Origin of the sequence: Allobosea sp. BE125 (assembly GCF_031456075.1) — a bacterium.
GTDB lineage: Bacteria > Pseudomonadota > Alphaproteobacteria > Rhizobiales > Beijerinckiaceae > Allobosea.
This window is the reverse complement of record NZ_JAVDTY010000001.1, coordinates 679,099-732,469: the sequence shown is the minus strand read 5'-3', so window position 1 is coordinate 732,469 and position 53,371 is coordinate 679,099. Positions and strand designations below refer to the sequence as shown.

General features: G+C 66.6%; 61 protein-coding genes and 1 other RNA gene (2 of these 62 running past the window's edge). 32 read left to right on the top strand and 30 right to left on the bottom strand.

Annotated elements, in window-relative coordinates; genetic code table 11:
* Positions 1-226, top strand: partial view of a glycosyltransferase family 2 protein gene (locus J2Y55_RS03425; RefSeq protein ID WP_310147596.1) — the 3' portion only. The gene continues 1,766 nt to the left of window position 1, outside the view; only the last 226 of its 1,992 coding nucleotides appear in the window; its start codon lies beyond the left edge, outside the window; the stop codon is at positions 224-226.
* A 194-nt stretch (positions 227-420) separates the two neighbouring features.
* Here J2Y55_RS03425 and J2Y55_RS03420 read toward each other — a convergent pair whose 3' ends face one another.
* Genes J2Y55_RS03420 through ruvC form a run of 5 tightly spaced genes read right to left on the bottom strand, consistent with a single transcriptional unit; the run spans position 421 to position 3,678 of the window.
* Positions 421-972 (bottom strand): DUF3828 domain-containing protein, encoded by a 552-nt coding sequence (locus J2Y55_RS03420; protein WP_310147595.1) that lies wholly within the window; start codon positions 970-972, stop codon positions 421-423.
* Complete coding sequence (gene ruvB / locus J2Y55_RS03415) at positions 972-1,994, bottom strand: Holliday junction branch migration DNA helicase RuvB (protein WP_092168862.1); 1,023 nt, start codon at positions 1,992-1,994, stop codon at positions 972-974. Before ruvB ends, J2Y55_RS03420 begins: the two co-directional genes overlap by 1 nt.
* Positions 1,995-2,020: 26 nt before the next feature.
* Positions 2,021-2,509 (bottom strand): GNAT family N-acetyltransferase, encoded by a 489-nt coding sequence (locus J2Y55_RS03410; RefSeq protein ID WP_310147594.1) that lies wholly within the window; start codon positions 2,507-2,509, stop codon positions 2,021-2,023.
* Positions 2,506-3,123: a Holliday junction branch migration protein RuvA gene (ruvA, locus tag J2Y55_RS03405; RefSeq protein WP_310147590.1), complete on the bottom strand. Its 618-nt coding sequence runs from the start codon at positions 3,121-3,123 to the stop codon at positions 2,506-2,508. Before ruvA ends, J2Y55_RS03410 begins: the two co-directional genes overlap by 4 nt.
* Before the next feature lie 39 nt (positions 3,124-3,162).
* Positions 3,163-3,678: a crossover junction endodeoxyribonuclease RuvC gene (ruvC, locus tag J2Y55_RS03400; protein WP_310147589.1), complete on the bottom strand. Its 516-nt coding sequence runs from the start codon at positions 3,676-3,678 to the stop codon at positions 3,163-3,165.
* 157 nt (positions 3,679-3,835) lie between these two features.
* Between ruvC and J2Y55_RS03395 the strand changes: the two genes are divergently transcribed.
* Positions 3,836-4,615 (top strand): sulfite exporter TauE/SafE family protein, encoded by a 780-nt coding sequence (locus tag J2Y55_RS03395; protein ID WP_310147587.1) that lies wholly within the window; start codon positions 3,836-3,838, stop codon positions 4,613-4,615.
* A gap of 103 nt (positions 4,616-4,718) precedes the next feature.
* On the opposite strand, the gene J2Y55_RS03390 is transcribed toward J2Y55_RS03395, so the two are convergent.
* On the bottom strand, positions 4,719-5,468 hold the full coding sequence (locus J2Y55_RS03390; protein ID WP_310147585.1) for a YebC/PmpR family DNA-binding transcriptional regulator: 750 nt from the start codon (positions 5,466-5,468) through the stop codon (positions 4,719-4,721).
* A gap of 254 nt (positions 5,469-5,722) precedes the next feature.
* Between J2Y55_RS03390 and J2Y55_RS03385 the strand changes: the two genes are divergently transcribed.
* Complete coding sequence (locus J2Y55_RS03385; RefSeq protein ID WP_310147583.1) at positions 5,723-7,087, top strand: methyl-accepting chemotaxis protein; 1,365 nt, start codon at positions 5,723-5,725, stop codon at positions 7,085-7,087.
* Positions 7,088-7,133: 46 nt separating this feature from the next.
* Here the strand turns inward: J2Y55_RS03385 and J2Y55_RS03380 are convergent, their stop codons facing one another.
* The 8 genes from J2Y55_RS03380 to J2Y55_RS03345 all read right to left on the bottom strand — a co-directional run bounded on the left by J2Y55_RS03380 (position 7,134) and on the right by J2Y55_RS03345 (position 12,107).
* The gene (locus J2Y55_RS03380; protein WP_310147580.1) at positions 7,134-7,961 is read right to left on the bottom strand and encodes a TIGR00282 family metallophosphoesterase; all 828 of its coding nucleotides are present in this window, start codon (positions 7,959-7,961) and stop codon (positions 7,134-7,136) included.
* A 57-nt stretch (positions 7,962-8,018) separates the two neighbouring features.
* Positions 8,019-8,597, bottom strand: a complete 579-nt coding sequence (locus J2Y55_RS03375) for a 5-formyltetrahydrofolate cyclo-ligase (protein ID WP_310147578.1) — start codon at positions 8,595-8,597, stop codon at positions 8,019-8,021.
* Between the two features lie 9 nt (positions 8,598-8,606).
* Positions 8,607-8,763, bottom strand: a non-coding RNA gene (gene ssrS / locus J2Y55_RS03370) — 6S RNA.
* 117 nt (positions 8,764-8,880) lie between these two features.
* The gene (locus tag J2Y55_RS03365; RefSeq protein ID WP_310147575.1) at positions 8,881-10,095 is read right to left on the bottom strand and encodes an MFS transporter; all 1,215 of its coding nucleotides are present in this window, start codon (positions 10,093-10,095) and stop codon (positions 8,881-8,883) included.
* Positions 10,096-10,142: 47 nt separating this feature from the next.
* Entirely contained in the window at positions 10,143-10,793 is a 651-nt protein-coding gene (locus J2Y55_RS03360) for a TetR/AcrR family transcriptional regulator (RefSeq protein ID WP_310147573.1), read from the bottom strand.
* A gap of 49 nt (positions 10,794-10,842) precedes the next feature.
* Positions 10,843-11,364 carry a YcxB family protein gene (locus J2Y55_RS03355; RefSeq protein ID WP_310147571.1) on the bottom strand — a complete coding sequence of 174 codons (522 nt, stop codon included), beginning with the start codon at positions 11,362-11,364 and terminating at the stop codon, positions 10,843-10,845.
* Positions 11,365-11,426: 62 nt separating this feature from the next.
* Entirely contained in the window at positions 11,427-11,795 is a 369-nt protein-coding gene (locus J2Y55_RS03350) for a cell division protein ZapA (RefSeq protein WP_310147569.1), read from the bottom strand.
* Positions 11,796-11,807: 12 nt separating this feature from the next.
* A complete protein-coding gene (locus J2Y55_RS03345) occupies positions 11,808-12,107 on the bottom strand; it encodes a DUF4164 family protein (RefSeq protein WP_244546312.1) in 300 nt (99 codons plus the stop codon).
* A gap of 325 nt (positions 12,108-12,432) precedes the next feature.
* Between J2Y55_RS03345 and tkt the strand changes: the two genes are divergently transcribed.
* From tkt to fba, 7 genes are all read left to right on the top strand, one after another.
* Positions 12,433-14,430, top strand: a complete 1,998-nt coding sequence (gene tkt, locus J2Y55_RS03340) for a transketolase (protein WP_310147566.1) — start codon at positions 12,433-12,435, stop codon at positions 14,428-14,430.
* A 118-nt stretch (positions 14,431-14,548) separates the two neighbouring features.
* Positions 14,549-15,559 (top strand): type I glyceraldehyde-3-phosphate dehydrogenase, encoded by a 1,011-nt coding sequence (gene gap / locus J2Y55_RS03335; RefSeq protein ID WP_310147564.1) that lies wholly within the window; start codon positions 14,549-14,551, stop codon positions 15,557-15,559.
* Positions 15,560-15,629: 70 nt separating this feature from the next.
* Entirely contained in the window at positions 15,630-16,088 is a 459-nt protein-coding gene (locus J2Y55_RS03330) for a hypothetical protein (protein ID WP_310147562.1), read from the top strand.
* Complete coding sequence (locus tag J2Y55_RS03325; protein ID WP_310147561.1) at positions 16,085-16,654, top strand: putative glycolipid-binding domain-containing protein; 570 nt, start codon at positions 16,085-16,087, stop codon at positions 16,652-16,654. The genes J2Y55_RS03330 and J2Y55_RS03325 overlap by 4 nt, the downstream gene beginning before the upstream one ends.
* A 10-nt stretch (positions 16,655-16,664) precedes the next feature.
* Positions 16,665-17,858, top strand: coding sequence for a phosphoglycerate kinase (locus tag J2Y55_RS03320; RefSeq protein WP_310147559.1), 1,194 nt, complete (start codon positions 16,665-16,667; stop codon positions 17,856-17,858).
* Between the two features lie 54 nt (positions 17,859-17,912).
* On the top strand, positions 17,913-18,149 hold the full coding sequence (locus tag J2Y55_RS03315; RefSeq protein ID WP_310147556.1) for a hypothetical protein: 237 nt from the start codon (positions 17,913-17,915) through the stop codon (positions 18,147-18,149).
* A 92-nt stretch (positions 18,150-18,241) separates the two neighbouring features.
* Complete coding sequence (fba, locus tag J2Y55_RS03310; RefSeq protein WP_069692981.1) at positions 18,242-19,324, top strand: class II fructose-bisphosphate aldolase; 1,083 nt, start codon at positions 18,242-18,244, stop codon at positions 19,322-19,324.
* 249 nt (positions 19,325-19,573) lie between these two features.
* Here fba and J2Y55_RS03305 read toward each other — a convergent pair whose 3' ends face one another.
* Genes J2Y55_RS03305 through J2Y55_RS03285 form a run of 5 tightly spaced genes read right to left on the bottom strand, consistent with a single transcriptional unit; the run spans position 19,574 to position 24,096 of the window.
* Entirely contained in the window at positions 19,574-20,872 is a 1,299-nt protein-coding gene (locus J2Y55_RS03305) for a TRAP transporter large permease (protein ID WP_069692983.1), read from the bottom strand.
* Positions 20,873-20,888: 16 nt separating this feature from the next.
* Complete coding sequence (locus J2Y55_RS03300; protein ID WP_310147551.1) at positions 20,889-21,407, bottom strand: TRAP transporter small permease; 519 nt, start codon at positions 21,405-21,407, stop codon at positions 20,889-20,891.
* A 6-nt stretch (positions 21,408-21,413) separates the two neighbouring features.
* Positions 21,414-22,403: a TRAP transporter substrate-binding protein DctP gene (gene dctP / locus J2Y55_RS03295; RefSeq protein ID WP_310147549.1), complete on the bottom strand. Its 990-nt coding sequence runs from the start codon at positions 22,401-22,403 to the stop codon at positions 21,414-21,416.
* 57 nt (positions 22,404-22,460) lie between these two features.
* Positions 22,461-23,186 carry an SDR family NAD(P)-dependent oxidoreductase gene (locus tag J2Y55_RS03290; protein ID WP_310147547.1) on the bottom strand — a complete coding sequence of 242 codons (726 nt, stop codon included), beginning with the start codon at positions 23,184-23,186 and terminating at the stop codon, positions 22,461-22,463.
* Between the two features lies 1 nt (position 23,187).
* Positions 23,188-24,096 carry a fumarylacetoacetate hydrolase family protein gene (locus tag J2Y55_RS03285; protein ID WP_310147545.1) on the bottom strand — a complete coding sequence of 303 codons (909 nt, stop codon included), beginning with the start codon at positions 24,094-24,096 and terminating at the stop codon, positions 23,188-23,190.
* Between the two features lie 87 nt (positions 24,097-24,183).
* On the opposite strand from J2Y55_RS03285, the gene J2Y55_RS03280 reads away from it, so the two are divergent.
* The 9 genes from J2Y55_RS03280 to J2Y55_RS03240 all read left to right on the top strand — a co-directional run bounded on the left by J2Y55_RS03280 (position 24,184) and on the right by J2Y55_RS03240 (position 31,672).
* A complete protein-coding gene (locus J2Y55_RS03280; protein ID WP_310148682.1) occupies positions 24,184-24,897 on the top strand; it encodes a GntR family transcriptional regulator in 714 nt (237 codons plus the stop codon).
* Entirely contained in the window at positions 24,894-25,214 is a 321-nt protein-coding gene (locus J2Y55_RS03275) for an EthD family reductase (protein WP_310147543.1), read from the top strand. The genes J2Y55_RS03280 and J2Y55_RS03275 overlap by 4 nt, the downstream gene beginning before the upstream one ends.
* 288 nt (positions 25,215-25,502) lie before the next feature.
* The gene (locus J2Y55_RS03270) at positions 25,503-26,657 is read left to right on the top strand and encodes a benzoate/H(+) symporter BenE family transporter (protein ID WP_310147540.1); all 1,155 of its coding nucleotides are present in this window, start codon (positions 25,503-25,505) and stop codon (positions 26,655-26,657) included.
* Positions 26,654-27,307 (top strand): thiamine phosphate synthase, encoded by a 654-nt coding sequence (locus tag J2Y55_RS03265; RefSeq protein WP_310147538.1) that lies wholly within the window; start codon positions 26,654-26,656, stop codon positions 27,305-27,307. The genes J2Y55_RS03270 and J2Y55_RS03265 overlap by 4 nt, the downstream gene beginning before the upstream one ends.
* Positions 27,304-28,239 (top strand): tetratricopeptide repeat protein, encoded by a 936-nt coding sequence (locus J2Y55_RS03260; protein ID WP_310147536.1) that lies wholly within the window; start codon positions 27,304-27,306, stop codon positions 28,237-28,239. The genes J2Y55_RS03265 and J2Y55_RS03260 overlap by 4 nt, the downstream gene beginning before the upstream one ends.
* Before the next feature lie 154 nt (positions 28,240-28,393).
* Positions 28,394-29,182, top strand: a complete 789-nt coding sequence (locus tag J2Y55_RS03255) for an inositol monophosphatase family protein (RefSeq protein WP_069692992.1) — start codon at positions 28,394-28,396, stop codon at positions 29,180-29,182.
* A gap of 132 nt (positions 29,183-29,314) precedes the next feature.
* Positions 29,315-30,283: a flagellar motor protein MotA gene (locus J2Y55_RS03250; RefSeq protein ID WP_310148679.1), complete on the top strand. Its 969-nt coding sequence runs from the start codon at positions 29,315-29,317 to the stop codon at positions 30,281-30,283.
* A gap of 55 nt (positions 30,284-30,338) precedes the next feature.
* Entirely contained in the window at positions 30,339-31,355 is a 1,017-nt protein-coding gene (locus J2Y55_RS03245) for a peptidoglycan -binding protein (protein ID WP_310147533.1), read from the top strand.
* A gap of 20 nt (positions 31,356-31,375) precedes the next feature.
* The gene (locus J2Y55_RS03240) at positions 31,376-31,672 is read left to right on the top strand and encodes a c-type cytochrome (RefSeq protein WP_310147531.1); all 297 of its coding nucleotides are present in this window, start codon (positions 31,376-31,378) and stop codon (positions 31,670-31,672) included.
* Between the two features lie 35 nt (positions 31,673-31,707).
* Here J2Y55_RS03240 and J2Y55_RS03235 read toward each other — a convergent pair whose 3' ends face one another.
* Positions 31,708-32,571, bottom strand: a complete 864-nt coding sequence (locus J2Y55_RS03235) for a LysR substrate-binding domain-containing protein (RefSeq protein WP_310147527.1) — start codon at positions 32,569-32,571, stop codon at positions 31,708-31,710.
* A 125-nt stretch (positions 32,572-32,696) separates the two neighbouring features.
* Here J2Y55_RS03235 and J2Y55_RS03230 point away from each other — a divergent pair, with 125 nt between their 5' ends.
* Entirely contained in the window at positions 32,697-33,374 is a 678-nt protein-coding gene (locus J2Y55_RS03230; protein WP_310147525.1) for a cyclase family protein, read from the top strand.
* 42 nt (positions 33,375-33,416) lie between these two features.
* Positions 33,417-34,283: an urea carboxylase-associated family protein gene (locus J2Y55_RS03225; RefSeq protein ID WP_310147523.1), complete on the top strand. Its 867-nt coding sequence runs from the start codon at positions 33,417-33,419 to the stop codon at positions 34,281-34,283.
* 147 nt (positions 34,284-34,430) lie between these two features.
* Here J2Y55_RS03225 and J2Y55_RS03220 read toward each other — a convergent pair whose 3' ends face one another.
* The gene (locus tag J2Y55_RS03220; protein WP_404978801.1) at positions 34,431-36,227 is read right to left on the bottom strand and encodes an ABC transporter transmembrane domain-containing protein; all 1,797 of its coding nucleotides are present in this window, start codon (positions 36,225-36,227) and stop codon (positions 34,431-34,433) included.
* Between the two features lie 134 nt (positions 36,228-36,361).
* On the opposite strand from J2Y55_RS03220, the gene rpmE reads away from it, so the two are divergent.
* Positions 36,362-36,595: a 50S ribosomal protein L31 gene (gene rpmE / locus J2Y55_RS03215; protein ID WP_069692997.1), complete on the top strand. Its 234-nt coding sequence runs from the start codon at positions 36,362-36,364 to the stop codon at positions 36,593-36,595.
* Between the two features lie 109 nt (positions 36,596-36,704).
* On the opposite strand, the gene rcdA is transcribed toward rpmE, so the two are convergent.
* On the bottom strand, positions 36,705-37,235 hold the full coding sequence (gene rcdA / locus J2Y55_RS03210; protein WP_310147518.1) for a protease adaptor protein RcdA: 531 nt from the start codon (positions 37,233-37,235) through the stop codon (positions 36,705-36,707).
* Between the two features lie 293 nt (positions 37,236-37,528).
* Positions 37,529-37,729, bottom strand: a complete 201-nt coding sequence (locus J2Y55_RS03205; protein ID WP_310147516.1) for a DUF1192 domain-containing protein — start codon at positions 37,727-37,729, stop codon at positions 37,529-37,531.
* A gap of 195 nt (positions 37,730-37,924) precedes the next feature.
* Here J2Y55_RS03205 and J2Y55_RS03200 point away from each other — a divergent pair, with 195 nt between their 5' ends.
* The 3 genes from J2Y55_RS03200 to J2Y55_RS03190 all read left to right on the top strand — a co-directional run bounded on the left by J2Y55_RS03200 (position 37,925) and on the right by J2Y55_RS03190 (position 41,074).
* Positions 37,925-38,923 carry an NAD(P)H-quinone oxidoreductase gene (locus tag J2Y55_RS03200; protein WP_310147514.1) on the top strand — a complete coding sequence of 333 codons (999 nt, stop codon included), beginning with the start codon at positions 37,925-37,927 and terminating at the stop codon, positions 38,921-38,923.
* A gap of 342 nt (positions 38,924-39,265) precedes the next feature.
* Positions 39,266-39,988 carry a DUF1013 domain-containing protein gene (locus J2Y55_RS03195; RefSeq protein WP_310147512.1) on the top strand — a complete coding sequence of 241 codons (723 nt, stop codon included), beginning with the start codon at positions 39,266-39,268 and terminating at the stop codon, positions 39,986-39,988.
* A gap of 198 nt (positions 39,989-40,186) precedes the next feature.
* Entirely contained in the window at positions 40,187-41,074 is an 888-nt protein-coding gene (locus J2Y55_RS03190; protein WP_310147509.1) for an MBL fold metallo-hydrolase, read from the top strand.
* A 36-nt stretch (positions 41,075-41,110) separates the two neighbouring features.
* Here J2Y55_RS03190 and J2Y55_RS03185 read toward each other — a convergent pair whose 3' ends face one another.
* Positions 41,111-43,027 (bottom strand): propionyl-CoA synthetase, encoded by a 1,917-nt coding sequence (locus J2Y55_RS03185; protein WP_310147507.1) that lies wholly within the window; start codon positions 43,025-43,027, stop codon positions 41,111-41,113.
* A gap of 190 nt (positions 43,028-43,217) precedes the next feature.
* On the opposite strand from J2Y55_RS03185, the gene J2Y55_RS03180 reads away from it, so the two are divergent.
* On the top strand, positions 43,218-43,982 hold the full coding sequence (locus J2Y55_RS03180) for a sulfite exporter TauE/SafE family protein (RefSeq protein WP_310147505.1): 765 nt from the start codon (positions 43,218-43,220) through the stop codon (positions 43,980-43,982).
* Positions 43,983-44,080: 98 nt separating this feature from the next.
* Complete coding sequence (locus tag J2Y55_RS03175) at positions 44,081-45,709, top strand: acyl-CoA synthetase (protein ID WP_310147503.1); 1,629 nt, start codon at positions 44,081-44,083, stop codon at positions 45,707-45,709.
* 144 nt (positions 45,710-45,853) lie between these two features.
* Here the strand turns inward: J2Y55_RS03175 and J2Y55_RS03170 are convergent, their stop codons facing one another.
* The 3 genes from J2Y55_RS03170 to J2Y55_RS03160 form a co-directional block, all read right to left on the bottom strand.
* Entirely contained in the window at positions 45,854-46,321 is a 468-nt protein-coding gene (locus J2Y55_RS03170) for a YidB family protein (protein WP_310148678.1), read from the bottom strand.
* 72 nt (positions 46,322-46,393) lie between these two features.
* Positions 46,394-46,654 (bottom strand): GlsB/YeaQ/YmgE family stress response membrane protein, encoded by a 261-nt coding sequence (locus tag J2Y55_RS03165; RefSeq protein WP_069693006.1) that lies wholly within the window; start codon positions 46,652-46,654, stop codon positions 46,394-46,396.
* A 276-nt stretch (positions 46,655-46,930) separates the two neighbouring features.
* Complete coding sequence (locus tag J2Y55_RS03160) at positions 46,931-47,119, bottom strand: YdcH family protein (RefSeq protein WP_092167646.1); 189 nt, start codon at positions 47,117-47,119, stop codon at positions 46,931-46,933.
* A 228-nt stretch (positions 47,120-47,347) separates the two neighbouring features.
* Here J2Y55_RS03160 and J2Y55_RS03155 point away from each other — a divergent pair, with 228 nt between their 5' ends.
* From J2Y55_RS03155 to J2Y55_RS03135, 5 genes are all read left to right on the top strand, one after another.
* Positions 47,348-47,566, top strand: coding sequence for a YdcH family protein (locus tag J2Y55_RS03155; RefSeq protein WP_069693008.1), 219 nt, complete (start codon positions 47,348-47,350; stop codon positions 47,564-47,566).
* 177 nt (positions 47,567-47,743) lie between these two features.
* A complete protein-coding gene (gene purE / locus J2Y55_RS03150; protein ID WP_310147502.1) occupies positions 47,744-48,286 on the top strand; it encodes a 5-(carboxyamino)imidazole ribonucleotide mutase in 543 nt (180 codons plus the stop codon).
* Positions 48,283-49,383 carry a 5-(carboxyamino)imidazole ribonucleotide synthase gene (locus tag J2Y55_RS03145; RefSeq protein WP_310147501.1) on the top strand — a complete coding sequence of 367 codons (1,101 nt, stop codon included), beginning with the start codon at positions 48,283-48,285 and terminating at the stop codon, positions 49,381-49,383. Before purE ends, J2Y55_RS03145 begins: the two co-directional genes overlap by 4 nt.
* 166 nt (positions 49,384-49,549) lie before the next feature.
* On the top strand, positions 49,550-49,783 hold the full coding sequence (gene rpsU / locus J2Y55_RS03140) for a 30S ribosomal protein S21 (protein WP_069693011.1): 234 nt from the start codon (positions 49,550-49,552) through the stop codon (positions 49,781-49,783).
* A 226-nt stretch (positions 49,784-50,009) separates the two neighbouring features.
* Complete coding sequence (locus J2Y55_RS03135) at positions 50,010-50,882, top strand: tetratricopeptide repeat protein (RefSeq protein WP_310147500.1); 873 nt, start codon at positions 50,010-50,012, stop codon at positions 50,880-50,882.
* 8 nt (positions 50,883-50,890) lie between these two features.
* Here the strand turns inward: J2Y55_RS03135 and J2Y55_RS03130 are convergent, their stop codons facing one another.
* From J2Y55_RS03130 to J2Y55_RS03120, 3 genes are all read right to left on the bottom strand, one after another.
* Positions 50,891-51,736 carry an alpha/beta hydrolase gene (locus J2Y55_RS03130; protein WP_310147499.1) on the bottom strand — a complete coding sequence of 282 codons (846 nt, stop codon included), beginning with the start codon at positions 51,734-51,736 and terminating at the stop codon, positions 50,891-50,893.
* Between the two features lie 41 nt (positions 51,737-51,777).
* The gene (locus J2Y55_RS03125; protein WP_310147498.1) at positions 51,778-52,257 is read right to left on the bottom strand and encodes a GNAT family N-acetyltransferase; all 480 of its coding nucleotides are present in this window, start codon (positions 52,255-52,257) and stop codon (positions 51,778-51,780) included.
* A 91-nt stretch (positions 52,258-52,348) separates the two neighbouring features.
* Positions 52,349-53,371, bottom strand: partial view of an NAD(P)(+) transhydrogenase (Re/Si-specific) subunit beta gene (locus J2Y55_RS03120; RefSeq protein WP_310147497.1) — the 3' portion only. 384 nt of this gene lie beyond the right edge of the window; only the last 1,023 of its 1,407 coding nucleotides appear in the window; its start codon lies off the right edge, out of view; it ends in the stop codon at positions 52,349-52,351.

Below are 53,371 nucleotides of genomic sequence, written 5' to 3'. Positions count from 1 at the left end.
TGCCGTGCTCTACCATCTCGAATCGGCTTCGCGTCCCTCAGACGACAGGCCAGACACCAGAGACCGCTTCCACCGCGAATGCCGCTTCATGCAGGCATCCTGGCGCGGCGAACTGCTGAACGATCCGTTCTACAGCCCGAATTTCGACAACGCTGCCGACGATTTCGCGCTCGCATGGCCACCGCGGCAACGGGCGTCTTGGGAACCATGGCGCAAGCTCAGATGAGCAGCCAAACCCACCGACACCCCCGATCCCAAGGCGGCAGGCCTACGGCTTTATATCTGCCGGAGCCTGCGATTGACGGGGCGGCTTTGGCGCTAGAGCATTTCCGCGCATCTCCGAAATGCGGAAATGCTCTATCTTCTTGTTTTACCGCATTGTCTTCACGCGAACCGGTGTCCACTTCGCTCGGAAATGCTCTACCGCTTGCAGGGCTTTTTCATGAAGGAGCCGCAATCATAGGGCTGCGAAAGCTGGCTGCGAACCGTGTAGTCCTTGCCCTCCATCCGGTTGACGATGTCGTCGATGCGCCAGCGCCCATCTTCCAGCTTCATCCGGAAGGTGACGCGCACCGGGCCGAAGCTGATGAAGTCGGCGAAGACCGTGGCGCTCGCGACCGAACGCTCGGCGACCGTGACGCGCAGTTGCTTGACCTCGCCATCCTGCCCGCTGATGAAGGGATCAGAGCCGATATTGCCCTGATCGCCGCTCTCTTTCATGAATTGCTCGTCGCGCGCGAACAGCGCCGAGAGCTCCTTGGTCATCAATCGCTGCCGGTGCGGCGGCCGGAAAGGCGGTTGGATGGCCTTCTTGCCGGCCTCGATATCGGCAAGCTCGCGGATCGTGATCGCATAGGCTTCGCGAACCGTGGCTTCGGGCGAGGTTTCAGCCGCATAGGCCGCTCGCGCCCAAACAGCCGGCGGCAGCGTCAACGCCATCGCCAGCAGAGCGGTCCGGATCGTCGGCAGCATCACTCCTCCTCGCCGTCCCCGAACAGCCCGAACTGCGCCGTCTCGCGCGCGGGCTCCGGCATGCCGAGGTGGCGGAATGCGTGCGGCGTCAGAAGCCGGCCGCGCGGGGTGCGCTGGATGAAGCCCTGCTGCAGCAGGAAGGGCTCGATGATCTCCTCGATCGCATCGCGCGGCTCCGAAAGCGAAGCGGCGATCGTCTCGATCCCGACCGGGCCACCGCCGAAATTGATCGCGACCATGGTGAGGTAGCGCCGATCCATCTGGTCGAGGCCGATCGCGTCGACATCGAGCAGATGCAGCGCCTTGTCGGCGACGGAGCGCGTGACGATGGCATCTCCATCGACGATGGCGAAGTCGCGCACACGCCTGAGCAGGCGCCCGGCGATTCGCGGCGTTCCGCGGGAGCGCTTGGCGATCTCGTTGGCGCCGTCATCGGACATCGGCACGCCGAGCACGCGGGCGCCGCGCGCGACGATGCCCTGCAACTCCTCGACCGTGTAGAACTGGAGCCGGATCGGGATGCCGAAGCGGTCACGCAAGGGCGTGGTCAACAGGCCGGCACGGGTGGTCGCGCCAACGAGAGTAAATTTCGGCAGGTCGATCTTGACCGAGCGCGCGGCCGGCCCCTCGCCGATGATCAGATCGAGCTGATAATCCTCCATCGCCGGGTAGAGGATTTCCTCGACCGCCGGGCTGAGCCGGTGGATCTCGTCGATGAAGAGCACGTCGCGCTCCTCGAGATTGGTGAGCTGCGCCGCAAGATCGCCGGCCTTGGCGATGACGGGCCCCGAGGTCGAGCGGAAATTGACGCCGAGCTCGCGCGCCACGATCTGCGCCAGCGTGGTCTTGCCCAGGCCGGGTGGCCCGACGAAGAGGACGTGGTCGAGTGCATCGCCGCGCGACTTGGCGGCATTGATGAAGACCTGGAGATTGGCCCGCGCCGCCGCCTGGCCGGTAAAATCGGCGAGCGAAAGCGGCCGCAGCGAGCTCTCGCTGTCGTCGTCGCGACGGTCGGCTGTCATCAGGCCGGGACGGCGCGGCGCATCGCTCACAATTCAATCTCCAATTCGAGCGCGTCGCGCACAGGCAGGCCCTGATAACCTGTCTTGATGATCGTCGGGACCACCGAGCGATAGGCGTCGATCGCCTCGACATAAAGCCCTGAGAAGCGGAAGCCGCATTTCTGGTAGAAGACGAGGCCCGGCAAGTTGTCATTGGTCAGCATGGCGCGCAGCTTGACCGCACCCTTGGCCTTGGCCGCAGCCTTGACCGCGTCGAGAAGCTGAATGGCGGCGCCTTGTCCCGGAGCGACGGAATGCAGCGCACAGAGCAGTGCGACGTCGCCGCGCATGGTCCAGCTCGCATAGGCCATCGCCTCGCCATCCGGCGCGAAGACACCCAGCAGATCGAGCTCGGCGCAGTCATAGACATGGACGCCGATCATCATGCTGTGCGAGCCCCAGCTCGCCATCATCAGCGCCAGGAACGCCCTTTTGTCCTCGACGTCGCGGATGATGCCGGCGCCGGGCGCGCTCATTTCGCCAATTCCTTCAGCCCAAGCTTGATGAGCTGCGCCGTACCGGCCCCCTCGCCGGCCGCCCGCGACGCCGCCGCCACGGCCGCCACGGCCTGCGCCTGCGGGTAGCCGAGATTGGACAGCGCCGAGACTGCATCCGCAACCGGCTGCGGCAGTTTCCTGTCCTCCAGCGCGCCGGCGAGCAGCGCGACACCGGGATCGATATGGCCGAAGGCCGGAGCTTTGTCCTTGAGCTCGGCGCAGATGCGCTGGGCAAGCTTGGGGCCAACGCCGGAAGCGCGCGCCACGGCCGCCTTGTCATTGGTGGCGATCGCGGTCGCCAGCGCGCCGGGCTCCAGGATCGACAGGATCGCGAGCGCGACCTTGGCGCCGACGCCCTGCACCATCTGCATCAACCGGAACCAGTCGCGCTCATTGTCGGACAGGAAACCGTAGAGCCGGATCGCATCCTCGCGCACATGCGTCTCGATCGAGAGCGCTGCCGCCTCGCCGGGCTTGGGCAGGCGCTGCAGGGTCCGCGACGAGCACTGCACGACATAGCCGACGCCCTGCACGTCGAGGATGACGAAATCCTCGCCATAGGAATCGATCAGGCCCTTGAGCTTACCGATCATCGAAGGCCTCGCTTAGAGCAGGATACAAGCTGTAGCGCCTCACGCGGAAGCCCGCATTTGCGCAACCAGGGTTCGCATGCCGCGATGCTGAGCATGACAAATCGCGACCGCCAGCGCATCGGCCGCATCCGCGGACTTCGTCTCCGCCTTGGGCAGCAACACGCGGATCATCATCTGGACCTGCTTCTTGTCGGCATGGCCGACGCCGACCACCGTCTTCTTGACGAGGTTGGCCGCATATTCCGCCACGTCCAACCCCGCCAGCGCCGGCACGACCAGGGCGATGCCGCGCGCCTGGCCGAGCTTCAGCGCCGATTGCGGGTCGCGGTTGACGAAGGTCTCCTCGACCGCGACTTCGTCGGGCGTCCAGGTCGCGATCACGCGGCTGATGCCCTCATGCAGTTGCCGCAGCCTCTCGCTCAGCGAAAGCGTGCCGTCACTCTCGACGCAGCCGCAGGCGACGAAGCTGAGCTTGCTGCCTTCCGAAACGACGATGCCCCAGCCGGTCTTCCGAAGACCGGGATCGAGGCCAAGAATGCGAATCGGAGCTGCCATGTAGCGATGAGCCTAAACCGTGGACACCCTTTGTTCCATCTCCGTCCTAACGATCGATGACCGGCGCGCATCGATCGCATCACAAGGAAAGGGTTGCCCGCAGCCGGAGATACATGTTGGTGCGAAGAGAACTTTCTTCTCCTCTCGCCCTCCGCAGATGAACGATCTCCTGAACGCGCTCCTTCCCGGCATTTCGGCTTCCGGACTGGCGATCCTGCTGGCAGCGACCGCTCTTGGCGGAATCGTGCGCGGCTTCACCGGCTTCGGCTTCGCCATGGTCTTCATGCCGCTGGCGAGCATCGTGCTCGGGCCGGTCGCGGCGCTGGGGCTGATCTGGTTCATCGACCTGCCCTATGCGCTGCCGCTGGCGGCGCGCAGCGCCAAGAACGCCGAATGGCGCGAGGTGCTGCCGCTGCTCGCCACCGCGACGCTGGCGCTGCCGGCCGGCATCTGGCTCCTGATCTGGCTCGATCGCGAGACCATGCGCTGGATCCTGGCCGGGCTCGTGCTCACCGCGGTCGCGCTGATGGCCTCGGGCTGGCGCTATCACGGCCGGCCGGGCATCCCGCTTTCGCTCGGCGTCGGTGTGCTGTCGGGGTTGTTCAACGGCATGGCGAGCATCGGCGGCATGCCGCTCGCGGTGTTCTGGCTGGGCGCGCAGCGCAATGACAAGCACAAGACACGCGCCAACCTGCAAACCTTCTTCGGCATATCGACGCTGATCGGCGGCACGATCCTGTGGCTGAACGGCATTCTGACGAGCGGGGCCGCGCTGATGGCGCTGCCGCTCTGCGCCGTCTATGGCGTGGGTCTCTGGGCCGGCACGCATGGCTTCAGGCTGGCCTCGGACGCCGCCTTCCGCCGTATCGCCTATCTCGTCATTTTCCTGAGCGCGCTGGTCAGCCTGCCGGTATGGGATGGGCTGATCGGGCGCTGAGCCGCGCCCGTCATGCTCGGGCTTGACCCGAGCATCTCTTGCCGGATGAGCCTCATTCTGCCTGAGATTCTCGGGTCAAGCCCGAGAATGACGGCTTAGCCGCTCAGGCTGCGCCGAGCTTGGCCATCACCTCGTCGGCGATCTCGAAATTGGCGAAGACGTTCTGGACGTCGTCGTCATTGTCGAGCGCTTCCATCAAACGCATCATCGAGGCGGCCTTTTCCTCGTCGAGCGGCGCCGTCGTCGTCGGCCGCCAGACCGGCTTGGCCGAGGCCGGCGCGCCCAGCGCCGCTTCCAGCGCCTTCGAGACCTCGTTCAGCGCATCGAAAGCGCACAGGATGGTGTGGCCGTTCTCGTCGCTGATGACATCGTCGGCGCCGGCTTCGATCGCCGCTTCCATGAGCTTGTCGGCATCGCCCGCCTCAACCGGATAGCTGATCTCGCCAACGCGGTTGAACATGAACGAGACGGAGTTGCTCTCGCCCATCGCTCCGCCAGACTTGGTGAAGTAGGAGCGAACGGCCGATGCAGTGCGGTTGCGGTTATCGGTCAGCGCCTCGACGATGACGGCAGCGCCGCCCGGCCCATAGCCCTCGTAGCGGACCTCGTCATAATTATCGCCCTCGCCGCCGGCCGCCTTGTTGATGGCGCGCTGGATATTGTCCTTGGGCATGTTCTCGGCGCGCGCGGCCAGCACGGCCATGCGCAGGCGCGGGTTCATGTTCGGATCGGGCATGCCCATCTTGGCGGCAACTGTGATTTCGCGGCCCAGCTTCGAGAACAGCTTGGCGCGCACGGCGTCCTGCTTGCCCTTGCGGTGCATGATGTTCTTGAACTGGGAATGGCCGGCCATGGCAATTCAGCCTCTGCTGTCACGTCTGCGCACATCGCCTGGCCCGTCTTGCGGCGGCCATGGCGGAGACCGGCCTTATAAGCGCCGGCTCCGGCGACAGGCAAGCCAGGGGGATAAGAGCCGCCGCACCGGCCCCGGCGAACCGCAATTGCGCATGATCGCCCCGCCCTGGCGGTTCTGTTAAGTCAATATTTGCCATGAGCTTCCAAAGTCGTCCGCGTGCCGAGGAGCGGCGCGCGAAGAACCCGGACTTCATGACGACTCTTTCCACCAACCCGATCGCCCAACAGGAGACGCGCTTCCGCGCCTTCCAGATCGAACCGTTCGACCTCAAGCTCCTGCACCAGCAATCGCAGTTCGCCAGGATGCGGCTGCCCACGCTGCTGGAGGAATTGCATCCCCAGTTCGATCCTTGGCCGGAAACCGCGCGGGCGCTGCGCCTGCCCGAGGTGCATGCCCTGCGCCTCGCCCACTGGATCAAGCTGGCTTCGGGCGAACTCGACGACGGCTTCATGGAATCGGCGCATCGTCTCGCCGTCGCCTTTCATGATCACGGCGTCCCCGCCTATGCGGTCGTCATCTGCCACGCCATCGTCTCGAACCGGATCGGAGCCGAACTGGGCCTCGACCGCGATGCGCTGCGGGCGATGAACGGCTTCTGGCGCCGCAACGAATTCCGCCGGCGCATCGCGCTGCGCGCCGCGCTCAACAAGGCCGCCCAGCTCGACCTCGAGCTGCTGCTGGAAACCTATGCCGAGGTGCAGCGCCTAAGCAGCGAGCGCGCCACGACCGAATTCGCCGCCTTCGGGGTCACCGTGCGCGAGGTCGTCGGCGCGGTGAACTCCGGCGCCGGCACCGTAGAGGCCATGGCTAGGACCATGAACGGCGTGGTCCAGGACACCGGTACCCAGGCGATCGTCGCCTCGCAGGCCTCCGACGCCGCCTCGACCAATGTCCACAGCGTCGCGGGCGCGGCCGAGGAATTGTCGATCTCGCTCGATCAGGTCGCGATCGAGGTGTCGCGCGCCGCCACCATGGCCCATGACGCCAACGCCGCCGCGCTCGAGACCGACATCATCGTCAAGAGCCTGGCGCATTCGGCGCAGACCATCGGCTCCATCGTCGAGATGATCCGCACCATCGCCGCCCAGACCAACATGCTGGCGCTGAACGCCACGATCGAGGCCGCCCGCGCCGGCGAGGCCGGGCGCGGCTTCGCGGTCGTCGCAACAGAGGTGAAGCAGCTCTCCGCCCGCACCGCGCAGGCGACCGACGAAATCGCAGCCCAGGTGCCCTCGATGCAGCTGGCGACCCATGAAGCCGTCGCCGCGATCGAGCGCATCGTCTCCTTCGTCCGGCAGATGGACCAGACCACGACCACTGTCGCCAGCGGCATCGAGGAACAGCGCGCCGCGACGCAGGAGATCGCCCGCAGCGTCACTCTCGCCGCCCAGAGCACCGAAGAGGTGGCGCAAAGCGTCAGCGGCGTCAGCCTGATGGCGCAGGAGGCCGGCAGCAGCGTCGGCGACGTGCTCAACCTCGCCGGCACATTGGCCGCCAAGGCCGCGTCGCTCGCCGATGCCTTCGATCACCTGATGCAGCGCAATCGCGCCGCCTGAAGCGGCTTACAGCATCAGACCGAATATCATCTTCGGTCTGAGCCGATCAGGCGCGCTCCCAGCCGACGGGCACCGCCTCGCTCAGATGCGGGCCCAGCCGGACCGGCCAGACCGCCTTCGCCAACCCCGTCGCATCGTCGATCTCGACGGCGACGCCAGAGAGCGTGCCCTCGCCGCTGGCGGGCTCGAGCCGCGCGCCCGGCGTCTTCTGCAGGAAACGCCGGACCGGCTCGTCCTTGTGCATGCCGAGCACCGAATCATAGTCACCGCACATGCCGGCATCGGACTGGAAGGCGGTGCCGCCGGGCAGGACGCGCGTGTCGGCGGTCGGCGCATGGGTGTGGGTGCCGACGACGAGGCTCGCACGGCCATCAAGGAAATAGCCCATCGCCTGCTTCTCGCTCGTCGCCTCCGCATGGAAATCGACGATCACCGCATCCGCGACCTCGCCCAGCGGGCAGGCCGAAAGCTCCCGCGCCACAGCGGCGAAGGGATCGTCGAGAGCATCCATGAAGATGCGCCCCATCGCATTGACGACGAGCACCCGCGCGCCATTGGCAGCTTCGATCACGGTCGCGCCGCGTCCCGGCGTACCCGTCGGGTAGTTCGCGGGGCGCACCAGCCGGTCCTGGCGCTCGATGAAGACGAGCGCCTCGCGCTGATCCCAGGAATGATTGCCGAGCGTGACCGCGTCCGCACCCGCCGCAAGCAGTTCGTCGCAGATCGCCTCGGTGATGCCGAAGCCGCCCGCCGCGTTCTCGCCGTTGATCACGACGCAGTCGAGGCCCCAGCGCTGGCGCAGGGCCGGCAGACGCTCCTGCACCGCGACCCGCCCGGGGCGGCCGACGACATCGCCGAGGAAGAGAAAACGCATGGGATGAGAACTCGGATGGCTGCGAGGCGTCCTCCGTCGCGCGAATGCGCGACAGAATCAACCGCAGCGTATCGCTTCCCGTTCGGTCACCACCCAGTCGAGCCTGCGATCATGCGGCTCGTCTGGCACCGCCTCGATCTCCTGCACAGCATAGGCGATGCCGATGCTCGTGACGGGACCGAGTTCGGTGAGCGCCCGGTCGTAATAGCCTTTGCCATAGCCGATGCGGAAACCGCGTCGATCGAAGGCGGCGAGCGGAACCAGCAGGATCCCCGGCTTGACCTCGGTTTGGCTCGGTTCGGGAACAAGCGTCCCGAAACCGCCCGGCACGATCGGCTCCCACGGCGCCCAACGCCGGAACAGCATGGCGCCCGAGACGATGGCGGGAAGGCACAGCGGCATGCCCTGCGTGTGCAGCGCCTCCAGGATCGGGCGCGGATCGGCCTCCGAGCGCATCGGCCAATAGGCCGAGACCGGGCCCTCTCCCGACAGAACCGGCAGCGCCAGCACCCGTTCGGCGATCACCGGGTCCCATTCCAGCCGGTCGTCGATCTCCAGCGCGTCGCGACGCGCCAGGGCGGCCTCGCGCAGGGCGGCTTTCCTGTGGGCGGCGCTGTCGGAGAGTGCGTTGGTCATGATGGGAAGTACGGAGCCACCTTGGCCGTGGAGATTTCGATCCCGGGACACCTACTAAAGTAGGTGGGCGCCGTGTGTCCGGGTCCAGGGACCCGGTCAGGGACAGCTCCCTAGGGAGTCGTATGGGCCCGGGAATACAGTTCTCGCACGCACCAGGCAGCCCCGCATCCGCAATGTAAGATGCGCGCCGGCAAAGCGCCAGTGGGCATCTCGGCCGGAACGCGTTTCAGTTCGGATGTCCACAGTCGGGAGAAGCACCACTGAGGATGGCGCTCCGCAGGCGTTACTCCGTCGCGAAATAGACCAGCGCCGCGACCGGGAGCGCAAAACCGATCCAGGAAGCGAGCGGCCATCCGCCCTGCGCGAAGGCCCAGCCGCCAAGCCCCGAGCCGATCGCACCGCCGGCGAAGAAAGTCGCCATATAGAGCCCGTTGAGGCGGCTGCGATGCTCGGCTCCAAGCGCGAAGATCGCGCGCTGCCCCAGCACCAGATTGGTCGAGACGCCGAAATCGAGCAGGATCGCGGCCGCCACCAACAGCCCGAGCGCCCAGCTCGAGCCAGCCTCGCCAAGATGGGTCATCGCGAAAGCGACCGCGACGGAAAGCATGGCGAAGACGCTGGCCGACCTCGTCCAGCCGCGGTCGGCAAGCCGCCCGGCGATCGGCGAGGCGACGGCGCCCGCCACGCCCGCCAGCGCGAACAAGGCGATGCCGGTCTGCGAGAGCTGGAACACCGGCCCGGCCAACAGCAACGGCGTCGTGGTCCAGAACAGGCTGAAGGCCGCGAACAGGCAGGCCTGATAGAGCGCGCGCCGTTGCAGGATCGGCGTCGTCGCCGCCAGATGGCCCATCGAGGCCAGCAGCTCGCCATAGCGGAGCTTCGCCACCGGCACACGGCGCGGCAGGGTCCGCCAGAGGAGCAGGGCGAGTGCGACCATCGCCCCGGCGGAGAGGAAGAACACCATGTGCCATGACGACAATCCGGCGATGAAACTGGAGACCGGGCGCGCCAGCATGATGCCGAGCATCAGCCCGCTCATGACATTGCCGACGACACGACCGCGCACCGCCTCGGGCGCCATATGCGCGGCATAGGGCACAAGCACCTGCACCGCGACGGAGCCGAGGCCGATGAACAGCGCCGCGGCGAAGAACGGCAGGGCCTCCGTCGACAGGGCCGCGCCGAGCAAGCCTAGCGTCGCGACGCCGATCATGGTGAGGGCGAGGCGGCGGTTTTCGATCAGGTCGCCCAGCGGCACGATCAGCAGCAGGCCCAGCCCATAGCCGATCTGCGTCAGGGTGACGATCAGCCCCGTCGCTTGCGCAGACAGGCCCAACGCGGCGCTGATCGGCCCGGCCAGAGGCTGGGCATAATAGATGTTGGCGGCGATCAACCCGCAGGCCATCGCCAAGACGAAGGTGATCCAGGGAGAAACCGCGCCTTCGTCAGGCGGCGCGCCTTCATTCGGTGGATTGTCGGCGGTCGCAGCGATAGCCATCAGAAGCTCCAGAATAGAGAATAATCATTTCCTAAATCGTCGAAAAATCAGGCGAGCGCCTTCATCGCGACCTCCACCACGGCCGCCATCTCGTCGCGGCTGCGGCCGGTCTTGCCGACCACGCGCATGCCCTGGAGCAGGCAGAGCAGCAGCCTGGCAGTGGCCGCGCTGTCGATATGGGCCGGGATCGAGCCATCCGCCTGACCTTGCCGGATCAGGTCTGTCAGCAGCACCTCATTCCTGTCGAGGCTCGCCGCGACCCGCAGTGCCACCTCGTCGTCGAAGATGGCAAGTTCCGCCGCGCTGCCGACGATCAGGCAGCCCTGCCGACCTTCGGCGCCATGCGAGGCCTCGGCATAGAAGGCCAGGACCTTGCGCATACGCTCGAGCCCCGTCCCGCCGGCACCGATGGCGGCCTGCAGCTTTTCTGCGCGCACAGCCTTGTTGCGGTCGAACGCGGCCAAGAACACCGCCCGCTTGTCCTTGAAGGCCTTGTAGACGCTGCCCTGGGCCAGTTGCATGGCCTCGGTCAAGTCACCGATCGAGGTGGCGTGATAGCCGCGCTTGCAGAAGACCCGCACGGCCTTGTCGAGCGCATCATTCATATCGAATTCGCGCGGCCGGCCACGGCTGCGCGAGACGGAGATCGATGCGGATGGGGCGATATCGGCCATGTCCCATTTATAGGAAACGATCATTTCCGAATCAAGGCCGATCTGGAGAAACCGCTTCCCCGGCTTCGCCTCCCTACCCGGCCACCCGATCAGCACATCCCCGCAGCTCGGCCAGTTGCTCCGGCGTCAGGACGCGTTTCGGCACCATCTGGAACAGGCGCGGCGCCTGGTAAAACAAGAAGATCTCGGCATTCTCGGCCCGCTTGAGATAATGATCCCAGGGCGTCAGCCACTCGCCGCCATCGCTCGTCACCTTCAGCCCCGCTTCCGACCATGACCAGGTGAGCGGCTGCTGGAGCGATTTCTGCTTCCGAAAAGTCTTCCGCGCTATGTCCGGCGCGAACAGGAAATAGCTCAGGAACGGCATCAGCAGCAGAAAGAACGCGAAGAGGTGAACGATACCGGCGAAAGTCCCGAACGACCAGCCGCTGGCATAGTCGGAGACGATGAACAGCACGTAGAGCAGCACACCTGCAGCGATCACGGCGAGCCGGAAACGGTCCCGGTAAAAGTTCAGCACATGCAGCTTGTTTGCCGCCACATAGTCGTCCGCCGTCAGGGTGAAGCTCACCGAACGGTTCATATCAGCCGGCATTCAGGAACTCCCGGCGGCTTCGCAGGCAGCCGCGGAACCATGTGATCGAAAGCCCGGCACTATCAGCCGACAGGCGCCGGGACCAGGCTGCGCGCCACGCCCTCGATGCGCTCGGCCGCCGCCATCAGCGCCTCGGCCGCACGATCCTCGACCTCGCTCAGGCGATGATCGGCCGCACCGGCATCGCCCTGCACGGCGGCCAATTGCCTCTCCATGGCAGCGACGCGTTGCCTGAGCTCGGAGACCTCGTCGGCGACCATCAGCGCCGCCATCACATGCAGGCGCATGTCGCCGATCTCGCCGAAGGCCTGGCGCATCTCGTCGATCTTGCCGTCATAGAGCCGGGCCAGCGCCTCCAGATGCGGCTCCTCGCCCTCCCCGCAGGCCATGCGATAGGCCTTCCCGGCGATGGTGACGTTGACTTGCGGCATGGTCGCCCCCGCTCAATGATCCAGATGAGGCATCTCGGCCTGCGCACGCGTGATCACCGCGCCGATGACGTTCATCGCCCGCTCCAGCCGCTGATCGACATCGGTGGCAGCACTTTCGACCTCGCCGAGCCGGGAGACGGCGCCGTCGAGCTCGGCGGCGAGCCGGGCGCGGTCGTCCTGCATCAGGGTCAGTTCCGTCTCGAGATTGGCGCGCCCGCGTTCCGCCTCGATGCGGCGGCGGGCGGCGGCTTCAAGCTGTCCCAACGCGCCGTCGAGGCGCGCGAGCGCATTCTCCAGCATCAGGCTCGCCACCGTCTTTCCTCCTCCAGAACGAAGCCGGCTCACTCGATTCGCGACACTAGCGCATCTGCGGGCGAAACGTGAATCGCAAGCCCAGCCAGGAGCCGCCCGATCCCAAAGGCTTGCGCGCAGTTGCTCAGCCACCGTCTCGGGCCCGGTCTTGCCGCTCGCATGGCCGAAACGCCTGAGGGGCGAATTGACTCAGGTCGATCCGGCAGCCTAATCGAGCCCGGTCGGCAATCGGCCGAGATCATACATAGCGACCGCCGTCGCCCCGTCCTTGGAACGGGAGCCGGCCGCGGCCTTGCCCCATCCGCCGGCGGGAGCCTGAAATACCATGACATCGATCGACCGGAGCCAGCACGACAAGCTCGCCAACGCCATTCGCTCCCTCGCCATGGATGGCGTCGAGCAGGCGAAATCGGGCCATCCAGGCCTGCCGATGGGTGCCGCCGATGTTGCGACCGTGCTGTTCACCCGCGTCATGAAGTATGACGCCGCCGATCCGCGCTGGCCCGACCGCGACCGCTTCGTGCTCTCGGCCGGCCATGGCTCGATGCTGCTTTACGCCCTGCTCTATCTCACCGGCGTGCCGGGCATGGAGCTCGACGATCTGAAGAAGTTCCGCCAGCTCGACTCCAAGACGCCGGGCCACCCCGAGAACTTCATGACCGCCGGCATCGAGACCACAACTGGCCCGCTCGGCCAGGGCCTCGCCACCGCCGTCGGCATGGCCATGGCCGAGCGCATGCTCGCCGCCGAGTTCGGCAAGAAGGTCGTCGACCACCACACCTATGTGCTCGCCTCCGACGGCGACCTGATGGAAGGCATCAGCCACGAGGCCATTGCGCTCGCCGGCCATCACAAGCTGAACAAGCTGATTGTGATGTGGGACGATAACGGCATCTCGATCGACGGCCCGCTGACGATCTCCGACTCGGTCGACCAGGTCGCGCGCTTCAAGGCCTGCGGCTGGCGCTCCGAGCGCATCGACGGGCACGACCCCGAGGCGATCGAGGCCGCAATCCGCCGCGCCCAGAAGTCGAACAAGCCGACCATGATCGCCTGCAAGACCGTGATCGGCTTCGGCGCGCCCAAGAAGGCCGGCACCTCCAAGGCGCATGGCGAACCGCTCGGCGCGGAAGAGCTTGCCGCCGCCAAAAAGGCGCTCGGCATCACCGGCGGCCCCTTCGAGGTCGCGGCCGATGTGCTCAAGGCCTGGCGCGGCTTCGGCGCCGCAGGTGTGGCCGCCCATAAGGAATGGAAGGAACGCTTCGCCGCGCTCTCCGAGCGCAAGCGCGTCGAGTTCGATCGCCGCCTCGCCCACAAGGTCCCCGCCAAGCTCGACAAGGTGATCCTCGGCCATAAGAAGGCGCTGATCGCCAGCCCCGTCACCATCGCGACGCGCAAGGCCTCCGAGCTCGCGCTCGACGTGATCGAGCCGGTGATGCCCGAACTGGTCATGGGCTCGGCCGACCTGACGCCTTCGAACAACACCCGGGCCAAGGGCGCCGAGGACTTCACGATCAAGACGCCCAAGGGGCGTTATGTCCGCTATGGCATCCGCGAGCACGCAATGGCAGCCGCGATGAACGGCATCACGCTGCATGGCGGCTTCCGCACCGGCGGCGGCACCTTCCTGGTCTTTGCCGACTATGCCCGCCCCTCGATGCGGCTCGCCGCGCTGATGGGCCTGCCGGTCGTCTATGTCATGACCCATGACTCGATCGGCCTGGGCGAGGACGGCCCGACCCATCAGCCGGTCGAGCAGATCGCCTCGCTGCGCTGCATGCCGAACATGCATGTCTTCCGCCCGGCCGATGCGATCGAGACCGCCGAAGCCTGGCAGTTCGCGCTGGAGAACACCAAGGGGCCGACCGTGCTCGCCCTGTCGCGCCAGAATCTCGCCCAGCTGCGCACCGATGCGACCGCGACCAACCGCTCTGCCAAGGGCGGCTACGAACTGCTCGCGGCCGAGGGCGGCAAGGCCCAGGTCTCGCTCTTCGCTTCAGGTTCCGAACTCGAGATCGCGGTCGCGGCGCGCAAGCTCCTCGCCGAGAAGGGCGTGCGCGCCCGCGTCGTCTCCGTGCCGTCGCTGGAGCTGCTGCTGGCCCAGGACGAGTCCACGCAGAGCGCCATCATCGGCTCCGCGCCGATCAAGATCGCGATCGAGGCCGGCGTCCGTTTCGGCTGGGATGCCGTGATCGGCCATGATGGCGGCTTCATCGGCATGCACTCCTTCGGAGCCAGTGGCCCCTATAAGGAGGTCTACAAGCATTTCGGCATTACGCCTGACGCAGTGGTCGAAGCCGCAATGAAGCGCCATAACGCCTGACGCTTGCGAAACAGGGCAGATATTCCCGCAATGGGCCTTGCGTTCGGTCATCGTTTGGCCGATTTGCCCGCGTGTATGACGGCCCAGACGCCGAAACCCGGCGAAGGAGAGGATTGAGATGACGGTCAAGGTGGCGATCAACGGCTTCGGCCGCATCGGGCGCAATGTCCTGCGCGCGATCATCGAGTCGAAGCGCAAGGATATCGAGGTCGTGGCAATCAACGATCTCGGCCCTGTCGAGACCAACGCCCATCTCTTCCGCTTCGATTCAGTCCATGGCCGCTTCCCCGGCACCGTGACCGTCTCGGGCGACACGATCGATGTCGGCCGCGGGCCGATCAAGGTCACTGCGATCCGCGATCCCAAGGACCTGCCGCACAAGGCGCTCGGCGTCGACATCGCCTTCGAATGCACCGGCATCTTCACGACCAAGGACAAGGCTTCGGCGCATCTCGCCGCCGGCGCCAAGCGCGTCCTGGTCTCGGCTCCCTGCGACGGCGCAGATCTGACCGTGGTCTACGGCGTGAACCATCACGAGCTGACCAAGGACCATGTCATCGTCTCGAACGCATCCTGCACCACGAACTGCCTGGCTCCGCTGGTGCGCGTGCTGCATGACGCTGTCGGCATCGACAAGGGCTTCATGACCACCGTCCATGCCTATACCGGCGACCAGCCGACGCTGGATACGATGCACAAGGATCTCTACCGCGGCCGCGCCGCTGCCATGTCGATGATCCCGACCTCGACCGGCGCCGCCAAGGCGATCGGCCTCGTCATCCCCGAGCTCAAGGGCCGGCTCGATGGCGTGTCGGTGCGCGTTCCCTGCCCGAACGTCTCGATGGTCGACTTCAAATTCATCTCGAAGCGCAAGACCACGGTCGAGAAGATCAACGAGGCGATCCTGAAGGCCAGCAAGCGCGGGCCGCTCAAGGGCATCCTGGCCGTCACCGACCAGCCCAATGTCTCGATCGACTTCAACCACGATCCGGCCTCGTCGACCTTCGCGCTCGACCAGACCAAGGTCATGGACGACAAGTTCGTCAGCGTGATGTCCTGGTACGACAATGAATGGGGCTTCTCGAACCGCATGAGCGACACCGCCGTCGCCATGGCCAAGCTGCTCTGATCCAACCCGAGCGATGCCGCGCCCATCTGGGCGCGGCCTTCCCTGTTTTCCTCGCATGAACGGACACCCCATGGCCAAGATCGAGCCGACCGTCGCAGCCCCGGCCAGCGCCGCCGAGCCGACCATCGTCACGCCGGCACCGTCCTATGGCACGCCTTACGTTGTCGGCAGCGCGACGCCGGCCGCGGAGACGCCCGCAAGCGAGCCGCGCGGGCTCGACCAGCTCTCCCGCATCGAGGAGAAGGCGGCGCGCATCGAGGAGAAGTTCGCCCGCTACGAGGCCGTGCTGACCCGCGCCGAGGCCTCGCTGGAGCGCAGCGCCCACAAGGTCGACAGCGCCGCCGCAACCCTGGATTTCGCCAGCATCCGCGACGAGGTCGCCGCCCTGCGCCAGCGCGTCGATGCGACGCCGCGCTTCGGGGCGCTGTTCGTCACCGGCCTTGCCACCGCGGTGCTGACGGTCCTGCTCACCGTGCTTGTGCTCAAATTCGGCGTGCCGGGCCTGTTCGGCGGCTTGCTGTCGCGATGAGCTTTCGGCCCGTCCAATGCCTCCAAGCGAGACGCAGCGTCCGCTGGCAGGCGCTGGGCGGGGAAGGGCTGGAACATCTGACGGTCTCCGCGACGGCTGAGGCCGTTCATGCCGAGGCGGTCGTGATCGGCGCGCGCGGCGGTACGCCTTACGGGGTGACTTACCGGATCGCCTGCGATCTCGATTTCTCGGTGCGATCCTTCGCGGTCTCCACGACCGATGGTCGCGGCCTCGAGATGACGCGGCGCGATGGCGCCTGGTACGACAGCCGGCGCGGCCATCTGCCCGACTTCGACAGCTGCATCGACATCGATCTGGCTGGAACGCCCTTCACGAATACACTGCCGATCCGCCGCACGGCCTGGCAAACGGGAACTGAGCGCAGCTTCACGATGCTGTATGTGTCCTTCGACACCTTCGAGCCCTCGGTTGATGCTCAGACCTATGCCTGCCTTGGCCCGCGCCTATTTCGTTACAAGGCAGCCGACCGCAGTTTCACAGCCGATCTGCCCGTCGACGAGGATGGCCTTGTCATGGATTATCCCACCCTGTTCCAACGCCTTTGAAGAGAGCGCGATGACTGCTTTCCGCACCCTCACTGACGCCGATCTCGCCGGCAAGCGCGCGCTGGTCCGCGTCGATCTCAACGTGCCGATGGAGAACGGCAAGGTCACGGACGCGACGCGCATCGAGCGCGTGCTGCCGACGATCCGCGAGATCTCCGGCAAGGGCGGCAAGGTCATCCTGCTTGCCCATTTCGGCCGCCCCAAGGGCCGTGACGCCAAGGACAGCCTGAAGCCGGTCGCGGTGGCGCTGGCCCATGCGCTCGGCCAGCCCGTCACCTTCGTCGAGGATTGCATCGGCGAGGACGTCGCCAAGGCCGTCGCAGCGGCGAAGAACGGCGAGGTCCTGCTGCTGGAGAACACCCGCTTCCACGCCGGCGACGAGAAGAACGACCCCGCCTTCGTCAAGGCGCTCGCCATCAATGGCGATCTCTTCGTCAACGACGCCTTCTCGGCGGCGCACCGCGCCCATGCCTCGACCGAAGGCCTCGCCCATGTCCTGCCAGCTTTCGCCGGCCGCTCCATGCAGGCCGAGCTCGAGGCGCTTTCTGCCGGGCTCGACAACCCTGCCCGCCCGGTGATGGCGATCGTCGGCGGCGCAAAAGTCTCAACCAAGCTCGATCTGCTCGGCAACCTGGTCAAGAAGGTCGACGTGCTCGTCATCGGCGGCGGCATGGCCAACACCTTCCTTGCCGCGCGCGGTATCGCTGTCGGCAAGTCGCTCTGCGAACACGACCTCGTCGGCACCGCCCGCGAGATCGAGGCCAAGGCCAAGGCGGCCGGCTGCGAGATCATGCTGCCGGTCGATGCGCTGGTCGCCCGCGAATTCAAGGCCCATCCCGGCCATCGCGTCATCCAGATCGGCGAGGTCGAGCCCGACGAGATGATTTTGGACGCAGGCCCCTTGAGCGTCGCCGAAGTCGTGCTCAAGCTCGACCAGGTCAAGACGCTGGTCTGGAACGGGCCTTTTGGGGCCTTCGAACTGCCGCCCTTCGACACGGCCACCGTCACCGTCGCCAAGGCCGCCGCCAAACGCGTCAAGGCCGGCCAGCTCGTCGCGGTCGCCGGCGGCGGCGACACCGTCGCGGCCATGAACCATGCCGGCGTCGCCGACGACCTGACCTATATCTCGACGGCGGGCGGCGCCTTCCTGGAATGGATGGAAGGCAAGGCTTTGCCGGGCGTCGAGGCGCTGCGGGCAGCGTGAACGACACTTACCGACTGCCTTTGCGGCAGTCGGTGTTTATGCTATGTTCTCTTCATGAGTGAGAACGCGCAGACAGCGATGTTCGAGATTTTGAAGAAGGTTCAGGGGGACTTGTCTTCGTTTCGTGCCGAGGCCAACACACGCTTCGAGCATCTTGAAGACCTCGTCCGCAAGCAGCGCCGCGACACCGCCGGCCTCCTCGTGATGGCCAAGGCCGTCACCGGCGACTTCGCCGAACAGGTTGCCGCCATCGAGGAGCGCGTCCGGGTTCTGGAAGCGCGACGCCGTTGAGCATTCACGCTACGCGCCGCTTTCGCTTTGCGTCCGCCGCCTATCCGCTCTAAATCCTCCCCAGCCCTTGAAACCGCACCGGGAGGACCTCCGTGGCCCGTATTACGCTCCGCCAGTTGCTCGATCACGCCGCCGAACATGATTACGGCGTGCCCGCCTTCAACATCAACAACATGGAGCAGGCGCTGGCCATCATGGCGGCGGCAGACGCGACCGACGCCCCCGTCATCATCCAGGCCTCGCGCGGCGCCCGCTCCTACGCCAACGACATCATGCTCAAGCACATGATGGACGCCGTCACCGAGATCTATCCGCACATCCCGGTCTGCGTGCATCTCGACCACGGCAATGAGCCGGCGACCTGCATGACCGCGATCCAGGCCGGCTTCACCTCGGTGATGATGGACGGCTCGCTCAAGGCCGACGGCAAGACGCCAGGCGACTGGGACTACAATGTCGGCGTGACCAAGACCGTGACCGAAATGGCCCATCTCGGCGGTATCTCGGTCGAGGGCGAGCTCGGCGTGCTCGGCTCGCTGGAATCAGGCGAAGGCGAGAAGGAGGACGGTCACGGATTCGAGGGCAAGCTCTCCCACGACCAGCTCCTGACCAACCCCGAGGAAGCGGTGAAATTCGTCGCCGAGACCAAGGTCGATGCGCTCGCCATCGCCATGGGCACCTCGCACGGCGCCTACAAGTTCACCCGCAAGCCCGACGGCGCGATCCTGGCGATGCATGTCATCGAGGAGATCCACAAGAAGCTGCCGAACATGCATCTCGTGATGCATGGCTCTTCGAGCGTTCCGCAGGACCTCCAGGACATCATCAACCAGTATGGCGGCAAGATGCCCCAGACCTGGGGCGTGCCGGTCGAGGAAATCCAGCGCGGCATCAAGCACGGCGTGCGCAAGATCAATATCGACACCGACAACCGCATGGCGATGACCGGCCAGATCCGGAAGATCCTCTCCGAGAACCCCGGCGAGTTCGACCCGCGCAAATACCTGAAGCCTGCCATGGAAGCGATGACGAAGCTCTGCACGCTGCGGCTGAAGGAATTCAACACCGCCGGCCAGGCAAGCAAGATCAAGCGCATCGCGACCACCGCCGAAATGGCCAAGCGCTACGCCAAGGGCGAGCTCGACCCGACCTTCGGCAAGCCGAAGGCGGCGTGAGCTTTCACGCGCATTGACTTGAAATCGAAAGGGCGTGGCGACCGATGGTCGTCACGCCCTTTTCATAGCGGCAGAAGTTGCCCTTCCCGAGGAATGCGCGGTCGTCCCGGGCGACCACAGGGAGACCCGGGACCCATGCCTGAACCTCACCGGACAAGTTCAGGCATGGGCCCCGGATCAGCGCGGCTTCGCCGCTTGTCCGGGACGACGGCGTGTTTCAGAGTAAGACGATAGCAGCCGTCCGATCCTCTACGACTTGATCAGCCCCGCCGTCCTGGGCAGCCACAGCGCGATCTCGGGGAAGAACGTCACCGCGAGCACGATCGCCAGCATCGCTACGATGAAGGGCGGGACCTCCCGGAATATCTCCGAGAGCGGCGTGCCGGTGAGCCCTGCCATGACGAAGAGCAGCAGGCCATGCGGCGGCAGCGTCAGCCCGACCATCATGTTGAGCACCACGACGATGCCGAAATGCACGAGATCGATGCCGAGGCCCTGCGCCACCGGCACGATCAGCGGCACGATGACGAGCAGGATCGTGACCTCGTCGAGCACGATCGCGAGCAGCAGCATCAAGAGGTCGACGATCAGCAGGAACTGCGTCGCCGAGAGATTCCAGGCCAGCAGGGTCGACTGGATCAGCTTCGGCACGCCCTCATTGGCGACCGCATAGTTGAAGACGAAGGCGCCGGCCATGATCAGCGCGATCATCGCGGTCGCCTTCACCGTATCGCCCATCACGACCAGCAATTGCGCGGGCTTGAGCGTGCGATAGACGACGAAAGCCAGGATCAGCGCATAGCTTGCCGCGATCGCGGCCGCTTCCGTCGGCGTGGTGACGCCGGAATAGATCAATCCGAGCAGGATGCCGGGCAGTGCGAGCGGCGCCAATGCCCGGCCGAAGACCGCCGGCATCGCGCCCCAAGACACCTTCTCCTCGCGCGGGAAATTGCGGCGGCGCGAGATGATCGCGATCACGCCCATCAGGGCCAGCGCCATCATCCCGGCCGGCACGAGCCCGCCCAGGAACATCGCACCGACCGAGGCATTGGCGATCAGCGCATAGAAGATCATCGGGATCGAGGTCGGCATCAGCGGCCCCAGCGTCGCCGAGACGACCGAAGTCGCCGCCGCGAAGCCGCGCGGATAGCGGCCGTTCTTGGTCATCATCCGCGCCACGATCAGGCCCGGCCCCGAGGCGTCGGCAACCGCCGAGCCGCTCATGCCGGAGAAGATCAGATTTGAGACGACATTGACCTGCGCGAGCCCACCCGGCAGATGCCCGACCATCGCCGAGCCGAAGCGCAGCAAGCGCTCGATCACCCCGCTCGCATTCATCACATTGGCGACGAAGATGAACAGCGGCACCGCGATCAGCAGATAGGAATTGTAGAGCCCGTTCATCGTCTGGTCGACGACGAGCCCGACATCCTGATGCGTCGAGATCATATAGGCGAAGCCCGCCGCCAGCATGGACAGGCCAAGCGGCGCGCCGAGCACGGCGGCGGCCGTGAAGACGCCCATCAAAACCCACAATCCGTCGGACATGCGTCCTCGTTTCCCGTCAGATATGCGAACGCCAGCGCGGCCCGAGCAGCTTGACGATCTGCCAAGCCGAGCGCGCCACCACGGCGATGAGGAAGAGGCCGAAGCAGGAATAGATCAGGTCGAGCCGCAGGTTCAAAACCGGCGTGCGCTCGCGCCAGAGGAAGGCGATGTAGTCGAGCGATCCCGGCAGCGCCCACACGAAGATGCCGCCGACGAAGACGAGCCGCGCCAGCGCCATGACGCGTTTCCAGCGCTCAGGCAGCGGCCGATAGATCAGATCGAAGGTGATCTGCTCCTTGTCGCGCACGACGAAGGCGTTGGCCCAGAAGATGATCCAGATGAACAGGATCACCGAGACTTCGTCGGCCCAGGCGGCCTCGTCATGTTCGAGATAACGGGTGATGATCTTGTAGTTGAAGATCAGGAAGACGAGCGCGAACATCAGCGCCGGGACGGCGGTCGCAAAGCGGCGCAGCCGCGCGCCCCAGCCGGCTGCACTCTCACCTTGCGCCTCCACGCCCACGCCTGTCTGCATGGCGCGTCAGGCCTCGGTGACGCGCTTGAGCCAGGCCATGTCCCAGGCCTTGGTCGCATCGGCCCCGGAATAGGCCTTGTCGGCGCCCTCGCGGAACAGAGCGAGATCGATCGCGTCGACGCTGAGACCCCTGCCCTTGAGCGCGTCGATGATGCTGGCCTCGTCGGCGAGGCGGCCATCATCGCCCGCCTTGGCGGCCTTGCGCGCCGCAGCCTGCAGGGCCGCCTGCTGCGCCGGCGCGAGCTTGGCCCAGACCGGCTTGGCGATGGCGAAGAACACCGGCTGCAGCATATGCGAGGTCAGCACGACCTGCTCGCTCACCTCGTAGAGTTTTGCGGCGTTGAAGATCGAGAGCGGGTTCTCCTGGCCGTCGACCGTGCCGGTCTTGAGCGCGAGATAGACCTCGGGCATGCCGAGCGGCAGCGGGCTCACCCCCAGCGTCCGGCCGAGCAGCAGCCATTCCGGCCCCGCCGGCATGCGCAGCTTGACCCCAGCGAGGTCCGCCGGCCCCTTGACGTTGCGCTTCGTGCGCAGGGAAACCTGCCGCGTGCCGAGATAATGCGTCGCGAGGATCTCGATGCCCATCTTCTCGGACACGGTCTTGCGGTACTCGTCACCCATCGGCCCGTCGAAGACGCGGCGCAGATGGGCATGGTCCTTGAACAGATAGCCGCGGTTGAAAAAGCCGAGCTCGGCTATTTGCTGGGCCACCTCGAAGGTGGTCATCGTGCTCATTTCGAGGTTGCCGCGCTGCAGCGCCTGCACCTCGGTGCCTTGCTTGAACAAGGTCGAGGCGGTGTGGACGCTGACGTTCAGCGCAGCCGAACTGCCGTCGATCTCAGCCTTCAGCGAGTCGAGCGCTTTGGCCAGGAAATCGCTCGGCGGGGCCGCAGTCGAGATGCGGACCTGCACGGGCGCCTGCGCCGCGCCCCGTCCCGCATAGCCGATGAGCGCACCAGCCAGTGCGCCTTTGATGATCCCACGCCGCGTCGTCATCGCTGTTTTCCCCTCATTATGCGTTGTGATCAGGACGTCTCGTTCACAGGCCAAAATTCACAAGCCCAACCCGCCCAGGGACTTGCCTCCATCCACGAACAAGGTCTGACCGGTGATGAATTTCGTCGCCGGCGAGGCCAGGAAGGCGATCGCGCCGGCGATGTCGTCGGGAGCGGCCGCATGCCCGCTCGGCTCCAGCGCCTGGGCCCTGGCGTATTGGTCGGCCGGCATGGCCCGCGTCATCGGTGTGTCCGTGAAGCCCGGTGCGACCGAGTTCACCGCGATCTGGCGCGACCGCAGCTCCATCGCCATGGCGCGGGTCAGGCCGATCACGCCGGCTTTCGAGGCGACGTAATGGGCGAAGTTCGTACCGCCGATGGCGGCCCGCGACGACACCGTCACGATGCGCGCGCCCGCCTGCATCCGCCGCGCGGCCTCCTGCGCCGCGATGAAGACGCCAAGCAGGTTCACATCCAGCATCATGCGGAAATCCGCATCGCTGATCTCGTCGAAGGCGCGCGGCTGATAGGCTCCGGCAACACAAATCAGCGCATCCAGCGAAGCAGGCTTCGCAATCGCCGCCGCCACCGCCGGACGGTCGCAGACATCGAGCACGCAGGTCTCGAGCCGTCCGGTCTGGCCCTGCCCGCCCAACTCCGCCAGTTTCTCCGCATCGCGATCGGCCGCGACGACATGGAAGCCATCTGCGATCAGCCGCAAGACCGTGGCGCGCCCGATGCCGGACGCGCCGCCTGTCACGAATGCGACGGGCGCGGCGGCCATCTCAAGCCGCCGCCTGGATGACGACGCTGAGCTTGCCGATGCCCTCGATCTCGGCCTCGACCGTGTCGCCCACCGAGAGGAAGGTGCCCTTGGGCACGCCGACACCGGCGGGCGTCCCGGTCAGGATCAGGTCGCCGGGGTCGAGCGTCATGATCCGCGACGCCGTCGCGATCTGCTCGGCGAGCGAGAAGATCATGTCGCTGGAGCGGCCATCCTGCTTCAACTCGCCATTGACCGCGAGCTTCAGGCCAAGATTCTGCGGATCGGCGATAGCCGAGGCCGGCACCAAGCGCGGGCCGAGCGGGCAACAGGTGTCGTTGGCCTTACCCGCCACCCAGTCGAGCTTGTAGAAGGTTTCCGGCGCGCGGTTGTGGTCGCGGGCGGAGAAGTCGATCGCCACCGTATAGCCCGCCACATGCGACAGCGCGGTTTCGACGGAGACATTGCGCGCCGTCTTGCCGATCACGGCAGCGAGTTCGATCTCCCAGTCGAATTTCTCGGTACCGATCGGCATACGCACCGTTGCACCCTCGCCGACGACCGCGTTGCGCGGCGGCTTCATGAAGAAGAACAACCGCTGTTCCTCCTTCTTGGCGCCGGGCATGCCCATCTCGGCGAGATGGTCGAAATAATTCGCGCCGGCGCAGAGGATCTTGCCGGGGTAGAGCAGCGGCGCGAGACGGCGCGAGGCCGTGACCAGATCGGCCGGATCGACCTCGGCGGCCGCGATCGCCAGAGCCCCCTCGGCACGGTCCCAATCCGCGAACAGGCCGATGACGCTGGCCTGGCCGGGAAACCCGACACGCGCCAGCGACGGCTCCAGAGCATAGAGCTTGCCGTCCACCTCGAGGCAGGCAACAGGCCCGCCCGCCATCTCGACCGTCGTCAGAGCCCACCCGGCACGCGCCATCGCCGTCATCTCCACTCAAAGCCGCCTTGCTATGAGATCAGGATGATTTTATAAAATCTGCGAGTCAACATGAAATGCGCGGTGGCAATGGACACCCTGACGGAAAGTCGCTCTCAAGCCGAGCGAGCCTATCAGCGCCTGCGCGGCGAGATCCTGCATGGCGACCTGATGCCGGGCGAGCGCCTGCGCGCCAACGACCTGCAGGACCGATTCCAGCTCGGCCTCACACCGATCCGCGAGGCTCTGATGCGGCTCTCGACCGAGGGGCTCGTCGCGGCCGAGACGCATCGCGGCTCGCGCGTCACCGAGACCTCGCTTGGCGCCTTCACCGACCTGATGGCGACGCGCCGCGAAATCGAGCGGCTCTGCTTGACCAAGGCGATCGCGCTCGGCGATGCCGCCTGGGAGGCCGAGATCGTCGCGGCCATGCACATGCTCTCGCGCACCCCGCTGCCTGCCTCGCAGGACGACCGCGAGGCGGCGACCTTGTGGGAGGACCGTCACCGGCGCTTCCATGCCGCCCTCGTCGCCGCCTGTGGTTCGGACTGGCTGCTGCGCTTCTGGGGCACGCTCGCCGACCATTCCGAGCGCTATCGCAAGATCCGCCTGCTGCACCACCGGGAAGCCCCGGCCGAGGTCCGCGACGTCAACAGCGAGCACGCCGCCATCATGGCAGCCGTGCTGGCGCGAGAGGTGGAGCGCGCCTGCGCCCTGCTCGACGCCCATCTTCACGCCACCCAGACCAGCGTCGTGCGCCTGTTGCAGATCGGCCTGGACACCTCCGAGGAGAAGTCCCGATGATCATCCGCTCTGCCGTTCTCGAGGGCGAGGTGCCCGAGGCCGACCGCGCCCATTTCGACCGCCAAATGCGCGAAACCGTGCTGCCGGCTATCCGACGCTATCCCGGCATCCGCGACCTCAAGCTGCGCTGGGCGGCCGAGCAGGAAGCCGGCGCGCCGCCGGTCTATGTCGTCTTCGACCTCCATTTCGACAGCTTGGAGGCGATGCATCAGGCGCTGGCGAGCGAGATCCGGCAGGAGGTGCGGCAGCAACTTGGCACGATCATGCCGCTGTTCAAGGGCCGCGTGTACCATCTGGTGATGAGCCAGGACGATTGAATCCCGATCAGCCCTCATCCTGAGGAGCCGCGTCAGCGGCGTCTCGAAGGATGCTCCGGTTCGCAATGATGGCCTCCCCTGGACCATCCTTCGAGACGCGCCTGCGGCGCTCCTCAGGATGAGGGCTGCGTTGGGTCCAGGGACCCCAAGCGACACGCCGGGGTGCTCCGGCACGCGCGCACTTCATGGCCGCAGGATGCTGCGAGGCTTCCGACGCTCCGGCTTTTCTGATTGAAGGAAACGCCCGGGCGCGTCGCCGCCCTTTCGCGCAATGCCGCAAGAGCGCCCATGTCGATCGTCTTCTCCGCGCTGGTCGCGGCCTTCGTCGGTTTTGCGGCGGCCGTCGCCGTGGTGCTTGCGGCAGCCCAGGCGGTGGGTGCGACGCCGGCCCAGACCGTGTCCTGGATCGCCGGCCTCGCCATCGCCAAGGGCCTCGCCAGCATCTGGCTATCCTGGCGCCACAAGATCCCGGTCATCTGCGCCTGGTCGACGCCGGGGGCCGCCCTGATCGCGGCGACGAGCGGGCTCGACCTCCCGACCGCCGTCGGCGCCTTCCTGCTGGCGGCACTCTTGATGATGCTGACCGCCGCCTTCCGCCCGCTCGGCGCGCTGATCGAGCGCATTCCGATGCCGATCGCGGCGGCCATGCTCGCCGGCGTGATCTTCCGCTTCGTCGTCGCGGTCTTCGACGAGATGCGGCTGAGCCCCGCGCTCGTATTGCCCTTGCTCGCCGTCTTCCTGCTGGCGCGGTTGATCAACCCGTTCCTCGGCGTCATCGCGGCGCTGGGCGCCGGCCTCGTCCTGAGCTTCCTGGGCGGCCTTGCCAGCTGGCCCGCCGGGCCTTTGTCGTTGAGCGGCCTCGAATTCGTCACGCCGCGCTTCGATATTGCCGCCATGCTCGGCGTCGGCGTCCCGCTCTATCTCGTCACCATGGCGGCCCAGAACCTGCCCGGCTTCGCCGTCCTGCGTGCGGCGGGCTATCAGCCACCGACGACGGCGAGCCTCTTCGTCACCGGCCTGGCCTCCTTCCTCACCGCCCCGTTCGGCGCCCATATGGTCAATATGGCGGCGATCAGCGCCTCGATCTGCACCGGCCCCGACACTCATCCCGACCCCGCCCAGCGCTGGAAGGCCGGCGTCGTCTACGGTGTCCTCTGGTTGGCGATCGCGGCCTGCGCCGGCCTCCTGCTCGCCCTCATCATCGCCATGCCCAAGGCGCTGATCATCACCGTCGCGGGGCTGGGGCTCGCCGGCTCGCTCACCGGCGCGCTTGGACAAGCCATGTCCTCCGATAAGGAGCGCTTCGCCGCCGTCCTCGCCTTCGCTGTCGCGGCCTCGAGCCTCTCGCTGTTCGGCGTCGGCTCGGCCTTCTGGAGTCTCGTCATCGGGCTTGGCGTCTTGACATTGGACGCACTCATGGGCCGTTTGCGCGCACGATCATGAGCAACGCACCCACACCCACCCGCCTGATGCTTGTCACCCCGCTTGTCGCGGATGCCGAGGCGATGGCCTTCCGCCTGATGCAGGCTTTCGCCGGCGGCGATGTCGCGGCCGTGCTGCTGCGCCTTTCCGAGGGCGACGAACGCAGCAAGATCGAGCGCGTCAAGCGCCTCGTCGGCCCCGTCCAGTCGGCCAATGTCGCGCTCATCGTCGAGGCTCCGGCCTTGGTCGCCACGCGCGGTGGCGCCGACGGCGTCCACCTCATCAACGGGCCGGAAGCGGTCGCCGAGGCGCGCTCCAGCCTGAAGAACGAGCGCATCATCGGCGCAGGCTCCTTGCGCGCGCGCCACGACGCCATGGATATCGGCGAGGCGGGCGTCGACTATGTGATGTTTGGCGAGCCGCGCCCGGACGGCTCGTTGCCGCCCTTGGCCGCGGTGATCGAGCGCGCCTCCTGGTGGGCCGAGATCTTCGAGACGCCCTGCGTCGCCTATGCGCCGGACGCCGAATCGGTTGCAGCCCTGGTCGAGACCGGAGCGGAATTCGTCGCGCTCGGCGCCTGGGCCTTCGACGAAGCCTGCGACATTCGCGCGCTGGTGACGCAGGCCAATGTCGCCATCGCGGCCCACGCCGCCCGAAAGGCCGCGCGATGAACCGGACCTGCCGCGGCCTCGTGCTCGCCGGCTTGCTCCTGGGAACGACGGCCGCAGCCGGCGCCGCCGAGCCCGATCTGGCTTACGGCGCTTATCAGGCCGGTCATTACCGCCGCGCCCTGGACGAGGCGCTGAAACGCGTCGAGGCCGACAATAACGACGCCGCCGCCATGACCCTGCTCGGCGAGATCTATCGCCTGGGGCTCGGCGTGCCCGAAAGCCAGAGGATCGCAACCGAATGGTATGACCGCGCAGCCGCGCGCGGCGACATCAACGCGGCTTATGCGCTCGCATCTGCCCTCCTCGACGAGCGCAGCGGCAAGCGCGATCCCGAACGCGCCGGCATGCTGCTGCGCAAGGCCGCCGCCGCCGGCCACCCCGCCGCCAATTACAACCTCGCCCTCGCCTTGCTCGCGACGGGCAAGGAGGAGGACGACAAGCGCGCCGTCGCTTGCCTGGAGATTGCAGCGAACGCCGGTATCGGCGACGCGCTCATGGCGCTCGGCATCCTCTCCAAGCAGGGCCGCGGCCTGCCCCAGAGCGAGGCCAAGGCCGCCGAATGGATGGCCAAGGCATCGCAGGCCGGCAATGTGCCCGGCGAGGTCGAATACGCGATCATGCTGTTCAACGGAACCGGCGTCGCCAAGGACGAGACCGCCGCCGCCAGGCTCTTCCTGCGCGCCGCGAGCCAGGGCAACCCGATCGCCCAGAACCGGCTGGCGCGGCTCTACCAGTCCGGTCGCGGCATTGCGCCCGACTCGATCGAGGCCGCAGCCTGGCACCTCGCCGCCCGCGCCCGGGGGCTGGAGGATGCCGGTCTCGACCAGCTTTTCGACCGCCTCAGTCACGAGCAGCAGGGCCGCGCCGCGGCGCTCGCCGCGACCCGGATCGAAGGCGCGGCCTTGACGTCGCCCGGCCAGGCGAGCAAGTGACCGGCTGAACTTCGAGGCTGACATCTTCAGCCCTCATCCCGAGGAGCCGCTATGCTGCTCCTCGGGATGAGGGCTCGGGACGTTCCGGCCAGCTCTTTTACATCTTGACCGGCGCCGCGACGCCGCCGTTCGACTGCTGCACCCTGAGGTATCGATGATCCGCTCCCCCCTGATGACCGTGATGACGGACGCCGTGATGAAGGCGTCCCGCTCGCTGAAGCGCGATTTCGGCGAAATCGAGAATTTGCAGGTGCTCGCCAAGGGCCCCGGCGATTTCGTCTCCAAGGCCGACACCAAGGCCGAGGAGATCATCCGCGCAGCGCTGGAGAAGGCCCGCCCCGGCTACGGCTTCGTCATGGAGGAGAGCGGCGTCGTCCAGGGCACCGACGAGAGCAACCGCTGGCACATCGACCCGCTCGACGGCACCCACAACTTCCTGCGCGGCATCCCGCACTGGAACATCTCGGTCGCGCTCGAGCGCGACAACCAGTTCATCGCCGGCGTGGTCTATGACGCCGCCAAGGACGAGCTCTTTATCGCCGAAAAGGGCAAGGGCGCCTATGTCAACAACCGCCGCATGCGCGTCTCGGGCCGCCGCGAGCCCGCCGAGATGCTGATCGGCATGGGCGTGCCCCATATAGGCAAGGGCGGGCACCCGCTCTTCCTGCATGAGCTGGGCGCGGTGATGACGCGCTTCGCCAATGTCCGGCGCATGGGCTCGGCCGCGCTCGACATCGCCTATGTCGCCGCAGGCCGCATGGACGCCTACTGGGAACGTGGGCTCAACACCTGGGATTTCGCGGCCGGAGCGGTGATGATCCGCGAGGCCGGCGGCACCTTCGGCACGCTCGACGGCAAGCAACCGACCAGCGCCAAAGACATCATCTGCGGCAATGAAGTCGGCGAACAGTCGCTGCGCGCCGCGCTCAAGTCGGCAGGCTGACATATATCTTTGCTCTTTCACGCTTGATCCCGGCGGCGCTGGAGGCGACAGTCCCGCAGGCGGCAAGACCTGAACGGAAGACGAAGCATGGCGGATGAGGGTATCGCGGCCGAGAAGGTCACGGTCGCAACGATGCGGGAGGAGACCCGCTTTTCGCGTCCGCTGCGCTATGTCGTCCGCGCGCTCCTGTTCCTCGCGCTGATCGGCTTCCTCGGCTACATCCTGCAAGGCGGTCTCGCCACCGCCTTCATGACCAATCCCGGCCTGAACGGCCTGATCCTCGGCTCGCTCTTCGTCGGCGTACTGATCGCGCTGCGCGAGCTCTGGCGGCTCTATAGCGAGGCCCGCGCCGCCACCCGCCTCGCCGCCGCGCCGCTGCAGGCGGAGGTCAAGCGTCATCAGGTCATCGCCCCGCTCAGCGGCGTGCTGCCTCAGCTCGATCGCGGCAGCCTCGCGCCCGCCCAGGCCTCAACCGTTCTGGAATCGATCGCGGTCAGGCTCGATGACGGCCGCGAGGTCCTGCGCTATCTCGCCGGGCTGCTCGTCTTCCTCGGCCTGCTCGGCACCTTCTGGGGCCTGCTCGACACGGTCTCCTCCGTCGGCTCCGTCATCAAGTCGCTGCGCACGGGCGCGGAAGCCGGCGTGCTCTTCGACGAGCTCAAGGCCGGCCTCGCCGCCCCGCTCGCCGGCATGGGCCTGTCTTTCTCCTCCTCGCTCTTCGGCATCGCCGGCTCGCTGATCCTCGGCTTCCTGGAGTTGCAGGTCGCCCAGGCCCAGCGCCGTTTCCGCAACGAGATCGAGAGCTGGCTCGGCACACGCACCGCCAGCGCCACGTCGGTCACCGCCTCCCAACCCTTCGCGGGCGACGCGCTGAACGACCGCTTCGACAAGCTCAGCGCCGCCATGGCCGAGAGCGGAGCCAACAACCGCGCCGCGACCCAGGCGCTCTCCAACCTCGCCGAGGGCATTCAGGGTCTCGTCCAGCATATGCGCGCGGAGCAGCAGCTGATTCGCGACTGGGTCGAGGCGCAGGCCTCGCGCGAGAAGGACATGAAGCGCCTGATCGAGAGATTGACTGCCGACCACGTTACGGAGCCATGAGCGCTCGGACACGACACGCTCGGAACAACGCCCTGATCCGCAGGAGCCGCTAAGCATGGCCCTTTCCCGCTCCCACCGCCGCGACGAGATCAATTTCTGGCCCGGCTTCGTCGATGCGCTCTCGACGATGCTGATCGGCATCGTCTTCCTGCTCTCGGTCTTCGTGCTTGGCCAGTTCTTCCTGTCGCAGGAGCTGACCGGCAAGGACACCGCGCTCGACCGCCTCAACCGCCAGATCTCGGAACTGACCGACCTGCTCGCGCTGGAGCGCTCCTCGAACCGGCAGGCCCAGGAAAACCTGAGCCTGCTGCAGTCGACGCTCACGCGCGAGCAGGGCGAGCGCAGCCGTGTCCAGGGCCTGCTCAATGCGCAAGCCAGCGACGCGCCGGCCCAGCTCTCCGAGACCCAGAAGGCACTCGAGAGCGAGAAGCAGCTCTCGGCCCGCGCCCAGGCGACGGTCGATCTGGTCAACCAGCAGATCCTGGCGATGCGCCGCCAGCTCGCGGCACTGGAGCAGGCGCTCAACGCTTCCGAAACCAAGGACAAGGAATCGCAGGCGCGCATCTCCGAGCTCGGCTCCAGGCTGAACGTGGCGCTGGCCCAGCGCGTGCAGGAACTGGCGCGCTACCGCTCCGACTTCTTCGGCCGCCTGCGCCAGGTGCTCGGCACGCGGCCCGACATCCGCGTCGTCGGCGACCGCTTCGTCTTCCAGTCCGAGGTCTTCTTCGACGCAGGGCAAGCCGTGCTCAAGCCGGAAGGCCGCGGCGAACTCGACAAGCTCGCTGCTATCCTGGTCGATCTCGGCCGCGAGATGCCCCCGGATATTCCCTGGATCCTGCGCGTCGACGGCCATACCGACAACCGTCCGATCCGCTCGCCGCAGTTCCCTTCGAACTGGAGCCTCTCGACCGCGCGTGCCGTCGCGGTGGTCGAGTACCTGATCACGCGCGGCCTTCCCAGCGACCGCATCGCCGCGACCGGCTTCGGCGAGTTCCAGCCGCTCGACGTCGCCAACAACGACGACGCCTGGCGCCGCAACCGGCGCATCGAGTTCAAGATCACCGAGCGGTGACGCATCCGCGCAGCCCACGCTTGCCCAAAACCCGAAGCTGGGCGCTGCTGCTCTGCCTGGCGGCTGTTCCCGCCGCGGCCGAGCCGCGCGGCGCCGCGATCGAAGGCTGCGCCGCCTGCCATGGCCTGGACGGGATCGCGCGCGACAGCGAAGTGCCGCATCTCGCCGGTCAGAACGAACGTTATCTCGCCAACCAGATGCTGGCCTTCCGCTCAGGCAAGCGCGCCCACAAGGAGATGCGCTTCATGGCCCGCGCCATGTCGCTCGACGAGATCGCAGCGCTCGCTGCCTATTATGCGGCCCTGCCGCCGAGGTAGTCTCCTGATCGGGACATGCGCCTTGGAGCAGGATCTCAGCTCCGGCTCATGGCAACGAGCCAGTCGCGCAGGATCGCCGCCTCCGGCGACAGGCCGCCCGCCTCCAGCAGCCAGTACTGCTTGTCCTCGTCCGAGGGCTGCTCGAACAGCGTCGTCAGGCTGCCGCGCTGGAGTTCGTCGGCGATGAGCGAGGTCGGACACAAGCCGACGCCCTGCCCCGCGATGACCGAGGCGACCAGGAGGTTGAAGTCGGCAAAGATCGGACCGCCCCCGATCGGGGCGTTCAGCCCGGCCGCAGTGAACCAGCGCCCCCAGGCGGACTGGGTCTCGTCATGGAGCAGCTCGGCGGCCAGCAGGTCGGACGCGACGGCGAAAGGGCCGTGCCGGGCCAGGAATTCGGGCGAGCAGGTCGGGCGCGTGGCGGCGCTGAGGATCGCGGTCGCCCCCGCACCAGGCCTGGGTCCATGCTGGATCAGCAGGTCGACGCCGGCCTGGGCCGGGCTGCGCGCATCGAGCGCATAGACCAGGTTGAGCTGGATCTCCGGATGGGTCGCCCGGAACAGCGGCAGGCGCGGAATCAGCCAGCGTGTCGTGACCGAGGGCAGGCAGGCCAGGCTGACCAGGGTCCGGCGCGTCTTGGCGGCGATCTGCCCGGCCGCAAGCGCGATATGCGTCAGCCCATGCGAGACGGCCACGCCGAAATCCCGCCCGGAAGCCGTCAGCGCCACGCCGCGCGGATGACGCAGGAACAGCGGGACGCCCAGCCATAGCTCGAGCGCGCGCACATGCTGGCTGACGGCAGCCGCCGTCAGGTTCAGCTCGGCGGCGGCGGACGCGAAGCTTTCATGGCGGGCAGCTGCCTCGAAGGCGCGCAAGCCGCCAAGGGGAGGATATCTCATGCCATCGAGGCTAAGCCCTGCTTGCCCTTAGCGCAAGAAATCGAAGATTGCGCCGGCATTCCGATCAGCCTTACTTGGCCTTCCCTGAATCACTTGGCCTTCCCCGAATCCGGAATCCTGCCGCGATGCCTCTGGTCGACCTCAGCCATGACTTTACCGACGGCATGCCCGGCTTCTCGCTGCGGCGCGACGGCGAGGTCAAGCAGTTCACCGCCGCGATCAGGCCCTTCGTGACGCATGAGGCCTCCGCGCCGTTCTATGACGGCAAGGCCAGCTTCGAGATCACCGAGGTGTTTTTCCAGACCTCGATAGGCACCTATCTCGACGCGCCGCGGCACCGCTGGAAGGAGCGCCGCGACATCGCGGCCTTGAGCCTCGACGAGCTCGTCCTGCCGGGGCTGTGCGTCAGCGTCGCCGCAGCACGCCCCGGCGAGCGCATCGGGCTTAGCCGCATCGACCTGCCCGCCGACCTCACAGGCCTTGCCGTGCTGATCCGCTTCGGCTGGGACGCCCATTGGGGAAAGCCTGCCTATGACGACTATCCCTTCATCGACGCGGATGTGATCGAGGCGCTTCGCGCCCGCGGCGCGCGCCTGCTCGGGGTCGACACGCCTAATGTCGATACCCGTCACGATCCGGCGCGGCCGGCCCACTCGATCCTGCTCGGCCAGGATATTCTCATCGTCGAGAATCTGCGCCATCTCGATCGCTTACCGGCATCAGGCTTTCGCTTCTTCGCCGTTCCGATCAAGGCGGTCGGCGCGGCCGCCATGACGATCAGGGCCTTCGCCGAAACTGCTTGACGCGGGTTGGGACAAAAAATGCCATCTTCACGGATTGGAACCATGCAGGACGCAGTGACGACAGCAGCCCCCGCCGATGCCGCCGAGCGGCGCAGCAAGCCCGCCGTAGTGGTCTATCCCAACGCGACCTTGCCCAGCGTCGACATGGCGATGCTGCAGGCGGCGCGGCAAAGCCTGACCAAGCTCGACGAGGTCATCGTCCCGCCCCGCGACGGGCGCGCCTTCCACGTGCCCAAAGGCCATTTCTTCCGCATCACGAGCGTCGAGGGCCCGCAGGTCGGCGACCTCAATCTCTGGAACGCCGACGATCTCTCCGAGCGCTTCTTCAGCGGCAAGACGCGGGCCCTGCACGCCACCCATCTCGGCACCGGCGACCGGCTCTGGAGCACCCTGCCCTCATTGCGGCCGATGGCGACGATCACGCATGATACGCTCGGCTGGTATGGCTGGGACGAAGATGGCGGCGGCATCCACGATGTCATCGGCACGCGCTGCGACCCCTATACCAACCGGCTCCTGAGCGGCGGCGACTATCATCATTGCTGCCATTCGAACCTCGCCCGCGCGCTCGGCGCCGCCAAGTGCGTCCCGGCGCGCGAGGTCGAGCAGCACGTCCATGACGTGCTCAACGTCTTCATGTGCACCGGCTTCACCCGCGACACGCACCAGTATTTCATGAAGGCCAGCCCGGTCCGCCCGGGCGACTACATCGAGTTCTTCGCCGAGATCGACCTCATCGGCGCGCTCTCGGCTTGCCCCGGCGGCGATTGCAGCGCGAGCCATTCCAGCGACGTGGCCGCCTGCTACCCGCTCAAGGTCGAGATCTTCGCGACCGAGCCCGCGCTGCTCACCGGGTGGGCGCCACCAGAGCGCAACGCCTATCCGCGCAGCCATGGCGAAGAAGGTTGAGGCCCTTTCCGTCATTGCGAGGAGGCGAAGCCGAGGAAGCAATCCAGGGAGCGTAGCGCTCTACGACACTGGATTGCTTCGCGGAGCCTGTACTCGGGCTTGCCGAAGGCAAGACCCTGGTGCTCGCAATGACGGGAGCGAGCGCCTTTACGCCGCCTCCAGCCCGAACTGCAACGCCGCCAGCCGCGCATAGAGCCCGCCGCGCGCTTTGAGCTCGGCATGGGTGCCATCCTCGACGACACGTCCCTCATCCATCACCAGGATGCGGTCGGCAGAGAGGATGGTGGCGAGGCGGTGCGCCACGACCAGCGTGGTGCGGCCCTGCATCAATCGGTCGAGCGCATCCTGCACCGCCCGCTCGCTTTCGGAATCGAGTGCGCTCGTCGCCTCGTCGAGCAGCAGGATCGGCGCGTCCTTCAGCACCGCACGCGCGATCGCCAGGCGCTGGCGCTGACCGCCAGAAAGCGTGACGCCACGCTCGCCGACGATGGTGTCGTAGCCCTGCGGCAGGCTGCGGATGAAGCCGTCCGCGGCAGCGAGCCGGGCTGCGTTCTCGACCTCGGCGCGGCTCGCCTGCGGCCGGCCATAGGCGATGTTGTCGGCAACGGAGACGCCGAACACCGTCGGCTCCTGCGGCACCAATGCGAAGCGCTCCCGCCAATCCTCGGGATCGGCCTCCGGGCCGCTGACGCCATCGACGACGACGCGGCCGCTGGCGGGGTCGTAGAAGCGCAACGCCAATTGCAGCACCGTGCTCTTGCCCGCCCCTGAGGGCCCCACGAGCGCGACGCGCTCACCGGGCCGGACCTTGAAGCTGAGCGCATGCAGCGCGGACAGGCTGCGGCCGGGATAGGCAAAGGAGACCTGCTCGAAGGAGAGCTCGCCACGCGACGGCTGCGGCATCGGCCGCGGATTCGGCGGGGCGGCGATGGCGGGCTTCATCGCCAGGATTTCGCCGAGGCGCCCAGCGGCGCCGGCGGCAGCCGAGATCTCGCCATAGACCTCCGAGAGCTGGCCGAGCGAGCTTGCCGCCATCACCGCGTAGAGGATGAACTGCGACAGCCGCCCGCCGGTCATGCGGCCCTCGAACACCTCGGTCGCGCCGGTCCACAAGACCCAGACCACGCTGGCGCTGACCAGGAAGATCGCGACGCCCGAGAGCAGCGCGCGCGAGGCGGTGGCCGAGCGCGAGGCGCCAAAGGCATCGTCCGAGGCCGCTGCGAAACGCGCCGCCGTCTGCTGCGACGCCCCGAAGGATTGCATCGTGCGGATTGCGCCGACCGCTTCCGAGGCAAAGGCCGAGGCGTCGGCGAGCCGGTCCTGCGCCGCCCGCGCGCGCCGGCGCACCGAGCGGCCCGACAACACCAGCGGCAGGACGATGACCGGGATCGCGGCGATGACGATGGCCGAGAGCTGCGGGCTGGTGAAGATCATCAGCCCGAGCGCGCCGATGACCATGATGCCGTTGCGCAGCGCGATCGAGGCCGTGGATCCGAAGGTCGACTTGATCTGCGTCGTATCGGCGGTGAGCCGCGAGACGAGGTCGCCCGCCCGGCTCGAATCGAAGAAGGCCGGTTCGAGCTTGGTCAGATGCGCGAAGACGTCCGAGCGCAGATCGGCGACGATGCGTTCGCCCACCGTCATGACGAGGTAGAAGCGCGCCGAGCTCGCCAGTGCCAGGATCGCGACGATGCCGACGAGGACGAGGAAATAGCTGTTGGCCATTCGCTGCTCGCCGCCGGAAAAGCCGACATCGATGACGCGGCGCACCGCCAGCGGCAGGATCAGCGTCGCGGCTGAAGCCACGACCAGCGCCAGCAGCGCAAGCCCGATCCGGCCCTTCTGGGCCAGCGCATAAGGCCAGAACGAGGAGAGCGAACGGAAATCAGTCCTCGGTTTGGTATCGTCTTTATCGGCTTCGGCCACGCGTCTTTGTCCTGTCATGCTTGCACTGCCGGCCCGCCTGCGCTATGGCGCTGGCGACTTCACAGACAGGCTCATACGAAATTATTCGACGGGCCGACTATCCATGCCCGCTGATCGAGGCAGGCCCGTTTTTATCGATTGAGGATTTCGCCATGAAGACCGGCATCCATCCCGACTACCACACCATCAAGGTCGTCATGACCAATGGCACGGAATACTTCACCCGTTCGACGCTCGGCAAGGAGGGGGACACCCTCAATCTCGACATCGATCCGACGACCCACCCGGCCTGGACCGGCGGCACGCAGCACATGCTCGACCGCGGCGGCCGCGTTTCGCGCTTCAATTCGCGCTTTGGCGCGTTCGGCGCTCTCGGCAAGAAGTGATTTAGCGGCGATCGGTTCCGATCGCCTCTGATCTAAATCAAAAAGGCCCGGCCGATTTGGCCGGGCCTTTTTGCGTTTCGGCGGCGATTGGTCGCGCCCGGGAGACAGCCTAACGGCCAAGCCCCAGCCGCGCCTGCAAGTTGGCGAGCTGGTCCTGCACCGGATTGGCCTGCTTCCGGGCAAGGCCGGTGCCTGACATCTGGCCTTCGAGATGGCGGATGCGCTCCTGCAGGCGCACCGAATGCGCCATCAGATCGCGCAGCGCCTGCGGCAGGCGGGCCACCTCGTCATGGGCGGGCTGCCCCGCAGCGTCGGACATCCTGACCTTGTTGTTCTCGGCGCGGGCCTGCTCGGCCGTCATCTCGCCTTCGGCGACCGCGCGCTGGACCAGGAGCCAGGAGGCGATCTGCATCAATCGTGTCGTCAGGCGCATGCTCTCGGTGGCATAGGTCAGCGCGACATCGCGCGGCAGAGCCGCCGACTCGGCGCGCCCGTCGCCGTCGAGATAGGATGCCGTCTGCTCGACCAGCCCCATGCCCTCGCGAAACAGCAGCATGAAAGCGTCGGATTTGACGAAGCCGCGAGCAAAGGAGATCGAGCCATCGTCAACCTGCGGCTCCAGCATCAGCACATCGTTCATCGCGGTGTCCCCCTTCGGCACAACAGCGTTCGCGTCAGGGACGCGGCAACGCTTCAGGCCGACAACACCGCAAGGATAACGCCGAAGCGCGATCAGGGCTGCGGTAACATTGGGTTAACCTTAACGGGATAATGCAGCTGAAAAAAGAGCCGCCCTGAGGCGGCTCGAAGGTCAACAGGGAGGCGTCAAACAGAGTGGGCAGGAGCCACTCGACATCCAGACAAACTGGACAATGCGATTCATACTTTGGAATCGTTAAGAGACCCTTAATGACGCAAGGGCAGAAGACTGGCTCAATCCGGTTTGCGGAAGAAGGCGTCGGCCGCCGAACGCGAAGCGTCCTTCTTGGCCCGGGCCTCGGCCAGGCGCTCGATCTCGGCCTGCAGCGCCTCGACGCGCTGGTCGATCTCGGCCAGCGACAGCATCGAGAGATCCTGCCCGATTTCATGCACGGATTTCGGCTTCGGACGGTCATCCTCTGGAAAGATCGACATGGCGGCCTCACATTCGACAACTCGACGGTAGCGCAGAGTAGAGCATCGGCTACGAAAAGTGGGAACCGGTTTTCGGGACAAGCCGATGCAAGATCAAAGCACTACGCCCCCGCAACTCCACTCTCGCCCGATGCGCGGGCCGACATGTCCCGGGCAGCCCCTTGCCTCAGCCCCTTCCTACAGGACCGGAACCCCATGACCGCCTTGCCCCAGACGATGACCGCGATCGGCTTCGAGGCTCCGGGAGGCCCCGAGGTTCTCCAGGCCCGGAAGCGGCCCGTGCCGCAGCCGGGGCGCGGCGAGGTGCTGGTCGCGGTCGCCGCAGCCGGCATCAACCGTCCCGACGTGCTCCAGCGAATGGGAGGATATGCGCCACCGCCCGGCGCCTCGGATATTCCCGGCCTCGAGATCGCCGGCACGGTCGTCGCGCTCGGCGAGGGCGCTAGCCGCTTCAAGCTCGGCGACACGGTCTGCGGGCTCGTCGCCGGCGGCGGCTATGCCGAATATGCCGTGGTCCACGAAAGCAATGCACTGCCCGTGCCGGCCGGGCTTTCGCTGATCGAGGCGGCCGCCATCCCCGAGACCTATTTCACCGTCTGGACCAACGTCTTCCAGCGCGGCCGCCTGCATGCCGGCGAGAGCTTCATGGTCCATGGCGGCACATCGGGCATCGGCACCACGGCGATCCAGCTCGCCAAGGCCTTTGGCGCAACGGTGCTGGCGACTGCGGGCTCAGCGGAGAAATGCCAGGCCTGCCGCGACCTCGGTGCCGACCATGCGATCAATTACCGCGAGCAGGATTTCGTTGCGGCCGCCAAGGAGGTTACCGGCGGGCGTGGCGTCGATCTCATCCTCGACATGGTCGGCGGCGGCTACATCAACCGCAATTACGACGTGGCGGCCGAGAGCGGCCGCATCGTCCAGATCGCCTTCCTCAACGGTCCGAAAGCGGAAGTCGACTACCGCAGGCTGATGATGAAGCGCTTGACCCATACCGGCTCGACGCTGCGCCCGCGCACCATCGCCGAGAAGGCCGGGATAGCCGCCGAACTCGAGGCCAAGGTCTGGCCGCTGATCAAGGCCGGGCGCTGCAAGCCGGTGATCCACGCGACCTTCCCGCTCACGGAGGCCGCCGCCGGCCACGCGCTGATGGAAAGCAATGCCCATATCGGCAAGATCGTGCTGACGGTGTGAGGCTCGCTGTCAACCTAGCCGCATGAGCCACCCCGTCATCCCGGACGCAGCGAAGCGGAGATCGAGGATCCATCATAGAGCACTGCCCCACCCTATGATGGATCCCGGATCAGCGCGGCTGCGCCGCTTGTCCGGGATGACGATGCGGAAAACCGAGACCAAGAATGCCAATCAGTCACGCTTTTCATGGACACCCGCCCCGGCTTTGCCTATAAGCCGCGCCATCCTGTTCATCGTCGATGATTTGGATGGCCGGCCGAGGAGGCCGGTCTGCGCATGAGAGCTATTGTCCGCGACGCTGACCCGGTCTGAGACCGGCTTTCGAGATTCAGGAGACGTCCCGTGTCGAATCCCCCGCTGATGCCGAAGGCCACCGCGGTCTGGCTGGTCGAGAACACGTCCCTGACCTTCGAGCAGATCGCCGAGTTCTGCAAACTCCACCCGCTCGAAGTACGCGGCATCGCCGATGGCGAAGTCGCCGCCGGCATCAAGGGCCTCGACCCGATCACCTCTGGCCAGCTCACCCGCGAGGAGCTCGAGCGCGCCGCCAAGAACCCGAGCCACCACCTCAAGCTCGCCGAGCGCAGGGTGAAGGTGCCGGAGATGAAGAAGTCCAAGGGGCCGCGCTACACCCCGGTCTCCAAGCGCCAGGACCGCCCCAACGCGATCCTCTGGCTGCTGCGCAACCATCCCGAACTCAAGGACGCGCAGATCATCCGCCTGATCGGCACGACCAAGTCGACCATCGCCCAGATTCGCGACCGGACACACTGGAACGCCCAGACCCTGTCGCCGATCGATCCGGTCAGCCTCGGCCTGTGCTCGCAGATCGATCTTGACTTCGAAGTCGGCCGCGCCGCCAAGGACCGTCCCGCCGCGATCGCCGAAATCGGCTCGACCCTGCTCCCCGCCGAGGAGACGACCGCGCCGGCGCCCGCGCTCAACCAGACCTTCGCCGATATGGGCAAGCCGAAGCGCCAGGAAGAAGAGGCCATCGACGTCGATTCGGTCTTCTCCAAGCTGAAGCAGCTCAAGCGCCCGGCCGAGGACGACGAGGAAGACTGAGACCTCTCCTGCTCCGCACCAGGCGGTGGCGGGTTCGGGAGACAGCCGCACGAAGGGCCCCACGGCGCAATCCAGCGCCCGGGAGCTTTGCCGGCCACCCCTGAATTCCACGCAAAGCTGTACAACACACAAGCCGCAACGGAGCGCATCCGCGTGGCTTGGCTTGCAGAGACGCGCGCGGCCTGACAGCCTCGCGCCATGATGGACCACAGACTAGCCTTCACCTTCCTCGGCACCGGCGCACCGCCGGTCAGCCTGCGTCGCGCCGGCCCCTCGCATCTGATCGAGGCGGCGGGGCGCAAGGTCCTGGTCGATTGCGGCTCGGGCGTCAGCCAACGCCTCCTAGCCGCCGGCCACCGGGGCGCCGATATCGACCTGCTCATCGTAACCCATGAGCACTCCGACCATCTCGTCGATTTCTACCAGCTCGTCGTCTCCTCCTGGCATCAGGGCCGTAGCAAGCCCTGGCGCGTCATGGCCCCGGCCCCGGCGCTCGCCAATATGCGCGCGCAATACGAGGCCTTCGCCCGTGAGCGTGCCTTGCGCATCGCTTTCGAGAAGCGACCGGACGCCACGGGGCTGGAGGTCATCTTCGAGGAGCTGCGCGAGGGGATCGTTTCCGGCCTCGGCGACCTCGCGATCGAGGCCTTCCTGGTCGATCACAAGCCGGTCGAACCGGCCTTCGGCCTCTCCGCCAAGTATGGCGGCAGCCGCATCGTCTTCTCCGGCGACACGCGGCTGACACCTTCGCTGGAGCAGGCGGCACAGGGCTGCGACCTGCTCGTCTGCGAGGTCTTCATCTCAAGCCAGATGCCGGTCGTCGCGGGCGTCCGTTCCGCTGAGACCGTCGCCTCCGTCCAGAGCTATCACATGACGCCGGAGGTGGTGGCGGGGCTGGCGCTGCGCTCGGGCGCAAAAGCGCTGGCGCTGACCCATCTCGTGCCGCCCGCCGCCGACACCGCCGCGCTCGCCCGCGAGGTCAGGCAGGCAGGCTATGCCGGCCGGCTGATCATCGGCGAGGACCTGATGCGGCTGGAGTGGCCAGAGCGGCTCTTGAGCTGGAACGGCGCGACGATCGGGTTCTGACCGTCATTCCGGGGCGCGCCCCGGAATGACACGCCCCTACCCCAGCCCCCTGCCCTTCAAGGCGACGCCGATCTCACCCAGCACGGCCGCATCCTCGATCGTCGCGGGCATGGCGTAATCCTCGCCATCGGCGATCTTCTTCATCGTGGCGCGCAGGATCTTGCCCGAGCGCGTCTTCGGCAGCCGGTTCACCGTCAAGGCCAGCTTGAAGGCCGCCACGGGTCCGATCTTCTCGCGCACCAACGCGACCAGCTCCCGCTCGACCTCGGCCGGGCTCTGGGTCACGCCGGATTTCAGCACGACGAAGCCGCAGGGCTGCTCGCCCTTGAGCGCATCCTTGATGCCGACCACGGCGCATTCCGCCACGGCCGGGTGCGAGGCCAGCACCTCCTCCATGCCACCGGTCGAGAGGCGGTGGCCGGCGACATTGATGATGTCGTCGGTGCGGCCCATGATGAAGACATAGCCATCGGCATCGATGAAGCCGGCATCGGACGTGTTGTAGTAGCCGGGAAAGGCCGCGAGATAGCCTTCCCTGAAGCGCGCGTCGTCCTGCCAGAGCGTCGGCAGGGCGCAAGGTGGCAGCGGCAGCTTCACCACGATCGCACCCATCGTCCCGGCGGGAACGGGCCGGCCGCCCTCGTCGAGGCATTGCACGTCGTAACCCGGCAGCGGCACGGTCGGCGATCCATGCTTGACCGGCAGCAGTTCGAGCCCGATCGGATTGCCGACGATGCAGGAGCCGGTCTCGGTCTGCCACCAATGGTCGATGACCGGAACCTTCAGAATCTCCTCCGCCCATTTCAGCGTATCGGGATCGGCCCGCTCGCCGGCCAGGAACAACGCCCGGAAATGCGAGAGATCGTGGCCGGCAAGATGTTTCGCCTGCGGATCCTCCTTGCGGATCGCCCGGAAGGCAGTCGGCGCGGTGAAGAGCGCGACCGCCTTGTGCTCGGCGATGACCCGCCAGAACGCACCCGGATCGGGCGTGCCGACCGGCTTGCCCTCGTAAAGAATAGTCGTCGCGCCCTGCAGCAGCGGCCCGTAGACGATATAGCTGTGACCGACGACCCAACCGACATCGGATGCGGTGAACATCACCTCGCCGGGCTTCACGTCGTAGAGATTGTCCATCGTCCATTTCAACGCGACCATATGGCCGCCATTGTCGCGCACCACGCCCTTGGGGCGGCCCGTCGTGCCGGAGGTATAGAGCACATAGAGCGGGTCGGTCGCGGCGACTTCGACGCAATCCGCCTTGCGGCCCGCAGCCTTGGCGGCTGCTGTCAGCGTGCGCCAGTTCCTGTCGCGGGTGACATGCATCGAGGCGTCGGCCTGCGGCCGCTGCAATACGAGGCAGGTCTCAGGCTTGTGCGTTGCCAGATCGATCGCCGCATCGAGCAGCGGCTTGTATTCGACGATGCGGCTCGGCTCGATGCCGCAGGTCGCGGTCAGGATGAGCTTGGGCGTGGCGTCGTCGATGCGCGTCGCCAGCTCCTTGGCCGCGAAACCGCCGAACACGACCGAATGCACCGCACCGATCCGCGCGCAGGCGAGCATGGCGAAAGCCGCCTCCGGGATCATCGGCATGTAGAGGATGACCCGGTCGCCCTTGCCGACACCGAGATCCTGCAGAACGGCGGCGAGCGTCGCGACCTCGTCGAGCATCTGCGCGTAGGTGTAGGTCGCCTTCGTGCCGGTGACCGGGCTGTCGTAAATCAGCGCCGCCTGCTCGCCCCGGCCGTCGCGGACATGGCGGTCGAGCGCGTTGAAGCAGGTGTTGCAGCTCGCATCGGGGAACCAGCGGCCATAGGCTCCCTGCGTCGCGTCAAAAATCGCCTTGGGCGGCTTGATCCAGTCGACGGCCTGAGCGGCCTGCGCCCAGAACCCTTCCGGATCGGCCTGCCAGCGCGCATAGGTTTCGGCGTAGCCGCTTGCATGCGGGGCATTCATGGAATGCGTATCCTCTTCGCCCTGTTCTGGCCTACACCCCGCAGATCAACCGGCAGCGGCGGAGGCTCATTTTGCGCGGGATCGTGAGCATTCGCCCCCTCCGGCGCAAGCGCAGGGCCGTGAGACTTTCGCCCAGCATGGAGGCCATTCGGCCCTCCTTGCGTCGCTGTGACGCAAACATCCGGACTCAATGATCCTCGACCCCGCCTTCTTCGCCGCCATGGTGCCTGCTGTCATCCTGATGGGCCTGTCGAAGGGCGGCTTCTCGGGGCTCGGCCTGTTGTCCTTGCCCTTGATGGCGCTCGTCGTCTCGCCGGTCCAGGCGGCGGCAATCATGCTGCCGCTGCTGATCTCGCAGGATGTGGTGACGGTCTGGTCTTATCGCCGTGAATTCGACCGGAGCAATCTTGCGACGCTGCTGCCCGGCGCGCTGCTTGGCATCCTCGCCGGCTATCTGCTGGCGGCAAAAGTCTCGGACGCCGCCGTGGGGCTCGCGATCGGGCTGATCTCGATGGGTTTCGCACTGCGCCGCATGCTGAGCGACGCCAAAGCGGCAGCGCCGGTGACACGGGCGGGCTACCTCGCCGGCTCGTTCTGGGGCGCGCTTTGCGGTTTCGCCAGCATGATCGCCCATGCCGGCGGCCCGCCCTTCCAGATTTACGTCATGCCGCAGCGCCTGGCCCCTGCCGTCTTCGTCGGCACGGGCGCGATCTTCTTCGCCATGCTCAACCTGATCAAGCTCGGCCCCTATCTCGCGCTCGGGCAGTTCACCCCAGCGAACCTCACCGCCTCGGTTGCGCTGTTTCCGGTCGCGATCGTCTCGACCATCGCCGGTGTCTGGCTGGTGCGTCGTGTCCCGGCCGAGCGCTTCTACACGATCATCTACTGGCTGCTGCTGGCGGTCGGGGGCAAGCTCGTCTTCGACGGCCTGCGCGGGCTGCATCTGCTGGGCTGATGCCCGCGCCGATTGCGCCTTCTCGGAAAAAGGGATGGACTACCCGCAAGGCTAGCAGGGGCTAAGGCTGCCGCACGGCCGAGGGAGACGACGCCACCATGACCATCAGCGCCTACGACACCGACCTCGACCGCAACCCGGCGAATTTCCAGCCGCTGACGCCTTTGCCCTTCCTGGAGCGCGCGGCGAGCGTCTTCCCCGACCAGGTCGCGATCATCCACGGCCCGCTGCGCCGGACCTACGCCGAGTTCTACGCCCGCTCACGCCGCCTCGCCTCGGCGCTGCACAAGCACGGCATCGGCAAGAACGACACCGTCGCAGCCATGCTGCCCAACACGCCGGCCATGCTCGAATGCCATTACGGCGTGCCGATGTGCGGCGCCGTGCTGAACACGCTGAACACAAGGCTCGATGCCGCGATCATCGCCTTCTCGCTCGACCATGGCGAGGCCAAGGTCGTGATCGCCGACCGCGAATTCTCAGGGACGATCAAGGAGGCGCTGGCGCTATGCACGGTGAAGCCGCTCGTCATCGATTATGACGACCCGGTTTATGACGGGCCCGGCGAGCGTGTCGGGACAGTCGAGTACGAGGACTTCCTCGCAACCGGCGATGCCGATTTCGTCTGGGTGACGCCATCGGACGAATGGGACGCGATCGCGCTGAACTATACCTCCGGCACCACCGGCGACCCCAAGGGCGTGGTCTACCATCATCGCGGCGCGAGCCTGCTCGCCACCTCGAACGTCATCACCGGCGGCATGGGCAGGCACCCGGTCTATCTCTGGACGCTGCCAATGTTCCACTGCAATGGCTGGTGCTTTCCCTGGACGATCTCGATCCTGGCCGGCACTCATGTCTGCCTGCGCCAGGTCCGCGCCAAGGCGATGTATGACGCGCTCGCCGACCACCACGTCACCCATCTCTGCGGCGCGCCGATCGTGATGTCGACACTGCTCAATGCCCGGCCGGAGGAGCAGCGCAACTTCTCGCAAAAGGTCGCCTTCTTCACCGCCGCAGCCCCGCCTCCGGAAGCCGTGCTCGGCGCGATGAAGCAGGCCGGTTTCGAGGTCACCCATCTCTACGGTTTGACCGAATGCTACGGCCCGGCGGTCGTCAACGAATGGAACCGCGACTGGGACGCATTGCCGGCCTCCGATCAGGCGGCGTTGAAGGCGCGTCAGGGCGTCCGTTACCCGGCTCTGGAAGGCCTCGACGTGCGCGATCCCGAGACGATGGAGCCCATGCCGCATGACGGCACGACGCTGGGCGAGGTGATGATGCGCGGCAATGTCGTGATGAAGGGCTATCTCAAGAACCCGAAGGCGACCAAGGCGGCCTTCGAAGGCGGTTGGTTCCACACTGGCGATCTCGGCGTGCGCTATGCCGACGGCTATATCCAGCTCAAGGACCGCTCCAAGGACATCATCATCTCGGGCGGCGAGAATATCTCCTCGATCGAGGTCGAGGACGCGCTCTACAAGCACCCGGCCGTGCAGACGGCAGCCGTGGTGGCCAGGCCCGACGAGAAATGGGGCGAGACCCCTTGCGCCTTCGTCGAGCTCAAGCCGGGACAGAGCGTGACCGAGGCCGAGATCATCGCCTGGTGCAAGGGTCTGCTCGCCTCGTTCAAATGCCCGCGCAGCGTGGTCTTCATCGAAGTGCCGAAAACCTCGACGGGCAAGATCCAGAAGTTCAAGCTACGCGAAATGGCGCGCGCGCTCTGACCCCTGCGCTGCCTCTATCGGCAAGGCTACAGCCGAGCCGCCTCCGTTCGGCCGCAGCCAGCCAAACGGATAAAAGCCGCGCCAGAAGAGCAATGGGCAGGGAAGCCCTGCCGCCAAGCGGCGCCCGCCTCGATCGATGGCGTTCTAAGCTGGGGAGCGACTGAGGCTGCCGTCGGGTGTGTAGCGATCGACCGCCTCCGGGAGCACGCGCGCGAGCCGTTCCAGCAGCTCCGCACGCGACAGCCCGGTCTGACGCGCGATCGCGTCGAGAGCTTCGGGCCCGAGAGCCTGCTCCAGATCGCCTGGCGCAACCTCCTTGTTGGGGCCCGGCTGCACCCAGGAATCCGCCTTGTCGCCCTGCCCGGCCTGTTTGAAGCGGTCGACCAACTCGCCGAGCCCGCTATTGAGCATAGCCCCGGCCCCGCCGGCGCCCAGCAGGCCGCCGAGACCGCCGAAAAGGCCGCCACTCCCCGAAGGCGCGGCTTCGGCCTGCCCCTGCTGCGGCGCCGGGATCTGCCCGGCATCGGGCTGGCCTCGCCCGCCAAGCCATTCGGCGATCTTGTCGCGGTTCTGGTAGCCGGCGACGGCAAGAAGTCCGAGAAGCGCGGTCATCGACGGAAAGCCGCCGCTGCTGTTGTCATCACTCACGGCACGAACTCCTGTTTCGGGATGAGAATGCTGCGATCAGACGGCGCGGTTGCGGCCGCTGATCATGCCCCAGACCAGAAGCACGACGATCGCGCCGACAATGGCGCCGATCAGCCCCGCCCCCTGACCCGGCGCGTACCAGCCGAGCGACTGGCCGAGATAAGTCGCGACGAAAGCCCCTATGATTCCGAGGATCGTCGTCAGCACGAAGCCCGAAGGCTCGTTCGGGCCCGGCATGATGAACTTCGCGACGATGCCGGCGATGAAACCGACGATGATGGTCCAGACGATACCCAAGACAGCCTCCCTCGCTTCCGCACGCCCCCTTCAACATCCGACGCAGAAAGAAGTTCCGGCCCTCCCACACTCAGCCTGCAGAGCTTCACCGGCAGGTCGGGACGGCCCGCCTTCGTCGGGCTTCGCCAATGAAAAACCGGCCCCTCTCGGGGCCGGCCTGATCTGATGAAATAGAATCTCCAGAGCGGGTCGCTAGAGCATCAGCCCGAAAATTGGGAACCGGTTTTCGGAGCAAGCTGATGCATCATCAAAGCTGTTACGGCCCGCCTTAGGCCCTCAATGCAGAGTTCGGTCCGGCATCGTCTGCCGCACCCGCTCGATCTCTTCCTTCAGCATCAGCTTCTTGCGCTTCAACTCGACCACGCTGAGATCGTCCGAGGACGGGCTCGATACGGCCTGAGCGATGGCTTCTTCGAGTTGACGATGCTTCCGTTCGAGCTCGACGAGATGGGTCTGCAGCGACATCTGGATCCTCCTGATGAGCGATTGACAAGACAGTCTGACACAGAGCCGGCTTCACGTCTGCGGGGCAATCTCGCGCCGCACCATGAGATTCTGTGATCGTGAACGGCTCCTGTCTCGGAAGGCGCGAATATGATGCGCTCCTGCCTCCGCCGCAGGCTCCCCGCTCTTGCGGCGCACGCGGCGTCTCAGCATAGTCGCGCCCAATCGCGGCGATGATGAGATGACTTCATGGGATTCGAGCTTAGCCCTGACGAGGTCGAGGCCTTCACGACGGAACTGGCGCGGCTGCGTGAGGAGCATCGCGACCTCGACAGCGCCATCGACGCGCTGGAGCGGGTCGGCGCGGTCAACCAGATCCAGGTGCAGCGCCTGAAGAAGCGCAAGCTCTATCTGAAAGACCGCATCGCCCAGATCGAGGACGCTTTGACCCCCGATATCATCGCCTGAGCAAGGATAACGGCGATTCGCCGCTTGCTTCCGCAGCGTTGCGTGGTCTAGATCGCGCGCTTCCTTATCCTCGGAGCAGGATGCCGAGCCGAAGGTCCGCCCTAGCGAAAAGCGGATCCCGGTTTTCGGGTAACATCAGGCTCTTTCTGCCGCGAAGTTCCGGAAGCGATCCGTTTCATGGCCCAGACCAGCCCCGCCGTCGCCATCATCATGGGCAGCCAGTCCGACTGGGCGACGATGCGCCATGCCGCCGAGACGCTGGATGCGCTCGCCATCGCCTATGATGCGCGCATCGTCTCCGCCCATCGCACGCCCGACCGGATGTTCGCCTTCGCCCGTGGCGCCAAGGCCGAAGGCTTCAAGGTGGTGATCGCAGGCGCCGGCGGCGCAGCTCATCTGCCAGGCATGACCGCCTCCCTGACCCCCCTGCCCGTCTTCGGCGTGCCGGTCGAATCGAAGGCGTTGTCGGGCCAGGACAGCCTGCTCTCGATCGTCCAGATGCCGGCCGGCATCCCAGTCGGCACGCTCGCCATCGGCCGCGCCGGCGCGGTCAACGCCGCTCTCCTCGCCGCTGCCGTGCTTGCGCTCAGCGACGAGGCACTCGCCAGGCGCCTCGACACCTACCGCGCCCGCCAGAGCGCCGCGATCGCCGAACATCCGGTGAAGGACGAGGTACGCTCCGCGAAGGACGAGACACGCCCCGCGAAGGACGAGAAATGAGCACGCCCGATTCCAGCGGCCTTGCACCCGGCGCCATGCTCGGCATCCTGGGCGGCGGCCAGCTCGCCCGCATGCTCGCGCTCGCCGCCGCCGATCTCGGCATCCGCGCCCATATCTTCGCGCCGGAGCCCGACAGCCCCGCCTTCGACGTGGCGGCCCGCCATACCGTCGGCGACTATGAGGACGAGGCGGCATTGGCGCGCTTCGCCGATGCGGTCGATGTCGTGACCTATGAGTTCGAGAACGTGCCGGCCGCGACCGCCGCCTTCCTCGCCGCCCGCACACCGCTACATCCGGGAGCGCGCGCGCTCGCGGTGACGCAGGATCGGCTCAGCGAGAAAAGCTTCGTCGCCGAGCTGGGCTTGGCCGTGGCCCCATTCCGCGCCGTCGATTCGCTGGCTGATCTCGAGGCTGCTGTCGCCGATCTCGGCCGCCCCAGCATCCTGAAGACGCGGCGCTTCGGCTATGACGGCAAGGGCCAGGTCAAGATCGCCGCCGGAAGTGACCTCGCCGAAGCCTATGAGGCGATCGGCCATTTCTCCGCGATCCTGGAAGGCTTCGTGCCCTTCACGCGCGAGGTTTCGGTCGTCGCGGCGCGCGGCGCCGACGGTGCATTCGCCGCCTTCGACGTCTGCGAGAACGAGCACCGTGACCATATCCTCGCCTTCACCCGCGTGCCGGCGCAGCTTTCGCCGAAGACAGGCGAGGCCGCCATCGTGGCCGCGCGGCGGATCGGCGACGCGCTCGGCTATATCGGCGTCTTCGCGGTCGAGATGTTCGTGGTCGGCGAGGGGGCAGCCGAGCGCGTGATCGTCAACGAAATCGCGCCGCGCGTGCATAATTCCGGGCATTGGACCAGCGAGGGCGCGCAGACCTCGCAGTTCCATCAGCATGTCCGCGCCGTCTGCGGCTTCCCGCTCGGCTCGGCGGCGCGGCGCGGCCGTGTCGAGATGGAGAATCTCATCGGCGTTGCCGCCTTGCGCTGGCGCGACCTCCTGGCCGAGCCCGGCGCGCATCTGCATCTCTACGGCAAGCGCGACGCCCGCCCCGGCCGCAAGATGGGCCATGTCACGCGGGTTACGCCTGAAAAAACCTGAGCCGGAGTGCAAAGGCGCGCGAAGCCCGATTTTCCGCGCATTTTCGCTGCATCGCGGCGTGGACAGCCGGATTGATTTCTGTTATCCGCACGATCCTTCGAGCGACCTGCTTGGCAGACTCGCCCGCCCGACTTTTTAGACCAACCCGCTAAAGACGGACACTCACGTGCAGGTTCTCGTTCGCGACAACAATGTCGATCAGGCTCTCCGCGCTCTCAAGAAGAAGCTTCAGCGCGAAGGCGTTTTCCGCGAGATGAAGCTTCGCGGCCATTACGAGAAGCCTTCCGAGAAGAAGGCACGCGAAAAGGCGGAAGCCGTGCGTCGCGCCCGCAAGCTGATGCGCAAGAAGCTGCAGCGCGAAGGCCTCCTGCCCGCGCCGGTGAAGCCCAAGCGCCCCTGATTTTCCTTCTTGCGGCGGCATCGGCCGCCGCCAGGGAAGATCGGCAAGACCCTAACTGCGCCTGGAGCCCGCTCCGGGCGCTGTTGCTTTTCGAGCGCCGTTAACCAAGTCTTGGCACAATGCAGGCGTTGTTTCTTTCGCAGCGCTCTGTCGGTTGGGGGGCGCAATCAGGTCGCGAACGGCAAGCCTGCCGCGTGCGACAGGCAAGGCACGGAAACCAGGACCGATGAAGCAAAGCATGGATCGCGGCAAGAACTGGCTGGCCGCAGTGGGCATCACTTTGGCGCTGGCGGGCTGCGATACCGTCTCCAGTCTCGGCTCCCAGCCGGCGGTGGCGGAGATCGACACCAACTCGTCCGCCGATGCGAGCGTGAATATCGGCTCGCTGAGCGAGGTCATCTCCCGCAACCCGAACGACCCCAACGCCTACAACACGCGCGGCGCGGCCTATGCCCGGGTCGGCCGGTTCTCGGACGCGATCTCCGACTTCACCAAGGCGGTGCAGATCGATCCGAATCTCGCCTCGGCCTACACCAATCGCGCGCTGGCCCTGCGCCAGAGCGGGCGCAACGATGCCGCCCTTGCCGATTTCAACCGCGCCACCACCGCCAATCCTAATTACGGGCCGGCCTATGTCGGGCGCGCCAACCTGCTGCGCCTGCAAGGCAACAGCCAGCAGGCGCTGGCCGATCTCAACACCGCGATCCGCCTGAACCCCGAATCCGCCGAGGCCTTCCATGCCCGCGGGCTGGTCTACCAGAAGGAAGGCCAGCATCAGCACGCGATCTCCGACTTCGATTCGGTGATCGATCGCAACCCCTACAACGCCCCACCCTACACCGCGCGCGGCCAGAGCCTGATCGCGGTCGGCAAGTATGATGCGGCGCTCGAGGACTTCACCGCTTCGCTCAATGTCGACAACCGCAACGCCGAGGCCTGGGCCGGGCGCGGGCTCGCCTATGAGAAGCTCGGCAAGAAGGCGGAGGCGAGCGAGAGCTATCAGCGCGCGCTGAGCCTCGACGGCAACAACGCGACCGCCCGCGCCGGCCAGTCGCGCCTCGGCGGCGGTGGGCTGGGCGGCGGTCTGTTCCGGAGCTGAGCCGCTCGCTATTCGACCGTGCGGCTCTCGGCGCCCGCCAGAGCGCCGCTCGCCACATCCGCGAGGAAGCGCCTGACCTCGGGCACCGAGCCTTGGGCCGGCAGATTCTCATGGTTGCCCGCCGGAAAGCGGATGAAGCGCTTGGGCGGGTTCGCCATCTCGTAAAGCGCCTGCCCCTGCTTGAACGGGATCACGCCATCGCGCTCGCCATGCAGCACGAGCAGCGGCGCACGCACCCGCCCGATCACTGCCTCCGAACGGAACTGATCCAGCATCACGAGCCGGATCGGCACGTAAGGATAGATCTCCTGCGCCACTGCGGCCGTCGAGAGATAGGGCGCCTCCAGGATGACCGCCGAGAGCGCAACCTCGGCCGCCAATTGCAGCACGACGCCGGTGCCCAGCGATTCGCCATAGCCGACCAACCGCGCCGCGCCGAAGCGCTCCGCCGCCTCGCCATAGGCGGCACGCGCATCGAGATGGATGCCTTCCTCCGTCGGGCTGCCGGTCGAGCCACCATAGCCGCGATAATTGACGGCGAAGAGGCCGGTGCCGTCCTCCGTCAGCGCGCGGAAACGGGCCTGGCGGACGGGCCTGTCGAAATTGCCGGCATTGCCGTGGAAGAACAGCAGCACGGGCTTGCCCGCGCGCGGCGGCACGAGCCAGGCCACCAGCCGCTCGCCATCGGCCGTCGTCAGCGGAACCTCCACCGCGCCCGGCAGCTTCGCTGAAGCGATATCGGCACGCAGCGGATTGCGCGGATACATCAGGTCGCGCTGCCTGACGAAGAGGACGGCCAGCCCGGCGAGATAGAGCGCGCAGGCGACGAGCAGGAGGCGGCCGAGCAGTTTCATGCCGACCATCCTCCCCCGCCACCATGGCGGTCTCGCGACGTTCAATCGAGAACCTTGGCCATTTCGAGCGCGAAATTGCCGAAACCGGCGCGGCGATAGGCGATCAGCGCCACGTCATTGCCCTCCAGGACGCTCAGATGGATCACCTTGCAGCCAGCCTCGCGGGCGAAGCGCTCGGCCTCCGCCAACAGGAGCTGCCCGATCCCGGTTCCCCGGCAAGCGGCGGCGACCACGATGTTCTCGATATAGACGTGGTCGCGCAAATGCTCGTGCACGAAGGGGCCGATGCGCCCAAGCCGCAGCGCCAGATAGCCGACGACCTCATCGCCCCGCTGGACGACGATCTGGGCGCCGCCATGCTCGGCGGCCTTTTCCGTGTCGTCGGCGAGGCAGGCAGCGGCGGCGGCAGGCCCAGACGCGCGCTCCGCGCTCAGCACTGCCTCATGGGCCGTCAGCTCGAGCAGCAGCGCCAGCACGGCGGGTCGGTCGCTTGCCAGCATCGGGCGGATGGAGAGTGTCACGGCAAGGATCCCATCGAAAGAAGATCTCCATACGAAAAAGGGCCGGCATGAAGCCGGCCCTTTGCATCATTGTGATGCCCGCGCGGCTGCGTCAGTGCGCCATCGCCTTGACGATGTCGTCGGTGACCTTCTTGGCATCGCCGAACAGCATCATCGTGTTGGGCCTGAAGAACAATTCGTTCTCGACACCGGCATAGCCAGCCGCCATGCCGCGCTTGATGAAGAGCACCGTCTTGGCCTTCTCGACGTCGAGGATCGGCATGCCATAGATCGGCGAGGACTTGTCGGTCTTGGCGGCGGGGTTGGTCACGTCATTGGCGCCGATGACGAAGGCGACGTCGGCCTGGCCGAATTCCGAGTTGATGTCCTCGAGCTCGAAGACCTCGTCATAGGGCACATTGGCTTCGGCCAGCAGCACGTTCATATGGCCAGGCATGCGGCCTGCCACCGGATGGATGGCGTACTTCACCTCCACGCCCTCCTTCTTCAGCAGATCGGCCATCTCGCGCAGCGTGTGCTGGGCCTGAGCCACCGCCATGCCGTAGCCCGGCACGATGATGACCTTGGCGGCGTTCTTCATGATGTAGGCGGCGTCGTCGGCAGAACCCTGCTTGACCGGCCTCGCCTCGACCGCGCCGGCCGCGCCCGCAGCGGCATCGTCGCCACCGAAACCGCCGAGGATGACGGAGATGAAGCTCCGATTCATCGCCTTGCACATGATGTAGGACAGGATCGCGCCGGACGAACCGACCAGCGCGCCGGTGATGATCAGCGCCATGTTGCCGAGCGTGAAGCCGATGCCTGCAGCGGCCCAACCGGAATAGGAGTTCAGCATCGAGACGACGACGGGCATGTCCGCGCCGCCGATCGGGATGATCAGGAGCACGCCGAGCGCAAACGAGACCAGCACGATCAGCCAGAACACGACATGGCTCTCGGTCTTGATCAAGACCAGCAGCAGCACGACGAGCGCGACGCCGAGCCCGATATTGATGCCATGGCGCTGCGGCAGCATGATCGGCTTGCCGCTCATGCGCCCGTCGAGCTTGAGGAAGGCGATGATCGAGCCGGTGAAGGTGATTGCGCCGATGGCGACGCCGAGCCCCATCTCGAA

Excerpts from the sequence above, each read along its gene's own strand:
- J2Y55_RS03420 (WP_310147595.1), bottom strand. The coding sequence starts at position 972 with ATGCTGCCGACGATCCGGACCGCTCTGCTGGCGATGGCGTTGACGCTG.
- ruvB (WP_092168862.1), bottom strand. The coding sequence starts at position 1,994 with ATGACAGCCGACCGTCGCGACGACGACAGCGAGAGCTCGCTGCGGCCG.
- J2Y55_RS03410 (WP_310147594.1), bottom strand. The coding sequence starts at position 2,509 with ATGAGCGCGCCCGGCGCCGGCATCATCCGCGACGTCGAGGACAAAAGG.
- ruvA (WP_310147590.1), bottom strand. The coding sequence starts at position 3,123 with ATGATCGGTAAGCTCAAGGGCCTGATCGATTCCTATGGCGAGGATTTC.
- ruvC (WP_310147589.1), bottom strand. The coding sequence starts at position 3,678 with ATGGCAGCTCCGATTCGCATTCTTGGCCTCGATCCCGGTCTTCGGAAG.
- J2Y55_RS03395 (WP_310147587.1), top strand. The coding sequence starts at position 3,836 with ATGAACGATCTCCTGAACGCGCTCCTTCCCGGCATTTCGGCTTCCGGA.
- J2Y55_RS03390 (WP_310147585.1), bottom strand. The coding sequence starts at position 5,468 with ATGGCCGGCCATTCCCAGTTCAAGAACATCATGCACCGCAAGGGCAAG.
- J2Y55_RS03385 (WP_310147583.1), top strand. The coding sequence starts at position 5,723 with ATGACGACTCTTTCCACCAACCCGATCGCCCAACAGGAGACGCGCTTC.
- J2Y55_RS03380 (WP_310147580.1), bottom strand. The coding sequence starts at position 7,961 with ATGCGTTTTCTCTTCCTCGGCGATGTCGTCGGCCGCCCCGGGCGGGTC.
- J2Y55_RS03375 (WP_310147578.1), bottom strand. The coding sequence starts at position 8,597 with ATGACCAACGCACTCTCCGACAGCGCCGCCCACAGGAAAGCCGCCCTG.
- J2Y55_RS03365 (WP_310147575.1), bottom strand. The coding sequence starts at position 10,095 with ATGGCTATCGCTGCGACCGCCGACAATCCACCGAATGAAGGCGCGCCG.
- J2Y55_RS03360 (WP_310147573.1), bottom strand. The coding sequence starts at position 10,793 with ATGATCGTTTCCTATAAATGGGACATGGCCGATATCGCCCCATCCGCA.
- J2Y55_RS03355 (WP_310147571.1), bottom strand. The coding sequence starts at position 11,364 with ATGCCGGCTGATATGAACCGTTCGGTGAGCTTCACCCTGACGGCGGAC.
- J2Y55_RS03350 (WP_310147569.1), bottom strand. The coding sequence starts at position 11,795 with ATGCCGCAAGTCAACGTCACCATCGCCGGGAAGGCCTATCGCATGGCC.
- tkt (WP_310147566.1), top strand. The coding sequence starts at position 12,433 with ATGACATCGATCGACCGGAGCCAGCACGACAAGCTCGCCAACGCCATT.
- gap (WP_310147564.1), top strand. The coding sequence starts at position 14,549 with ATGACGGTCAAGGTGGCGATCAACGGCTTCGGCCGCATCGGGCGCAAT.
- J2Y55_RS03330 (WP_310147562.1), top strand. The coding sequence starts at position 15,630 with ATGGCCAAGATCGAGCCGACCGTCGCAGCCCCGGCCAGCGCCGCCGAG.
- J2Y55_RS03325 (WP_310147561.1), top strand. The coding sequence starts at position 16,085 with ATGAGCTTTCGGCCCGTCCAATGCCTCCAAGCGAGACGCAGCGTCCGC.
- J2Y55_RS03320 (WP_310147559.1), top strand. The coding sequence starts at position 16,665 with ATGACTGCTTTCCGCACCCTCACTGACGCCGATCTCGCCGGCAAGCGC.
- J2Y55_RS03315 (WP_310147556.1), top strand. The coding sequence starts at position 17,913 with ATGAGTGAGAACGCGCAGACAGCGATGTTCGAGATTTTGAAGAAGGTT.
- J2Y55_RS03305 (WP_069692983.1), bottom strand. The coding sequence starts at position 20,872 with ATGTCCGACGGATTGTGGGTTTTGATGGGCGTCTTCACGGCCGCCGCC.
- J2Y55_RS03300 (WP_310147551.1), bottom strand. The coding sequence starts at position 21,407 with ATGCAGACAGGCGTGGGCGTGGAGGCGCAAGGTGAGAGTGCAGCCGGC.
- dctP (WP_310147549.1), bottom strand. The coding sequence starts at position 22,403 with ATGACGACGCGGCGTGGGATCATCAAAGGCGCACTGGCTGGTGCGCTC.
- J2Y55_RS03290 (WP_310147547.1), bottom strand. The coding sequence starts at position 23,186 with ATGGCCGCCGCGCCCGTCGCATTCGTGACAGGCGGCGCGTCCGGCATC.
- J2Y55_RS03285 (WP_310147545.1), bottom strand. The coding sequence starts at position 24,096 with ATGGCGCGTGCCGGGTGGGCTCTGACGACGGTCGAGATGGCGGGCGGG.
- J2Y55_RS03280 (WP_310148682.1), top strand. The coding sequence starts at position 24,184 with ATGGACACCCTGACGGAAAGTCGCTCTCAAGCCGAGCGAGCCTATCAG.
- J2Y55_RS03275 (WP_310147543.1), top strand. The coding sequence starts at position 24,894 with ATGATCATCCGCTCTGCCGTTCTCGAGGGCGAGGTGCCCGAGGCCGAC.
- J2Y55_RS03270 (WP_310147540.1), top strand. The coding sequence starts at position 25,503 with ATGTCGATCGTCTTCTCCGCGCTGGTCGCGGCCTTCGTCGGTTTTGCG.
- J2Y55_RS03265 (WP_310147538.1), top strand. The coding sequence starts at position 26,654 with ATGAGCAACGCACCCACACCCACCCGCCTGATGCTTGTCACCCCGCTT.
- J2Y55_RS03260 (WP_310147536.1), top strand. The coding sequence starts at position 27,304 with ATGAACCGGACCTGCCGCGGCCTCGTGCTCGCCGGCTTGCTCCTGGGA.
- J2Y55_RS03255 (WP_069692992.1), top strand. The coding sequence starts at position 28,394 with ATGATCCGCTCCCCCCTGATGACCGTGATGACGGACGCCGTGATGAAG.
- J2Y55_RS03250 (WP_310148679.1), top strand. The coding sequence starts at position 29,315 with ATGCGGGAGGAGACCCGCTTTTCGCGTCCGCTGCGCTATGTCGTCCGC.
- J2Y55_RS03245 (WP_310147533.1), top strand. The coding sequence starts at position 30,339 with ATGGCCCTTTCCCGCTCCCACCGCCGCGACGAGATCAATTTCTGGCCC.
- J2Y55_RS03235 (WP_310147527.1), bottom strand. The coding sequence starts at position 32,571 with ATGAGATATCCTCCCCTTGGCGGCTTGCGCGCCTTCGAGGCAGCTGCC.
- J2Y55_RS03230 (WP_310147525.1), top strand. The coding sequence starts at position 32,697 with ATGCCTCTGGTCGACCTCAGCCATGACTTTACCGACGGCATGCCCGGC.
- J2Y55_RS03225 (WP_310147523.1), top strand. The coding sequence starts at position 33,417 with ATGCAGGACGCAGTGACGACAGCAGCCCCCGCCGATGCCGCCGAGCGG.
- J2Y55_RS03220 (WP_404978801.1), bottom strand. The coding sequence starts at position 36,227 with ATGACAGGACAAAGACGCGTGGCCGAAGCCGATAAAGACGATACCAAA.
- rpmE (WP_069692997.1), top strand. The coding sequence starts at position 36,362 with ATGAAGACCGGCATCCATCCCGACTACCACACCATCAAGGTCGTCATG.
- rcdA (WP_310147518.1), bottom strand. The coding sequence starts at position 37,235 with ATGAACGATGTGCTGATGCTGGAGCCGCAGGTTGACGATGGCTCGATC.
- J2Y55_RS03205 (WP_310147516.1), bottom strand. The coding sequence starts at position 37,729 with ATGTCGATCTTTCCAGAGGATGACCGTCCGAAGCCGAAATCCGTGCAT.
- J2Y55_RS03200 (WP_310147514.1), top strand. The coding sequence starts at position 37,925 with ATGACCGCCTTGCCCCAGACGATGACCGCGATCGGCTTCGAGGCTCCG.
- J2Y55_RS03190 (WP_310147509.1), top strand. The coding sequence starts at position 40,187 with ATGATGGACCACAGACTAGCCTTCACCTTCCTCGGCACCGGCGCACCG.
- J2Y55_RS03185 (WP_310147507.1), bottom strand. The coding sequence starts at position 43,027 with ATGAATGCCCCGCATGCAAGCGGCTACGCCGAAACCTATGCGCGCTGG.
- J2Y55_RS03180 (WP_310147505.1), top strand. The coding sequence starts at position 43,218 with ATGATCCTCGACCCCGCCTTCTTCGCCGCCATGGTGCCTGCTGTCATC.
- J2Y55_RS03175 (WP_310147503.1), top strand. The coding sequence starts at position 44,081 with ATGACCATCAGCGCCTACGACACCGACCTCGACCGCAACCCGGCGAAT.
- J2Y55_RS03170 (WP_310148678.1), bottom strand. The coding sequence starts at position 46,321 with ATGACCGCGCTTCTCGGACTTCTTGCCGTCGCCGGCTACCAGAACCGC.
- J2Y55_RS03160 (WP_092167646.1), bottom strand. The coding sequence starts at position 47,119 with ATGTCGCTGCAGACCCATCTCGTCGAGCTCGAACGGAAGCATCGTCAA.
- J2Y55_RS03155 (WP_069693008.1), top strand. The coding sequence starts at position 47,348 with ATGGGATTCGAGCTTAGCCCTGACGAGGTCGAGGCCTTCACGACGGAA.
- purE (WP_310147502.1), top strand. The coding sequence starts at position 47,744 with ATGGCCCAGACCAGCCCCGCCGTCGCCATCATCATGGGCAGCCAGTCC.
- J2Y55_RS03145 (WP_310147501.1), top strand. The coding sequence starts at position 48,283 with ATGAGCACGCCCGATTCCAGCGGCCTTGCACCCGGCGCCATGCTCGGC.
- J2Y55_RS03135 (WP_310147500.1), top strand. The coding sequence starts at position 50,010 with ATGAAGCAAAGCATGGATCGCGGCAAGAACTGGCTGGCCGCAGTGGGC.
- J2Y55_RS03130 (WP_310147499.1), bottom strand. The coding sequence starts at position 51,736 with ATGAAACTGCTCGGCCGCCTCCTGCTCGTCGCCTGCGCGCTCTATCTC.